The following is a 57671-nucleotide window of genomic DNA, read 5'->3' as shown; positions in this document are numbered from 1 at the left end:
ATCGCTTTACGGTTTAAACCGCTATCAGTCATTTTATCAAATAGCGCAGGAGAGAAGAGCATATAATCTTTTTGTTTTATGTTAACGCCCATTCTGTAGGCGCCTAATCTATGATAGGTGGCGTCTTTTCCTATATCGATATCTACTTCAAAAGTGAGATGTTTTGTTATGTCTTTTAAGTCGGTATGTTGAATTAAAGGAGATAAGGAATCACAATAAGAAGGCGCATTAAATGTTCCAGCTATTATAATGTTTTTCTTGCCTTCGGTTTTAAGTTTCGTATAGACTTCTGCAATACTAATAACTTGTTTCTTTCTATTGTTATCGGATAGATTTCTATCTTTTGTTGGTTTTTTTAAATAAGCATTTAATAACCAAATGGTTTCTTTTGATGGTGTGCTAATTTCATATTCGATTAAATTTTTGCCATTGTCATTAATTGTTCCATTGATATTATATGTTCTAACAGCATCGAGACTGTAGCCTTGTCGCAAGGCTATTCCCATTTCTAAACCGTTCATATTGTCGCTTTGAATCACAAAGGAGTGGGTATAGGATTTGCAATTAAATTTGGGTAATATGAGCTGGTTGAAATCCTCAAAAGATGCTCTGTCTTCAATTTCTTGTAGCAGTAAAATATCTGGATTTACATTAGCGATAACTTGTGCTTTGTGTTGCGTGGCTTTAGAATGTATAGGAACGGTTTGAATTTCTATCCAGCCATTCCAGTTTGTGAGATCACTTGCTTTGTTTGCAACGGAATGGTTAAGTCCTTTCATATAAAGAAACCCTGCTTTTCTTTGTAAAACAGCGTAAGGTCTCGGACTTGATTTTTCAAAACCTATTAAAAATGAGAGCTCCCTTATTCGCTCTTGTTGGTTTTGAGACTTAGAATTTTGAAGCATGAGGGTGTCGAGTTCTTTTATCCAATCGGTTAGATTTTTCCCGAATGGTTTCTCAATAAGACTTTTATCTCTATGGAATAAGTTCTGGATATTTAACGTTGCTATTTTCATTGGAATAATATTTATTTCGTTTCCGTAAAAGGTGGAAACCTGTTATTTTCGTTTATCGACGGTGTCTTGATCAAATGCCACGAGGTTGAATAATTCTCGCATGCGACTACGGACCCTATTACCGTATAAATCTTCTAATTCTTCGGCATTAAGGTTTGTGGTAGCATGTGTTTTCATCTTGTGATCTATGAAAAGCTCATAACGTGAAATCAGGATTTCGCCCATAACGTTGCAGTCTTTACCGTAGTGTCTTCCCATAGGTTCAACACCTAAATCATCAAAACAGAAAAACTGTTTACAGCCATAATCCTCAATGGTTTTATAACCAATATGATTAAAGCCGAACACGATATTTCTAGATGGAATTAGGATATATGGTTTTTGCAATGGAACGATATGTTTTAGCAATAACATTAAGCTCGTTTTGCCACAACCCACTGGCCCGGAAAGTAAAATGCCTTTATCTGGATCTATCTCGTTCTTTTCGCAATTTTCTTTGTCCCTAATAAAATAATGGCAGAGTTTTAAAATGATAGCATGATCATCGTCATAGATTTTAAAACCGTTACCAAAAAGCATTTTTCCTTTAGCATCGAGATAGATTAAAATTTTTTCAAAATCGTAAATGACTTCTTTCCCATTAAACGTCCCGATGGAATATGTTATGTTGTTTTCGACAATTTTACAGGGGTTGACCATAATCTTTGTTTTTTCTGGTTCGCAGATTGTCCTTTTTTTGAGGAACTGCAGATGCAGTTTCAAATTCATTGGCTTTAAGCATCCAATTACTTGCGGTAGCATGCCAATCTTCAATTTTTATTTTACCACCAATTTTCCAACCGATACCTTGGTAGTGGTTGTAGAATTTTTTGGCTTCATTATTTGGCCATTTTTTGTTTTTAAAAAAATCAATGACTTCAAATTCATTTTTTGGCAGCTTAGGTTTATTAATGTTTTCTATTTGTTTATTAATGTTTGTATTAGGTATCAATGCTTGTTCAGTACTTGTTTGATGCTCGTTTACAACTTGCTCCTTACTTGTTTTAAACTCATTCACAAGTTGTTCAGAGGTTGTACCGAAATTGAACAACTTAATTTTACTGCCTTTATATGGATTGTGAGAAGGCATATATTTTAGATATTTCCATTTATCCATCTGCTTTAAGCAGCCATGATAAGTTGCTGTCGAACCAATTTTTGAGAGTTCCATAACTTCTTGTCTGTCAATGTAGAATTCCTCTGGAAATCGATTGATATTCCAAAATTGAAACAAGGCCATATAAAGACTGACATGGGTTGTGTTTAGCCTTTTGTCTTCGTAGAATTTTTGAAATACAGCATTGAGATGTGTTATATAATTCATACATCATTAACCAATTTTATGATGCACTCGATTATTGTCCATGACCTTTTTTATTTCTTCAGACTCATAAAAGATGATACCACCAACTTTAGTGTAGGGTAGTGTGCCATTAATACGAAGATTCTGTAAAGTGCCTGGACTAATTTGAAGTAAGTCCATGACTTCTGAAGATTTTAAGTATTTCTTCAGCTTTCCTTCTACTTGTTTATTTAAAAGTTTTTTGATGTCATCGAGCAATTCAATCTTGAAGTCCCTTAGATCATCTGGTGTAATAATTGAAACTGGCATTGTAGAACTATTTTTGGAAAAGGACTACTATTTTGCATTAAGCTTAAATAATAGCCCTTGACCTGATTTGACTTCCGTTCTACAAATCTTAAAAACTATTTTAAGTTGCCATCTATACCCAACCCCAAGTTGGGTCGCTTTTTTTATGTTAATTATGTTAAGTTCTGATGGTAAGTAACAAGTGATTATATAAAGCCAAAGCATAAATCCCTTTAAATTATATGGCTACAATCTTTTTAAATAAAACCCCAACTTAGGGTTGGGTTGGGATTACGCATCGGCTTCTTTAACCCGTTGGTTGAGAAGCTCAATAAGCTTATCCAAAAACTTGGTTTTACTACATTTTCGAGCTCTAATTTCAATAAATGTATGGTAGTAATGTCCAAGATCTATATTGAACAGATGTTCGAAAGCTGATGCCAATTGTTTAATATCTGCTGTTCCACTGTTAATTGCCCCGCTGCAGTCCAAGGCATAAATTAATTCGATCAATTCTGTCTTGCTTCCGGTCCAGAAAAGTTTAGATGTTTCCCTCATTGTATGTGTTTTTATAGTATCCTTATCCGCCTCTAATTTTTCTATTTCCTGCTTTAGATATACAATCAGCATATCAAAAGCTATTATAGTAGCTACTGTGCTATCTTGACAAGTTGAGAACTGCTCGTCTATAAAAGCGTGAAAAGATTCTGTTGAAGACCGCAGGTCAGATTTTCCACGAACAAAATATTGTTCGTCCAAGGTCGTTGCACCTCTGCGATAGTAGTGATAGAACTCTAAATTATCATTAAAATAGAGTTGAAGTTTGTTTATTTGATTATTTAAATATTTAACTTGGAATTTAGAACTGCTCCTGGGGCGCTTGCTTTCAATATTAAATAATTTAACATAATAGATAAGCTTACTGAAGATTTGTGGCTTGACATGTTTAAAAAAATGGATTTCTTCTTGAGTAGAAATAAATCCTTTTTGAACGACTTCATTTCGGAGTTTTTTAATGCATGTTTCTGTATGAGCAATGCCATTTTCGGCTTTGTGCAAAATGTCTTTTTCACAGGATTCCAAGGATTCCAACTTGGTTTCAAATTCTAATATTAATTCTTGATATTTCACACATAAACAAACCTTTGCCTCTTTATAAAGGCATCATTCCATTATACCCATAAGTTCCATGGTATAGTTGTCAGCCGTTTGTATGTAGGCATACTTTTGTTCAACCGTAGCTCCTAGTTTTCTTTTTTCAAAAAAAGCGGTCATTCCCAAATCAATACGCCTGTATTTCAAATCAATGGCTCGTTTGATCGTTTGATATAACAACTGTCTATATGTATAAAATTCACCGAGATAAATATAGTCAAGACCTACAAAAGCAGGAACATACGTATGGTTTCCATTATTGTAACAAAGCATAACCCCAATGATTTGATTTGGGTTTTCTAACAGGCTAACCATAATGAATTCCCAATTAGGATGCTTTGACATGGACTCAAACAATTTATCAGGAAAAGAAAAGGTGTTCAGGCCTAAATTATTTTGATGTACGTTGGCATAAAGCTGTTGAATTTGTTTTAATTGTTTTTTGTTGCATGTTTTTAAAACTTCAATCTTTAGCAAAGGTTCATATTCCAGGATTTCCTTTCTTAAATGTCGTCTATTTCTTGATGATAACTTTGTTATAAAACTTTCCATAGTTTCATTGACCTCAATATTAATTTTACAAGAATTTGGCATTTGCACTCTTACAAAACCTTGACCTTGAAAATAGGGATGTAAGGTGTCTTGCTCACAAAAATCCCTAATGACTACCATTTTAGCTTTAAAACGTTCTTCCAAAATCTCGATGGATTGCATTAGCGTATCTAATGCCTGTTGCATTAGGGGGTGATTCTCATCAATGAATAAATGATCTCCTTCAGTAAAAAGCGACCCTATACTCAGTACTTTGGATGTTAAGTAATAGGGGTTTGTTTTTCTTTGTTCTTCAATAATCTCTGAAGCGCTTACTTTAGCCAGCATATCATCTTTCCATAAACCAACGGTTAAAAACGTTGATAAAATAGGGTTGTGCTCTTGATCAAATATAATCATATAATGGAACGTCCAATTATGCTCTTTTAAAACATTGTCACTAAATACCTGTTCCAAGAATTTAAGCCCTTCCCAATCATAAACACCGTGTTTGCCAACACGATCATTCCATAGGGTTTTATCAATTTTCAAAATAGAATCTTCAATTTGAACTGTTAAATTGGTTTGAGCTTTATCTTCTGCTTTTGATTTTACCTCTAACTTAAAGGCTTTGCAAACCCGTTGCATATTGGTATGGGTGTCTTCTAAGGCTTTTGGGAAATGATGTACCATGGCGGCAACCAAATCCTTGATTTCAGATTTCTTATTATGTCTGGATATCGTGATACGCACGCCCGTATTCTTAACCGGCACTGCTGGAAATATCCCTAGGTTGACATAAAATCCTTCTCTCATGAGTCGGCTAACAAAATTGTAGCCTGTCTTGGGCATTCCTGTTCCTATAAAAAATACCGGAGAGTTGTTTTTATCTATAAGGGGTAAATCGGTCACTTGTAATAAGCTGTTGAAATATTGGACACGCTCCCTTAAATCATTTTGAATTTCATAGATTTCGGGTGTTAAATGAATTTTTGCAGAGGCAGTTGCTGCGGCAACCGAGGCTGGTTCTAATTGTGCTGAAAATGTCAAAGGACCTCCAAAGGTTTTTATTTCATGGTACATTTTTGTATTGGAACAGACTAGTACCGCACCACTGGCGCCAAAGGTCTTACTGAGAGTCCCAAATAGCAAAATATTTTCAGAAAGTTCATCAAGTTGACTAAGTGCATAGCCTATTCCATTTTTTCCTATCCAACTCATCCCATGGACATCATCAATATAAAGGTATAATTGTGGATATTTTTCACATAAGTTTTTTAAATCCCTTAACGGTGCGAAATCTCCGTACATGGAATAGATTCCATCTGCCATGTACCAGATTCTTTTGTGTTTATCAGAAAGTGATTTTATCCTATCCTCCAACATGTTCAGATCGTTGTGCCGTATCATATCTATGGGAACACTCCGGTTCTTTAATACCTTGGCAGCACTTTGAACGCTCCAGTGTACTTGATGGTCTAATATTATGGCATCCTGGTCGCTAACTGCATTGGGGATTACGCCCATATGTCCCAAAGTACTGTTTTTAGTAACTATTACAGGGTTTTGGTACATCGCTGTCAGTTTCTCTTCCAACTCCTTATAGAGGGGGTTGGAGATGTAGGATTTAGAAAGCGGAAACTGAGTACCGTATTTAGTAATGGCATCAATCGCTGCTGCTTTCAATCTGGCATCTTGTTCCAGTCCCAAATATCCCGTAGTCCCAAAATGAAATAGCTTTCTGTTATTGATACCAATGGTTCTTCCCGAAAAATCGTCACCTTCGGCATAGAGATGCATGACCCCTTCCTGTTTTGCGTCTGTGAAAACCTCGTTTACCGTGTACAAAAAATTGTTGTGTTTTATTTTTGCCATTAGATTTATGTTTTTAATGTCATATAATTTAAACGAATTTGTAAGACTTTGAGGATTGCACTTGTCCATAATCCCTAAGAGTCAACTTTTAATCCCCAGTGGGCAAACAAAACCCCTTGATAAGCTTGGCAAATCGATAAAAGGAAAGTGATAGTCTTGAATATTTTGTAAGTTTATCTTGAAAAACCAGTTTTCTAGAACATGCGGAATTATTTCGAGAACGATTATACCTCATACAGGTTCCACGATGGTGTACTGCATATTGTTTACCATCAAGGGGTTATCGTCAATTTGAATGCGGCCGTACAAATTGTTAAGGACAGGCTACTTTTACAGGAGGGTAGAGCCTTCCCGATTTTATGTGATATAAGGGGTATTAGAGAAATCAACAAAGCGGCAAGAGCTTATCTCGCCGTGGAAGGCTCCATCTTGGTCAAGGCTGTTGCCGTGATCGTAGAGCCCCCGGTATCTAAAATGTTATCCGAATTTTATATTCGGACCAGCAAGCCACCCATACCGACACAATCCTTTGAACATATAGAAGACGCTCTGGTTTATTTAAAGGAATACATGGTGTGATTACACCATTAAGTCAAGGCTATATTCCGACAAAAAAATGTCTCTCACACCGATTTATAAACTTTAAAACTCGCATGTGGGTCGTCGTAAAAAATATAGAATAAAGCACATTAACCGAATGCTCTTGGAGATGGCTTCCGGAAATTTCTTTTACCGGCTTGAACGTACTTCCAATAATGATATCTTGGAGGCCATCGCTATTTCACTTAATATGTTGGCAGAGGAAATTCAGGAAACCATGCTGCACCAAGGATATGTTAATGTCAACGACACCTTTATACAACTTGTACAAATGAGTTTTGTTCTCGGAAATGATGGGGTTATTCAAATGGTAAATCAACAGGCATGCAACATATTATCATTTCGGCACAGCGACATCATTAAGAAGTCATTTACCGATTTTTTAGATGCCCCTTCGAAAGTGTCCTGGCAGAACCTATGGGAAAGGCTACATAAAAGTGCATTGAGTGACCATGCCATAAGACTGACCTTTAAAACCCAACAAAATCTAGTGCTACCGAAAACCTGCTATATAACATCACTTAAAAACAATAACAATACCCGGGGGAGCACGCTCATAACCGTTGTCCAGCATGCCCATAGCCAGGAAATGATTGAGAATGAGTTAAGACAACAGGTCATTCGGTTTTCCAATCAACAAAAGGATAATCAAGTCGTTACAACAATGTTGCCTGAAAAACCAAAATTACGTTTGAGTTTTAACGATATCCGCAAAATACGGGAAGGTCGTGATATCATTATGAACAATCTGGATAAAGAACTACCTTCGTTAAAGTTCTTTGCCTTACAATTGGGAACCAATGAATTTAAGTTAAAATATGGCTTTAAGCAATTGTATGGCACAACGGTGTATCGTTTTTTGTTACAAGAACGTTTGAGAAAATCAAAAATGTTGATTCAATATAGTGATCATTCGATTAAGTCTATTGCAAATTTGACCGGCTTCAAAAGCTTGTCGCACTTCTCCAGGACGTTTAAAAAACGTTATGGTTACACGCCTAGCGATCTGCGTAAAAAGTCAATTAACACCGATAGCTAGACTATAAAAATGGGTTTTTTCTAAATAAATCCCTTATGGTCAAAAATATATCCTTTAGATAAAATATTAACTACGGAACTTTACCATATCAAACTAAAAGATATGCGGGTTTCAAAAAACATATACCAAATTATAGCAAAATTTACCAGTTTACTGTTTTTGGTATTGTTTCTTTATGCGGCCATAAGTAAGCTGCTCGACTTTGAGCATTTTAAACTGCAATTAAGTCGGCATCCACTGATTTCACCCTTTTCACTTTGGATCGCCTATGGAGTTCCCGTGATAGAACTGATCATAGGCATTCTATTACTTTACCCACGTTCACAATTATTGGCTTTTTATGCCAGTCTAACCCTAATGAGCCTGTTTAGTATTTATATCGCTTGGGTTTTGGGTTTTAGTGATGCCATACCCTGTTCCTGCGGTGGCATTTTAAATACACTTGGATGGAAACAGCATCTCATTTTTAACCTAATGTTTATAAGTCTTGCGCTCATTGGAATTCTATCTTTAAACAAACAAAAGGAATATCACTGACATAACCATACTACGTAGTTTCAGGGGAAGGTCGAAAACCTGTACAAAAAGAGTAGGCCATTAATTTTTAACATCAAATATTATGAAATCTAAATTTTTAAAATTCGTTTTACCGGCATTGGCCATTTTATTGGCGGTAAGCCTATCGTTTGCCACGATCGATAATACCCCCAGTCAAACAGGGTATTATGATGACCCCTTAATTCCAGGGGTGCAGTCCATTTCTACAGATTGTGAGAAAGATGCATCTACAATTAAATGTACTTACCAAGGTTTTCAGTTATATGATACCGATGACCTTGACAACACCCCCAATAATGAACTTGAAAAAGTGCTCTAATTGGATAGGTGGATATAAGAATAAGGTGTCCGAAGGGACACCTTATTTGACTAACTCAAAAGCAAAGCCACAAAGATGCATTAATGATTCTTTGTGGTTTTTAAGTTCAGATATTTACGAATCAAGGGTTCTAAATCGTCCCGTTTTATATTTTTTTCCACCACGCTTCCATTAGTGTCCAATAACCATAATGTGGGTAAAACTTTAATGTTATATAGCGAATGAAAACTTACCGTGGCATCTTTACCCTTATCCAAACGTTGTGGCCAATCAGCACCAGCTCGTTTTAATATTTTTAATATGCGTCCTTTTGAACCATCACCATTATCCGCTATACCAATAATTTCAAATCCCTGATTCTTGTATTTATCGTATAACGCTTTTAAATGGGGCATGTCCGCTATACATGGTGGACAGTATGTGGACCAAAAATCTATCAGTACAACCTTACCTCTTAAATCCGTAAGATTGACCTTTTTACCCCTCATGGCTGTGAATTCCATCTCAAGCGGTGCTTCCGCAGGCTCACCCTCTAAATTATTTAAAGCATCTAAATTGGCTTTAAGGGTTTTGTATAGTAACTTGTGACCCTTGCCCAAAGCCCCACCATCCTTTAACTTTGTTAAAAAAGCCTCCGAATACGCCATGGATAAGGGAGGTGCATAACGATGGATGTCATCTAGTACGGCCTTAACATATCTTGCCAATCGTTCTGATTCGGGATACTCATCCAAAAGGCCATTTAAGCGTATGCGAAACAATTCCCAATACTGCGACTCAAAAGCCATCCAATAATCTGATTCCATATCATTTTTTGGTAAATATTTATGTAAGTATCTAGCTTGGTTGTAATCCCGATTAAACAACCAAATCGCCACTTTTGCCTTACGCTCTAAGGAGGTGTTTGAAGCCAAAATTTGGGCAACATAATCATTTCCTTTTTGCAGCCAACGCTTTTTAGCCTGTATATCAATTGGTAGCCTACGATATGCCCAATGGGTGATTTTTTTTGGGCTTTTGGCAGGGTGTTTGGACAGTAGCTTATTTTGGCTTTTGGTCATTTTTTCATTAATGAATATAGGCCTGAAATACGTACTTAAAAACAAACTGAGTGCTTTATCGTAATGAGGATCGTTCGGATAAGCATCTAAAAAAGCTTCTGCTAATTCAGAACGCTTAGTATACAATTTATCTTTATATTTTAAATACACCAGAAAGCTTGAATTTTCAAGACTATCACATTCTTCTGGAATACAGAAAAAATTTTTCATATAGTCCAAGTGCTTCCAATCGCTTTCTGCGTTTGCTTTTAAGATGATACTATCATTTAATACCGAATCCGTTTTTGCGCTTTTTTCCTGTGAACAGCTTTGGGAAATGCTGCCCATACAGACCAGGAGCAAGAACCCCATTTTGGTCATGGCACGTTTTATTTTATGCTTTTTACGTTTCATGTGTTATAATTATTTTTTTATGTTTTATTGCTTTTAATTAATGGCCACTACTTTAATACCCGGGGTTTTGTGGTTTAAGATTGGGATTTGCCAACAGGTCCGTATCGGGAATGGGCAAGAGCACATGGTTGTCACTCCAATTGGTTTTTATAGGCTGTAATATTTCTGAAGCTCGCCCTGTCCGTTTTAAATCGAACCAACGCTGTCCGTGTTCGGTAAACAGTTCAACTTGTCGTTCTTTGATAATAGCATCTAGCACATCGGTCAGGGTGGTAACTGTTTTATTGCCCAGACCTGCCCTTTGCCTTATGGTATTTAAGTCCTGTAGGGCACCGGAAATATTTCCCAAGTGCGCCCTGGCCTCGGCACGGATAAGATACTGTTCTGACAACCTAAAAATTATGGAATGCTCCAAGGATGATGTGGAGGTATTGATGGTTTCTTTGTATTTATGAGCATAATATAAGGTCGTTGAGCTATCAGTACTGGTAATTTCCCCAACCCAATGGGAGCGTCGTAAATCTCCGGGCTCGAAAGCTTCCAATAGGTTGTTGGTAAGCGCATAGCCACGGGTTGGTAGGAATGTAATGATTAAAGCCTGCCCTTCTTGCGTATTTATAATGCCGGATTCCTTGGGCTTAAATTGCCAAAGGGTTTCCATGGAGTTTTTTAGAAACACCTGGTCTATGTCGGGTTCTAAAGTATGGGCAGAAATTAACGCGCTAGCTGTTTCCTCAGCCTTTAACCAATTTTCAGTATACAGATAGACCCTTGCCAATAAGGCATTCGCTGTCGATTGATCGGGTATTACCCGTTCTCCAGATGTATGGTTCTCCAATAGCCCCACGGCTTGGGTCAAATCGGATACAATGAATTCATAAACCGTACTTAGTGGCATTCGGGATACCGAACCGCTCTCAGAATAATTGGTCGTGGTGATATAGGGGATATCGCCAAACAAGCCGGCCAATAAGCTATGTAAATAGGCACGGATAAAAAGAGCTTGTCCTTTAAACTCATTTTTTTGGTCAGCTTGCAACAAATTGGATTCCTCTATGCCTTTTATAATATCATTGGCTGCATATATCAGGTTATACCCGTGGCGCCACCAATTGGATACGGTCCCATCGGATGCTGTGAGGTTGTGGTCATACAGTTTTAAGGAATTACTGTTGAATCCATAATAATCCAGTTCATCGGAATAGGTTCCTATGGCAATGCTCATCCCAAAAGTTCCCGAGATCAGTCCCTGTTCCCGCATCTTATAATAGATATTGGCCAATGCCGATTTAACCGTTGCCGCATCTTCAAATACGGTTTCGGTTATCAATACATTATCGGGGGCATCGATGTCCACAAAGGAGTCACAGGAAACCGTGTTAAAAACTAAACCACAAACCACCAAAAATTTTACGGTGATCAAATGGGGTATCAATAAATTAGAGCTTAATGCCTTTTTACAGGTTATGTATTTTATAAGTTTCATCTTGTTGTTTTTAAATTAAAACCCCAGTTCCAATCCGAGGGTGATTTGTTTTAAGGGAGGCAAAATGGTATTAAAAGGTTGTTCGGGGTCTGCCCCGTCATAACTAGTAACAGTCCATAGGTTTTGGCCTTGCAGATATATACTTAGGTCTATACCATCGTTTATATTCGGCACCTTATAGCTTAACGTCAGGGTTCTAAGGCGTATATAAGAGGCATCGGATATGGCAGCATTACTGTTACTCTGGTTCTGACCAGCTTCGTCTGCTCCAGGAAAGCGCCCAAAGGTGGCACGTTGTATTGGACTGACATCCCCTGGGTTTTGCCATCGATCATGGAATTGAACGGGACCGTTTCCTTTAAAACCTGCTGTAGCGCCACTAAGTAAGCTATTATAGCCCTTTTGCTTTTTAAATTGAAAAAAGAGATCCAAGGACAATTGCTTGTATGTTAGCGTATTTCCCATCCCGCCATAAAATTTCGGTGCCAAATCTTCAAACCATAACCTGTCATCCAATCTAGTGATACTTCCATCATCGTTATAATCTTCAAATTGGTACAGTCCGGAATCCGGATCTACCCCTAGGGCATGATATAAAGGGACTTCCGTTAAGGGCTTTCCTATTCTATATCTATTGGCAAACGCAGAGCTTTCCAATCCCGGAAATTCTATCAATTTGTTCTTGGGAACGGTTATGTTCAACGTTGTGGACCATTGCAAGTGCTTGTTTTTTAAATTAAGGGTTCGCACATCAATTTCAAGACCCGTGTTCTCTACCGTGGCATCAAAGTTTCCCGTTAAACTCTCAAAACCCGTAGTGCTTGGTAATGGAATGCCGATAAGCTGGTTGGAAGAACGGTTTTGGTACCAGACCGTGTTTAGAAGTATTCTATCCTTAAAAAATCCCAGTTCCAGAGCCGCTTCCAGTTTTTTGTTTTCTTCCCATCTAAAATTGGGGTTAAAAAGACCCGTGGGCTCCAATACGGAAACACCGTTATAAAGGAAACCGGTCGTGTTATAAGTGCTTAAAAACTTATAGTCACCAATATTATCGCTTCCGGTTACACCATAGCTGCCCCGGATTTTGCCAAAACTGAGTACCGTATTGTTCTTAAGCATGCTTTCGTTTGAAAACACCCAAGCCGCACCCACGGCTCCAAATTGACCGAACTGTTTCCCTGGGCCAAAACGCGAAGAGCCATCGTGACGCCCGGTCAGGTTAAGGATATACCTGCTTTTGTGATTAAAGTTGATCCTTCCGAAAAATGCCTGATAATTATATCGGTAATCGAGGTCTTGAAGCGCTTCAAGGGTCTTGGCCGCGGCAAGGTTCATTATCAAATTATTGCTGGAAAAACCAGTGCCTCTTTGTACCAACATGTTTGAGGCTTCCTTTTGCCATGTGCCGCCCATTAAAACACGCACTTTGGTAGAGCCCCAATCCTTTTGCCAATGTACTTGCGGCTCTATTATCCAAGACTGTCGATGTGCATTATTGGTGGTGAGCGATGAAATGCCTGAATCAAAACCCTTACTTGGGTTAAATGCAGAACTGGGAAAGGTAATATATGATTGTAACCTGTAATCATTGAAACCCAGATTCGTTTTTACCTCTAAATTAAAGGGCAGTTTATAGGAAAGTACGGTGTTGGCTAACAACGTATGGCTCTTTACGTTGTATTTCCGTTTTAATGAGGCCAAAGGGTTGTCCCAAGTATTGTTTTCCCAATTCAGGTTGCCAGCATCATCATATAAAGCAGGCGCATTGGGTTCGAGCGTATTTGCTAAAGATGTAAAATCTGCCAAAGGCAATTGATTATTTTCTGAGGTATAACTTGTTGAGGTATGAATCTTAAAACGATTGTCTTCAGATTGATGATTTATATGGCTATGGCCGGACGTTTTACTATAATTCGAATTCCCCGGAAATACCGTCGTTTCGTTTTGATGCCCTCCACTTACTAAAAATTGTGTTTGCTCGCTACCCCCAGAAACAGAAAGTTGGACATTGTTCCTATAGGCTGTACCGCCTATCAATTCTTTTTGCCAATCGGTATACCGGTTTTGATCCCAAGTTTTAAGCTCGGGCCAAACAAAATCGAGAGCGGGATTTTCTAAAAAAGCGCCTAAACCATCATTAACAATACCCTCACGACGCACTTCCAAGTACTGTTGCGTGTTCATTAATTCTACAAAGCGGGTAACCTTGCCTAATGAGCTGTTAATATGGGCTTTAAATTGTGTTTTCCCAACACCTCCCTTTTTGGTGGTAATGAGTACGACACCGTTGGCGCCTCGGGCGCCATAAATGGCCGTGGCATCGGCATCCTTTAGTACTTCGATGCTTTCTATGTTGGTTGGGTTGATGGCGTTTAAAGGACTTACATTGCCTTGATTGATACTGGACGACACCAAATTGGATTCCAAACTTTGTGAGCCATAGGGCACACCATCCACTACATAAAGCGGATCGGTTGGGCCATTAATAAAGTTTTTACCACGAATTTCTACGTGGTAACCGCCTCCGGGAACCCCTGTAGTTTGTACGATATTGACTCCCGATAGGTGTCCTTGCATGGTCCCTAATGGATTGTTAACGGGTTGCTTTTCAATGGTTCTTGCCTTTATCTTGGCTATGTTTCCCGTACGCTCTTTGTCTTTTACCCTGTAATACCCTGCATTAATGGTAACCGTTGCCAATGACGTAACATCTTCTTGTAACTGGATGTCGATTTGGGTTTGGTTATTAATAAAAATGGTTTGCGCTATAAAACCAAGTGCCGAAAACACCAAGGTGTTGTTTGGGCTTGCGCTAACAAGATAAGAGCCATCAAAATCTGAGACCACACCATGGTTGCTGTCTTTAACTTTAACATGAACTCCAGACAACGGTACTCCTTGAGCATCTGTAATGGTTCCGCGAACCTCAAATTGTGCGGCTATTAATGGGGCTTTTAAGGGGCGCAACACAGGGTCTGGCGCAAAGGCATGGTGATTTAAGGGGGCAAGTACTAAGCATAAAGTAAAGCATAGCAGGAAACCATACTTACTTATATAATTATTTTTCATAATTTTGAATTAAGTTGAACATTAGTTTGTTTAATTAGTGTTATAAGCCTCCTTTGAACCCGCAAAAGTTATTTTAGGAGGCTTTTATGTTTTTTTAGTGTTTATCCATAGGCAATTTTGGCTTTATAGGTTGAACTTTTTTTAGATGGCTTCCAGCAGCCCTTTGCTGTGTTTTTATTAGTGAATTTTTAGTTTAGGAAATGACTAATTCAATCACGTAAAAAACAAAGGGCTTTTGAAAGCACGGGTACTTAGCTATTAAAATATCCTAGGGTCGGATGCCATTAAAAAAGTATCATCGTGTGGTTATGGGATAAAAAAAGGAAAGTGAGAACCGACAAAAAAGGTGTAACGTGAAATCCCATAACAAAAAGCTATATCGGGTTTTTAGGTTTTTTCTTAAAGAGAATATCAAACACCGTAACCCCATGAACCGCTTTAGGTTGTAAAGGTGCTACTATTTTTGGTTTACAGGCAAGGGTATGTGGCATGCTCATTTAAGTTAAAACCCTGCAATTCTAAAAAACATAAAAACAATGCTAAGAACCGTTGAGTTTTAACCTAAATGTAGGATGCAAAAAGGCGCGGAACTCAGCTTATTGCCATTGAGGTACTGGTATACCGAGCAACAATAAGTGAGCCCACGCCCTAAGACGTGAGCATCTTACTTATCATCTCGTTGCAAAAATTACCAGTTTTCAATGGCGAGATTCTAAGCGAATGCTTCAATATTTTATTTGAAGAATCGCAAATGTATTAATTCTGAGACCAATATATAAAATTATTTTAAGTGTTGGCACAAAAACCAACAAATTTTTTTATGAATCTATAGAAATTGCTGTAAAATCAATATAATGTGCACCGATTTAGGAAAGGATGATTTTAAACTGCTGTTTGGTAATAACCTAAACCGGATCAGGGTATCTAAAAACCTTAGCTTCAGAAAACTTGCACAGCGCTGTGATATAGATTATAGCAATTTAAATAAAATCGAAAAAGGTAAAATAAACATTTCCCTATCCACTATCCTAGAATTAGCCAAAGGCTTAGATATCCACCCTAAAGAATTGTTCGATTTTGAGATTGACGAGGATAATTAGCCACTTATCACCTTTTAAATATTAAAATTAATAGTAATTTAGACCTTTAGGAGGCGTTTTAGCTTTTATTGTGGTAAATTTGGCATGAAAGCAATTTCGGTAAACAACAAGAAAGCAAACAAAAATACCTGCCATTAAAAAAAGTGCACCCAAGATTTAAACTTGGTTTGTATTATTCCAAATGATGTAATAATAAGGATTGATACCATAAATTTAATGACCAAAGAGCAGCAAATAGAAGACGGATTAATCGAAAGATTATCCGATTTAAAATATACTTACCGCAAAGACATAAGGACGAAGGAGGCTCTAGAACAAAACTTCAGAGAAAAGTTTGAAAAGTTAAATAGGGTAAATTTAACAGATTCCGAGTTTAAAAAACTTAGAGAAGAAATAGTAAACCCTGATGTTTTCAAGGCTTCAAACTATTTAAGGAATACCAATACATTTTCAAGGGAAGATGGTACACCGTTACACTATACGCTTGTAAATATTAAAGATTGGTGCAAAAATGACTTTGAAGTTATTAATCAACTCAAAATAAACACAGATAACAGCAATCATCGTTACGATGTTATTTTATTAATCAATGGTGTTCCTGTTGTTCAAATAGAATTGAAAACCTTGCAGATTAGTCCTAATCGAGCAATGCAACAAATCGTTGAGTATAAAACCGATCCTGGTAATGGTTATACCAACTCATTAATGTGTTTTATGCAATTGTTTATTGTGAGCAACAAAACAAGAACGTTTTATTTTGCTAATAATAACAATCAACATTTTGCTTTTAATGCAGATGAACAATTTTTGCCTGTTTATGAATTAGCGAGCGAAGACAATAAAAAAATAAGTCATTTAGACGATTTTACAGATAAGTTTTTATCAAAGTGTACCCTTGGTCAAATGATAAGCCGTTATATGGTATTAGTTGCTAGTGAACAAAAAATGCTAGTAATGCGTCCTTACCAAATTTATGCGGTTAAAGCAATAGTAGATTGTATAGATCAAAATAGAGGGAATGGCTATATATGGCATACTACGGGTAGTGGTAAAACATTAACATCCTTTAAAGCTTCTACACTATTAAAGGAAAATCCTAATATTGAAAAATGTCTATTTGTAGTTGATAGAAAAGATTTAGACAGACAGACACGAGAAGAGTTCAATAAATTTCAAGAAGGTAGTGTTGAAGAAAACACGAATACCGAAACATTGGTACGTCGTATGTTATCAACCGATTATGCCGATAAAGTAATTGTAACTACTATTCAAAAACTAGGTTTAGCACTCAATCAAAATAGTAAGCGTAACGTACAGCAAAGAGAAGAAAACAAAGAAACCTATTACGATAGGTTAGCACCCTTAAAAGATAAAAGAGTAGTGTTTATTTTCGATGAGTGTCACCGCTCACAATTTGGCGACAATCACGATGCAATAAAAGAGTTCTTTCCAAAAGCACAATTATTTGGCTTTACAGGAACACCAATTTTTGAAGATAACGCTACTTATAAAACTATTGAAGGTAACGAAGCATCTTATAAAACAACTACAGATGTTTTTCAACAAGAATTACATTCTTACACCATTACGCACGCTATAGAAGATAAAAACGTATTACGTTTTCATATCGATTATTTTAAACCTGATGGCGTTGTAAATATTGGTAGCGATATACATAAATTAGCAGTAGCTAATGCAGTAGTCAATAAACACGATAAGGCTACAAACGATAGAAGATTCAATAGTGTTTTAGCTACAGCTTCAATTAACGATGCAATTCAATATTATGCTATTTTTAAAGAATTACAGGCTCAATTAATTGCTGAAAACGAAGACTACAAACCTTTAAATATTGCTTGCGTATTCTCACCACCTGCCGAGGGCAATAAGGATATTAAACAGCTGCAAGAAGATTTAGAGCAAGAAAAGAAAGATAATGAGGTAGAACCGAATAAAAAGAAAGAAGCCTTAACTGAAATCATTAAAGATTACAATACTCAATACGGTACAAATCATACTATAACAGAGTTCGATTTATATTATCAAGACGTGCAACAACGCATAAAAGACCAAAAGTATTCTAACAAAGACTATCCGCATCAAAACAAAATTGATGTTATGATTGTGGTAGATATGCTCTTAACAGGTTTCGATTCTAAATACCTAAATACCTTGTATGTAGATAAAAACTTAAAATACCACGGTTTAATACAAGCGTTTTCACGTACAAACAGGGTAATTAACGATACCAAACCTTACGGTAATATTTTGGACTTTAGGCATCAAGAAGAAAGTGTGGATAAAGCAATGGTATTATTCTCTGGTGAAAAAGTAGATAACCCTAAAGAAATCTGGTTGGTAGATGCAGCACCAAAGGTGATTGAAAAATACGAAAGGGCAGTACAGAACTTAAACGAGTTTATGCAATCTAAAGGTTTAGACTGTTCACCTTCAGAAGTTAGTAATTTACGTGGTGACGAAGCACGAGCAGAATTTATCAACACCTTTAAAGAAGTGCAACGTTTAAAAACGCAATTAGACCAATATACAGACCTTGAAGAACAACAAACAGAAGCTATAGAGGCATTATTACCTATTGACGATTTACGTTCCTTTAAATCGGTATATTTAGATAAGGCTAAACGCTTAAAAGCACAACAAGACAAAGGCGGTGATAATGTACCACCAGAAGTTGAGCAATTAGATTTTGAGTTCGTGCTGTTTTCTTCTGCGGTGATTGATTACGATTATATCATTGGTTTAATTGCCAAATACACGCAAGACAAACCATCTAAACAAAAAATGACACGCCAGCAGCTAATTAATCTACTAAGCTCTAGTGCCAATTTAATTGAAGAACGTGATGATATTATAGAATACATTAACACGCTTGAAGTAGGGAACGGTTTAACAGAAAAAGACATAAGACAAGGGTATCAAAAATATAAAGACGAAAAAGCAGAAAAAGAACTACGAGCCATTTCTGAAAAGCACGGTATTACAACCGATAGCCTAAAAGGCTTTATTGCCGAAATTATGAACCGTATGCTGTTTGATGGCGAAAAGTTAACCGACTTATTAGCACCTTTAGAATTAGGGTGGAAAGACCGCAGAATTAAAGAATTAGCACTTATGGAAGACTTAGTGCCATTATTAAACAAACTAGCCCAAGGGCGTGAAATAGCAGGGTTAAATGCTTATGAATAAAGAAAAACAAATAGTACCTGAGTTACGTTTTCCTGAGTTTGAAAAGGATGGGGAATGGGAAGGAAAATCTATAGATAAATTATCAAATAAAGTTACAGCCGGAGGAACCCCTAGCACTAAAGAAGATAAGTATTGGGGTGGGAATATTAGATGGATGAACTCTGGGGAATTAAATTTAAAAGTAATTTACGAAGTTGATGGAAGAATAACTAAAGAAGGATTAGATAATTCCAGTACAAAATTAATACCTGTTGATTGTGTTTTAATTGGATTAGCAGGTCAAGGAAAAACAAGAGGAACTGTAGCAATTAATAAAGTTGAACTCTGTACTAACCAATCAATTGCTTCAATCTTTCCAAATAAAAAGGTTTTTGATAGTACGTTCTTGTACCATAATTTGGATAATAGATATAAAGAATTAAGAGAGTTGTCAACAGGTGGAGAAGGAAGAGGTGGTTTAAATTTAGGTATTATAAAAGAAATAAAAGTACCTATTCCCATTAGTCTAAAAGAACAACAAAAAATAGCCAATTGTTTATCCTCTTTAGATGAAGTTATTAGTGCAGAAACCGAAAAGTTAGAGCTATTACAAGACCATAAAAAAGGTTTGTTACAACAGTTATTTCCACAAGAAGGCGAAACACAACCTAAATATCGTTTTCCAGAGTTTAAAAATGAAGGGGATTGGGAGGAGAAAGAACTAAAGACATTCTTAGAGTTTCAAACTGGTTTTCCATTTAAGTCCTCTGGGTTCAATAAAGAAAATAAAGGTATTCGTTTAATAAAAAATAGAGATTTAAAAGCAGATGATAGGATAGTTTATTTTGAAGGCTCATACAATGATGATTATCTAGTTAATGATGGTGATATTCTTGTTGGTATGGATGGTGATTTTTCGCCAGTAAAATGGAATAAGGGTTTGGCGCTTCTTAATCAGCGAGTTGGTAGAATTAGAACTAACAACGATACTAATGATTTTATTTTTCATTTCTTATCAATTCATTTGAAAATAATCGAACATAACACACCTAGTACCACTGTAAAACATCTTTCTCATTCTACGGTTGAAAAATTAAAAGTACCTATTCCTTCTACAATTAAAGAGCAACAGAAAATAGGTAAATGTTTATCGTCTGTAGATAATTTAATAGAAGCCCAAACTCTAAAAATTGATAGGCTTCAAACTCATAAAATAGGCTTGTTGCAACAATTGTTTCCTAATATTAATGATGTTGTGGTATGAGTAAAAAGTTTGAAAAGAACATAAGCGATATTGCAAATCAGTTAGTTGGTCTAGAAAAAAATATAAACCTTATTTACGCATTTAATGGAACTGGTAAAACTAGGCTATCTGTTGCGTATAAAGATGTTACTAAAACTAATAATGGTGGCAGTCATTCTGGTGTGTATTACAATGCTTATAGTGAAGATTTATTTAATTGGGATAATGATGAAGAAAATAATGGTGCAGATATAAAACTCAAACTTGCCAAAAGCAGTTTAAATCAATTCCACCCTTTACTAGATGAAATTAACCTACAAGATAAGTTAGCATCATATCAGCCTAAATTTGATTATAGGTTTGAGTACTTCGATGAATTAAATGATGGTATTAAGTACATTAGGTTTTATAATAAAAAAGAAGATAAAGAACCTTTAGAAGAACCTGGGGGTGAAGTGCAAAAAAAAGAAGATAAGAAAGAGGAAGAGGAAAAACCTATTAAAATTTCAAGAGGAGAAGAGCAAATATTCGTTTGGTGTTTCTTTTTAGCTTTGTTTGAAGTTGATGGATGGACTGGAGAAGATAATCAATCGACACATTTTTTTATTGACGATCCTGTTTCTAGTCTAGACGACCATAACATTTTTGTTACAATATCTTCTCTTGTAGATTTAATAGATAAGCATTTCAAAAAGAGAAAAATAATAATTACAACCCATCATATTGGTTTCTTTTCTGTGTTGGCAGATTGGTTAACGAGAGGAGAAAAAGCATCACGTTATCAGGAGCAAGTAGATATTTACAAGTTAAGAAACAATAACGGTACAATTCAATTAGTTGGCCCAAGAAAGGAAGTCTTTTTATATCATTTAGAATTATTAAGGGTAATAAAAGAAGCTAAAGATAAAGACGAAATATATGTGTATCATTTTGCTTTGTTAAGGCAAATATTGGAAAATATTAGTTCTTTTCTAGGTGTTAGGAATTTTTCTCACGTTTTAAAGGAAATAGGTTTTTCAGATGCAGAAAAGCAAGCTCAAATAGTCAATATTATGGCTCATAAATCAGTATTTAGATATGAACTCAGAGAGCCAGTACCAGATAATAAAAAGCTGATAATAGAAATATTTGAAGCAATACAGAAAAAATATAAATTCGTTTTACACGCATAAAATGACAGCAAAACAAAAACAGGACAAATTAGGTCAAACACTTTGGGATATAGCAGATAGTTTAAGAGGAGCAATGAATGCGGATGATTTCCGTGATTATATGTTGTCATTTCTATTTTTACGCTATTTATCAGACAACTACGAAACATCAGTTAAAAAAGAATTAGGTTCAGATTATCCAAAATTAGATGAAGAAGATAGTCGTACACCGTTATCGGTTTGGTATCAAGACAATCCAGAGTTTATTGCAGATTTTGAAAAGCAAATGCGTAGAAAAGTACACTACGTTATTGAGCCAGCATATTTATGGAATAGCATTGCAGAATTAGCAAGAACACAGAATAGCGAACTACTATTAACCTTACAAAAAGGGTTTAAATACATAGAAAACGAATCGTTTGATAATTCCTTTAAAGGGTTGTTTTCAGAAATCAATTTAGATTCCGAAAAGTTAGGTAAAAACTATGAGGCACGTAATAAAAAACTATGTACCATTATCCAAAAAATTGCGGAAGGCATTGAAGGTTTCGATACCGATACCGATAGTTTAGGTAATGCTTACGAGTATTTAATAGGTCAGTTTGCAGCAGGTTCAGGTAAAAAAGCTGGTGAGTTTTATACCCCGCAAGAGTTATCTACCGTACTTTCAGAAATAGTTAGTTTAGACAGTCAAAACCCTAAAGCGGGTAAAAAGAAAAAAATCAATAAAGTATTAGATTTTGCTTGTGGTTCGGGGTCATTACTATTAAATGTAAAGAATAAAATAGAAAAGCAAGAAGGTGGTGGTACTATCAGTAGAATATATGGTCAAGAAAAAAATATAACCACTTATAACCTAGCAAGAATGAATATGTTGTTGCACGGTGTTAAGGATTCGGAGTTTGAAATATTTCACGGTGATACCTTAAAAAATGATTGGGATATTTTAAATGAAATGAACCCTGCTAAAAAAGTAGAGTTTGATGCTATTGTAGCAAATCCACCATTTAGTTTACGTTGGAATCCAAGTGAAACTACAGCAGAAGATTTTAGATTTAAAAACTATGGTTTAGCACCTAAATCGGCAGCAGATTTTGCATTCTTATTACACGGTTTTCACTTTTTAAGCGATGAAGGTACGATGGCAATTATATTACCACACGGTGTGTTATTTAGAGGTGGTGCAGAACAACGTATTCGCACAAAATTACTGAAAGATGGTAATATCGACACAGTAATTGGTTTGCCTTCAAATTTATTCTTTTCAACAGGTATTCCAGTATGTATTTTAGTGTTGAAGAAATGTAAAAAAGAAGATGATGTGTTATTTATTAATGCAAGTGGTGATGAGAATTTTGCAAAAGAAAAACGTCAAAACGTTTTGCGTAAAAAAGATATAAAGAGAATTGTTGATACTTACCAAAACAGACCAGAAATAGAAGAAAGATATGCTCGTAGCGTATCAATGGAAGAAATAGAGAAAAACGATTTTAATCTTAATATTTCAAGATACGTTAGTACAGCAAAGCCAGAACCAATAATCAACTTAAAAGAGGTAAACACTAAAATAGTAGATGTTGAAAAAAGAATAAAAGCAAGTAGAGAAGAACATAATTCCTATTTAAAGGAATTAGGCCTTAAACCAATTTAAATGTAGAGTCATAACCAACCCTCTAAAGTGCTTTTAACCGTTTAATCGTGTCGCAATAGTTCCATTAGGCATCTAGATTTACTGCTATACAAAAAATTACCTCAATGACTAAGATGATAACTTAATCATTGAGGTATTTGTGTTTTTAAATAAGCCGGGTTTATAAAGGGTTAATTTTTAACCACTTTAAAGGTGCTCTGTTTACCATTTGTGGTGGATACCTGTATTAAATACAGCCCTGATTCACCATCGATATCGAAGGTGATGGACTTGGTATTGCTAAGTGCATCAATCACCTTTACTAATTTTCCGTCAATGGTTAACACCTCTATCTTGTTAACTTCTGACGCATTTTTAGCATTAAGGGTTATTTTACCAGAGGTTGGGTTAGGAAAAAGGCTTAGGTTATAATCTTCTTTAGAGTTGACTGACAATGAACTGTCTGAAATCTCATAATAGGCCACTTTACCGGGATAGTGAATGGTTAGGACTTCTTTTTTCCCGTTATTTGTCATGTCAATTAATCTAAATAGCTGGATACCCGGAACATTAAAACTAAGATCTGGTGAGCTGCTAAAAGTTACATCATCGCCTTGATTCAACATGATATTGATATTCTTTGAACCATTGTCTAAAAGTAAAATATCTTTGAAACCATCGGTATCAATATCATCAAAAACCAATTCTTTAGAATAATACGTTGACGTATGTAGTGTTGTCTTATCAAACCCCGTATTGGTAACATTTCTATGATACATAATAACTTCGGATGCCTTCGGACTATTTTTAGCTCTTAGCATAATAAAGTCTAACTTACCATCATTATTAAAATCATCCACGGCTATGTTTATTGTAATGAAATTATCATTACTCGATGGCTCAATATACTCTGTAAAAGTCCCATCGCCATTACCATAAAGGAGTTGGTAATATCCACCTGCATTACCACCGTAGCTTCCATTATCCGAAACAAGAATGTCTAAATTGCCATCGGCGTTAAAATCACCGGTAGCAATTCTATTGTTAGAAATCGCTGAAACATTAGATGTAGCATTAGGTAATTGGGTAATACCGCTAAAGGTAATATTGTCGGCTACTGCAGTTGTATTGACGGCAAGATATATTTTAGAACCAGTACCAAACCATACTACGTCAGGTTTTCCGTCGTTGGTGAAGTCGCCTATCGTAGCTGCTACGCCATAAAAGACTTTGTTATCTAATTCATATGCAGATCCAACATATTCATATCTTGAGTTGGATGAAGACCAATAATACACATTATTAGGACTTGTAAGTGAACCATTTGGACCAGCTGTTACCATGTCCAAATCCCCGTCTCCATCTAAATCTCCTAAAACCGATCCGTAAAAATTACCTGTAGCTTGAGTCATATGGGTTTGCGCTGTATAAATGGGGAAACCCTTAATATCTTGGAGCGTTCCTAGGTATCGGAAATTGGGGTCTGATATTTCACTTACAATATCGAGTTTACCAGTGCCCGTAATATCTCCAACGCTCATTCCATAGCCAACATAAATTGGAGCTGTTGAAACAACATTTTCAGACCCAGCCGTTAATTGTGAAAAAGAAAAGGTGCTGTATGATAAAAACACAGCCATAAGTAGTTTTTTTGTCATTTGTAAAAATTTTATATGGTTTAATGTAAATAATTTACATAATAAAAAGTAGTTTATTTTTATAAAAACCGCTAATATAATAGATTATTTTAATTATAATATGAATGGATTATAATTATTTTACTACAAATCAACCTTTTGAAATCTAACATCGTAAGACTCAAAATGTTGTGTAAGGAATATTGATTTTATGATTTCATGGTTTGGCCTTAGCTAAAGAAAGTCCACTTGTTTGAACCGCTTGAGGGCCTGTTTTCCATATTTGGCAGCACTTTAGGTGTTTAAAATTTATGGGGAGAAAAGGTAAACTCTGTACTTTTTATTTATGGTAAAAACCATTACGATTATGTGCCGATACAAATTGTTTAAAACTCAAGGCCCAATTCTGGATAAATTTGTTTTTCTATAATTGTTTCAACATTGCTATCCTCTTTTGGGCTAAACAAGCTCCTGCTAACGCTATATGTTTCTAGTTCTTCCTCTGGATAGTTTGTGTTTACTATGTCTTTAATGTCGTTTTGGGTGAGTTCAGGTAACAACCAATTATCAACTAAAGTATCATCCAAAATTACGGGTTGCCTATTTTTTTTATTATGAATTTCAGCAAATAATGGAGTAGCTTCTTTTGTTAAAATAGTGAATGTAATGTAAGTACCAATTACAGAATACAAGCCTGCCAATGCCAATGGTTTTTTTTCTGCATGTCGAAAATAAAACGGGTATTTCTTTTTGTTATGGTCGTGTGGTTCAAAAAAACCTGAAACCGGGATAATACAACGCCGTTCCATAACACAGGAACTGTAAATAAAATGATTGAATATTTTTTCGGATCGTGCGTTTAATCCGCCACCGTATTTTACGGCTTCTTTGTAATAATCCCTTATTTGATCGGAAGATTTATTGTTTGGCACAATACCCCAAACACCGGGCGCTAAAACATCGGCTTTTTCCTGTGGGATGACCAACATATTGGGGTGCGCAAAACCATTGAGATGATAGTTGGGTTTATCGAATATAGGGCGTAATTTATCATCACTTACCTTGACCTTATAATGGGCTTCTAGTTTTTTGGTTTTATGGGTTGTACTGGTATGAAAACACATAGTACAAAATTAACAAATTATTATTACCTTATTTTGTTTAACCTAATCATTCACCCTCGGGGATCAGGCGTTAAAGACATTTTGTTTGTCCAAATAATATCCAAGCTGCAAAAATCAAATTCTTCTTTTACTTTACCATAACAGGTATACACGCCCATACCGTTTATAGGATATTTATCCACAACTTTTGTAAAGTGTACCGTTTCAAAACAATGTCCATCTTGATCTACAAAAGTGCAAAACCGAATACGCTTCCCGTGTGATGTTTTATGAAACCTTGTGTTTACCAACACGTCGTTAAGCAGTGCATTCTTATTCTTGTATTTGTTCAGGTCATTTGCTTTGATGCCATCATTAAGGCCATTATCTACCAACTGAAAGTAACCACATAACGGAAACCCCAATAATTCAATTTGGTCGTAAGCATCCTCTACATTAGTTGTACTTAAAGAGGGTAATTGAAATTTACGATGATTGGTTTTAAATAACCGAGCCTGAGTTGTTTCTTGCTTATTAACGTTCAGTTTAAAAATAGCTTCCCATAACAATTCAGTTTTTGACCTACTTGTAAACCCAAAAGCGTCGATCCGTATTAAAATGGTGAGCTGTTCGATACTAATGGTTACACGGTCTATAAAATCATCCGATGAGGCATATGTCCCATTAAAGTTTCTATCGGTCAAAAACCGTATTATGGTCAAGGATTCCAAGCTTATTAAATAACCATAACCCAAATATATGGTTGCACACTCAATAATATTTTCAAATTGACTGGTGATAATACATGGTACCTGAATTGTTGCACCACACATTCTTGCCTCATGGATGTAATGTTCGGTACTGTAAAAACCACCCCCATTATTCAACAGGGCAACCGGGTATTTAAATTAAAGCTCTATCAACTTTTTACGACATAAGATGCCGAACAATGTTTAATTAATCTTTATCGAATATCTTTTTACTGTTCATCGAATAATAGGATTTTAAAATAGAAGTTTAGGATTGCATTGTGTTTTTTTGTCTATTTTTAGTACAAATATAGTATGGAATGAATTTAAGCCCTTTGCCTCAACCTATTGAAACCTCGATCCTAATTTGGGTTGGAGCAATTGGCTTATTCATCATTTTCCTAATGTTGTTCTCTAGAGCTTCCAACAAGATGGTTAATGTGTATTTGGTGGGTATCTTTGTTATAGGCTCCATTCGAAACCTAGTATTTGGCATCACGTATGGGTTAGATTACAATCCGCTATTAAACTTTAAGTTTATCAGTCCAATATTTTTATTGGTAGCACCTTGTTTATTTCTATATTTTAAATCTTTGGTAAAAGATTCCAAATGCTTTAACCTTAAAAATTTGGTCCACTTCGCGTTTCCCGCTAGTATATTAGCCTTAAATTTATCTCAAGAATACTTAAATATTCTAAACCATTCGATTATTGAAGATTTAAAAGTCGTTTTAATTGTTGTGTTTTTCATTTTATATATAGTGCTTTCTTATAGCTTACTAAAAAAAAATCTGTGGAATCAAAACATCAATAGTTTCATTGAACCCAGACATTATCTATTGATAAAAGATTGGACCTATTTTGCCTTTGTTATCGCATGTTTAATGTTTTTGAGAATTATATATTCAATTTATATCGAAAAAATATCCCACGCTCCTCTCCAGGGCTATAAATTCTCGTGGGTGACCGTTTTCCCATGGTTGCTTATTTATGGAAGGGTATTGATTACACCTGAGATTCTGTATGGTTGCCCTCAGCTAAAGAAACGTACTATAACTAACTATGACAATCTTAACATCAATGATTCTGCATGGATTTATGATGAGAAAGTATGTGCCGATTTACAGAGTGTTTTTTGGCAATTTGAATCCAAAAACATTGTTTTGCCTTATATTCTAGATTTAGAAAAATTCATTAATAAAAACCATCCATTTAGAGACAAAAAATTTTCGTTTCAGGACTTGGCTGATGTTATTGAAATTCCGGTTAGCCATTTACACTTTATTTTTAAATATCGTGCTGTCTTGAATTTTAAAGAATATAAGGAAAGCTGCATGATTAACGATGCTAAACAATTAATAGATAACGGAGATTTAGATATATCTAACCTAGAGAAACTATATTTAAAGGTGGGTTTTTCAAATTATAATGAATTCATAACTACTTTCAATAAGTTTACCGGATGTTTTCCAGAAGATTATTTAATACCTAAACAATGTTTTGTCTGATGATAAGATTGAATTGGGGATTTAAGTTTAATAGCGAATGGTTAATTACTCAAATTACGAGAACACATTGTGTGTTTTTATGAAACAAACTTTAATAGAATTACGTCATTAGACAGGGACATAAAGATGTGAGATTTAGAGTCGCATAAATTAACTTTGAATCCTGAAAAAAGGAAACAGAACAGTCCATTATTTAAGCAAAAAGCATAGGATTTTAGTTATACCCGAGGGAATACGAAGCAAGTAAATGATGAATTGGACATTCCTTACTCGGTATTGCACCGTTGGAGAAAGGGGGCAAAAGATTTTAGAAAGAACAGTTTTTCAGGTCGAGGCTAGCCAAAATTGACGGATGAACACAAAGGAATAGGCCAATTAAAGAAACAGCTAAAAGACATTTTCAGAAGAACATGAGATACTAAAAAAAATTGGTGACTGCCGGAACACACACATGAATGGATCATATATAGGATGCTGAGCAACTTATTAAAAGAGCATTGAAATAAAATTCTATCGGAATTGCTAACACTCCAACACCTCACAGTCATCATTATGCGGTAATTGAAAAATAAAATATTAACTTCTGAGAACAAGGCAAGTGCTTCTCATAGGACACGTTGTTAGGCACAGTTTTTTTATTAATTTTTTAAACTATTCAAGAGTTCTTTCCAGTCGTATTTTTCTTTGTTGGCATTATTCCATTTCTCAACATCTGAAAGCATTATATCTATTTTGCTTCTGTCAATCCATTTGCCATTTACGAATACACCAGAAATTTTTCGTGTATTGCTGATGTTGTCTAACGGGTTTTTATCTAACAAAATCAAATCTGCAAACTTTCCTGTTTCTATTGTTCCTAATTTATCGCCTATTTCAAGCCATTCAGCTCCTAATCTTGTTGCAGAAGCCAATGCCTCTTCATTAGTCAATCCAGCTTCTACTAACAATTTAAGTTCGTCGTGAAGCGAAAACCCCCAAACAATACCAGAGATTCCAGCATCTGTTCCTGCAACCATAGGCACGCCAGCTTCCTTAAAAGCTTTTACAATAAGAATATGAAAGTCGTATAGTTTATTATAATATTCAATTAATTTATCAGATGCTCCATAGTAACCATTTGAAGTTAACCATTTACTTTGCATAAGAGGATGGACATATTTAAAACCTTGTAAGTTTTCGATGCTTTGTAATGATTCAGCCTGTTGGCTAATGGAAAGCATGTTGGTCAAATTAGGAATTAACCAAGTGCCATTATCTTTTGCTAAACGTGCAAATTCCTGTGCTTTTTCATAGCTGTAATCGTCTGTTTGTTTCGACAATTCTTCGGCGTGTGCAATTAAACCAAAATGGGGAACAAAAAAATCTTTAGCTGGTTTTCCCTCGAAAGCGACTGGAATATGACCTACCACTTTCATATTTTGCTTTTGTGCTTCATCTATTACAGCTTTAAAGGTTTCTTCATTTAGCCAAGTGTATACCTTGATAAATTCATAGCCTTCCACTTTGGCAAAACGTACTGCATTTCTTCCATCAGATGAGTTTTTAGCTATTGGATTTGATTTTTTTCCTCCAATTACTTTGGCCAAAGCCATTCGCGGGCCAATTACATCGCTTCTTATAATTTCATTTCGTTGTCCGAAATGTTCAGTTCTTGCTCCTAAATCAAAAACAGTTGTGACACCATTAGCTATGTAAGGTGTCATATTGTACTGTGTATTATAGCTTACTAATGGTCCTTTAGTTGGATAAATTACAAAAGGGCTTCCATCTGCAAGGGTATGCACGTGCATATCAATTAATCCAGGAATTAGCCATTTATCTGTTCCGTCAATAATTGTAGCGGCTTCAGGTATTGACCCATTGAAAGAATAGATTTTGTTTTCTTTTATTACTACTGTTGCATTTTCAATGATTCTATTTTCTTTGGTCATTGGAATTACATTTACATTCTTAATGACATAAGCTGCATTCTCTTGTTGATTGTTTTCTAATTTTGAATTGTTTTGTGCGTTTAAATTGAAGCTGATAACTGCAAGCAGCATTAGAAGTTTTAAGTATTTCATTTTAATTTTTTGATTGATGATTTACTTTACATGACGGAAAACTTTATTTTTTGTTACAGTTTTTGATCAAGCTTGCATACAACGGTCTCCTTTATGTTTTCTCGCTAATAACTTAATCGAACCGCCCGTGCTTTTAACTCTGTACTGCAAACTCTTTTTTTCATGTTTCTAAGATATTCGTTTTGCAACAAACGGTTTTAAGTTCTATGTCCGAGTAAAGGTGACAACTCTACTATTCACATGTGTTGTTTTTACATACAGATTTTATAAAATGAGGAATCTTCCTCATGTATGGCCTTGGCTTATATTATAATTTTGTTCTTTAAATAAAATAATAGCTTAACTTAAAAATATATAAATGAGAAAATCAGTTGGATTACTGTTGGTGGTTTTGAGCCTTTACGCATGTAATAAGATTCAGGATGAAGCGAAAGAACAAAAAATAACGGTTAATGGCCATATTAAGTTTGCAGATGTAAATGATAAATTTGGGGTTAACCTTCAACAAAGAAATGACGACAATGAGTGGGAAATTATCAAAGAGGTTAAAGTAGATTCCTTAAACAATTATTCCTTTGAAATTGAAACAAAAAAACCTCAATATTTCTACTTGGATGTCTATAAACAACAACGTGTTGAGTTTTATGCTGACGATGAAGACTTAGAAATTAATTTTAGAGGTATTGATACGGCAAAAATAAAAATTAAAAACCCACCTCATGTGCATATTTCAGGAGGAGAAAAAAACAACGTTCTAAATGCCATTCATTGGGCTAATTATCAAAATTACCAATGGATGATTGCCACAGGTCAAGCCCAGTATAAGGCATCATTATCAGATTGCGAGGCATGGAAAAAAGATGCTGCTAAAGGTTGGGATGTTATGTATGATTCATCCGAAAGGGATACCAAAAACATCATTCAAATGTATAAGGATTACCCAACGGTAGTGAAAGCTATACAAACATTGAATTGGAAGAGACACAAAGACTATATGGTTGAACAGTATGAAGAGCTGGCTAAGAAGTTTCCAAATGATGCATATATTCAAAATGCCAAATCAGAGTTGTTGGAAAAAATAGAGAGTGTGGCTAAAACAGCTGTTGGAGCCGTTGCGCCAGATTTTACATTCCCAGATTTAGACGGAAACATGGTTTCTTTAAGTTCTTTTAAGGGAAAGTACGTCCTGATTGACTTTTGGGCATCATGGTGTGGTCCATGTCGAAAAGAGTCTCCTAATGTGCAAAAACAATATCAATTATATAAAGACAAAGGTTTTGAAGTTGTTAGCGTTTCCATTGATAAAAAAGAAGAGGCCTGGAGAAAAGCAGTAAAAGAAGATAAACTAAAAGGAACCTTGTTGCTGGCTCAAGATTCGAAACAAGTCATGAAAGATTATGTTTTTTCAGGAATACCTTATATGGTGTTGCTGGATAAAGAAGGTAAAGTTATGGCCCTAAACTTACGAGGTGAGGCCTTGCAAGAAAAGCTAAAAGAGATTTTTAATTAGAATTCAGAATTTTTTCAAAAGCATACTAAAAATAAAACAAAAAAATGAAAGTATTTAAAATTATATTGCCCTTGCTTTTTACTGTCGCTACTGCGTTTGCAGGAAATAAAAAAGATAATATCGATGGAGAAGCATTCACAATAACCGGTGATTTAACGAGCTACTATACTGAAGGTACGGTTAAAATTGTAGGCTATCCAAAAAAAGCTTCTTCAGGTGGCTCAATGATGATGTCGATGGGAGGTTCGGCTACCAATGAAATAGTTTATGCTGAGGGGCCCGTAAAAAATGGAATGTTCAAAATCTCGGGAACTATAAGTGAGCCACAAAACGTTTATATTTATATAAATGCTAAAAACAAACAAGGGGTTTTAATGGGAGCAACCAAAGGAATGAATTTTATACTTTCTTCTGGTAATTTTAAAATGACATTGGGAGATCGGTCAAGTGTTTTTACAATAACTGGTGGCGATACAAAATTTAATGATATTATTTTATCCTACAGAACAGCACCAGAATTTTTAGAACTACAAAAGAGTTATGGCAAATTATACGAAAATTACGGTAGTAAGAGTGAAGCTGAAAAATCTAAAGTCACTGAAGAGGCGGTGAGGATTTCTAATGAAATGATTGATTTTGAATTGGCACATTATCTACACGTTGCCAAAACCGTAAAGGATAAAGCTGTTTTATTAATGATGCTGGACTGCGGTTCTTACGGAGGGCCTTGGATAGAAGAAACCCGTAAAACATTAATAGATATTTCTGTACACGATGCGCGAATTAAAGACATTATTTATAAAGCTATTGATGCCGGAAAGGCTAGAGCGGCAAAAAGTAGAGTAGGTGTGGGAAGTACTATGAATTCATTCTACGCAGAAACATTAGACAGTCAGGCAGTTTCCCTTAAAGAAGTCTGTTCAAGAGAAGAAAACAAATTAGTACTGTTGGAGTTTTGGGCATCTTGGTGCGGACCCTGTCGTTCAGAAATACCACATATGAAAGAAGCTTATTCAGAATATCACCCAAAAGGTTTCGAAATTTTTTCTTTTACAATAGACGACTCTAGGGCGGCCTGGGAAAAAGCTTCAAAAGAAGAAAACCTGCCGTGGATAGATAGTGGTATGGGAACCAAAACAGGGCCTCAAGAACTGTACGGGGTTACAGGTGTACCGGCTAATTTTTTAATAGATACCACCACAGGTAAAATAGTGGCGATAAATTTAAGAGGTGAAAAGTTAACAGAAAAGCTAAAAGAGTTATTAGATTAATTGACAAAAACTCTTAGGTTGTTATGATATGGCTTCATACAAAATAGACTAGCCTAAAAGAAAAAGACAAGTCACTTCTCTTTTTAAAATTTTAATCTACTCAGCCTCAAAAAAGTGTGCTAAATATTTGGCACACTTTTTTTATGTGTTAATCTGAAAGATAAACACTTTTTAAACAATGCTTTACCTTATTCTAATTTAGAAATGAACAGGCTAATATTATTAATGTAGTACTATTATTCAAAATGCTAAGATATCTTTAAGCTTTTTTGTTTGGATAACTTTTCGTGTTTAGAGATCGTAAAACACTTAAAGCGGCCATTAAAGTAACTCCCTTAATGTTGATAGGTAAATGTAAAGAGGGCGTTATATAAAAAAAGGGCTGTCTGCAAATGTGGAAGTTTTTGCCGATAGGCAAAGAGCATAAACGAAAAATTCAATCAACCGATTTTTCTAAATGCTTTAACTTATACGAAAGGTGTAGGTAATTTATTGTTTAAAATTACCATTCTGAATAATTACCATTTTTGATGTTTGGTTTATTTTAAGAATGTATATACCTGAAACTAATGTTTTTGGAATCTTTAACAAAGTGGTTTGGTTTGAAGCGTCATATTGTTTTCTTATGTTGGGAAGCCATCTGCCATGAACATCAAAAAGCTTGAATTGGTCTGCCTTTAAAGTGTTTTTTATATAAACTTCACTATTAGAAATTGGGTTTGGATAAACTGAGATATTTTTTTCTAAGGAATTTACATCGGTAGTAAAATAGGGTAGTGCGTAGTTATAAGCATCAATTCCTATTTGTTCGCCAATGAGGCGACCGGGAATATCATCAGCTGGAGGGTGTATACCTCCCCAGATTCTTGACAGACTTGTTTGGTCTGAAGCATCACGATAAGTGGCCCATTGTAATTTTACATCTACTGAGGGGCCTTTTTCAAAAACTAAAAACTCATCTTTTTTAGCAATAAATTCTCCCATGCCACCAGGAAAAAATTTATCACCCGTTATTAAGGTCATCACTTCGGCTGCAGCTCTAGAAAACGTGGAATGTCCAGATATATATCCAGAAAAAGGCGGTGTAACAAATGAGGGTCTTTGGTAGGGCCACCAGTTTTCTGCCAATATCCAACCAACACCGGCCAAGTCGGTTTTGGCATTATTTATAAAATGATGGCCTCGCCATGCATATAGTTTTATTTTACCAACATGTTCATTTTGTGCACCACTTAAAGGGTCTCCTTCTTGGACTATTTCAACATTTCCTGGTTCTAATGGTATGCCTGCAATATGATAATTAGGCAATGCAGGGTTTGAGCTCTGCCCAAGGTTACACATGTAGCGAATAGCAGATATTGGTCTTATATAGTCGTACCATCCTTTTATGCCCCAAGCCGCAATGGCAGAATCATGGAGCGCACCTCCCATAATGAAATATGCCTTTACGTCCCATTCGAGAGGGCTTAATTCATGCCCTTTGCCATTAAATTTTCGAATAAAGTGCTCATGGTCTGTAACGTAATTGAGTAAAGTGAACCAATGCCCCGGAGGTGTTTCTGAATCTGGCCCATCGGCCCAATACTCAGCTAAAACCCTTGTGTAATCACCTCTTGGTACCACTTGTGCTTCATAAGCGTTTCCGGTAATGGGATTTATAGCGTGCCCTGTGCCGATGTCACCACCGCTAAATCTGTCATAAAAATCAGGATAATCTTTAAAGTGTTTTGGAAATAGTTGAATATCAGTATTGCCCAAAGAATTCGGTGAAATATCCCATTGCACACCATCAAATGGATCTAAATGTGAACTCCAGAGCGATACCAATGAAAAGTTCCATTTATAATAATTGCTAGAGGTTGATTGTGTTGCCGTATTTAGTTGTGGAGGCATACCTGGGTCGTGATGCATTACATAGTTGTTGCCATTTCTTTGATGGGTTGTTTTTGTTTCAGGTAATAAGGCAAATGGAAAAACGGAACCCCATTCGGGACTTAAAAACTCTGGGGTTGACCCTTGAATTATATTTCCGCTTTGATCGATAAATGTGTTAAAGGTTAAAGGTTGCCATCGGTTAGGGTTAGTTAATTTAGTGGTTTGCCCGGAAGTATTGAGGACCATTGGTGGATTGACAGGTTGGTAAAAACTATTATCATATCCACTTGACTCTCTGGAGTTATCGGAAAGGCCATAATGTATCAAGGCCTGGCCAACATAATTTCCAAAATCTGCTGCGTTTCCAGAAAGGTACGATGTGGATGTGTAATTAGTGTCATATCCCAATTCCTCCATAATTAAATTAAACCTGGCCAAAGTTGCTTCCTTATTTGGTGAGTTTTGAAAACGATGGGTTAACAAACGATAAGCCGCAAAGCTCATAGCTTTTTTTGTTGAAGCTTCTAAACTTTCGTTTGGTATAAATTCCATGAACTCCCTGGTAAAATTGTTAACCGTGTTTCCTAATAAATAGGGTTTTCCTTGTTGATGGTATACAGACCAAATGTCGTATAGTAATATGGATGTGTGAAAAAGGTTTCTTGCGTGTACTGTTGGGCGCGCATAGTCCCTGCGAATTGCCTCAAGTAAGGCTTCATTCCAGATTCTTGCTATGGAAATATTTTCTGAAACATTGGAGACATCTAACGCGACTTCGAGGGTGTTGTTAGCGTTATTGCATGTACCATCGGTTTCAATAATGGAGATGCTCCCTTTTTGATGAAACCCCCATTTTACTGAAATACTAGTGGTGCCTTGACCGTTTAGTAGCTCTCCACCTTCAACAATCCATAAAAGTTGTGAATTTGTAGTAAATGGTTCATAGCTATAAGTTTCAATTTGATGGAAAGCAGAGCGTTGGCTGCCTAAAATGCTATTTGCACCCAAGTATTCACAGCTCCCATCGTCTATGGTGGCTAAAGGGTTGTAAGTGCATGAATTAGGGTCTGTACAACCACTAATTATTTGGTTTGATTCTATCTGTAAAAAAGGGTCTCCTTCTTTTAAAATATATCTATTGTCAACTTCAACATTTGAAAAAGTTTGCTTTGAGGAAGAAGACCAGATAATTTCAACATTATCAATAGTTTCATTGGTTGCTAAGCCAAAATGTAAAACTAAAGAATGTTGGCTACAGTGGCTACCTTGACCATGAATTTCCTGTATTTGTGTTTCGTTGGTCGTTTGTATTATCACTTTAGCACCTATAGCGTCTTTGTTAATACTGACGCCCTCCAAATTAAATTGCACCCAATTGTTTCCATAGGAATTATTTGGGTTTAATTGATTGACATAAAGTATAGACCTTGAAGTTAAATCGCCCTCTTTGTCTTGAACCACCACCATCATATCTAAATCGCCGTCTTTATCAAAATCGCAATAAGCCATCCCACGCCCCCTTAAGGGGTCATCAATACCTGCCTGTGTTGAAACGTCTGTAAAAGTTGAGTTGCCGTTATTTAAATATAGTTTGTTTGGGTCGTTTTCTCCTGTAGGTATAAATGATCCGGGAATCCTTCCGTTGGCAACAAATAAATCCAACCACATATCATTGTTTACATCTAAAAAAGCAGTGCCCCAGCCTGTTGTTAATCCTTGGCCACCATAGTCGGTCGTATGTGTGTTTTCTACTAAGGCTGATGTGGATATATCTGAAAATACATGGTTTCCATTATTTTCAAGAAGTATATTTCGGCCTATGTTGGTAATATAATAATCGAAATCGGCATCATTATCAATATCACCATAAGCGATTCCCATAGCATGAATGCCAACATCGGTTTCAGATGTACTGGAAATATTGGTAAACGAAGGGTTTGGGTAGTTGTTTTGATACAATGCATTAGATTGTAGATATGCACCAAAATCGTTGGCTATGTATAAATCCTGATCGTAATCTTGATCGAAGTTTGTTGGGATGACCGCCAAACTGCATCCGGAATTGTCTAAGCCTAATGCGGTAGATTTTTCTGTAAAAGTGCCATCTCCGTTATTTTCATAAAACAAGTTTTTAAAACAGTCGTGATCAAACCCAATAACTTCCCCCGAAGCATTATAACGTATACGGGGTTCTTTAATATAGTTTACAGTATAAATGTCTAAAAAACCATCATTATTATAATCCAACATCGTGGCACCCATGGTATAGCTTTTTTCTATAAAACCAGATGGTATTCCCGATTCTGAAAAAGTTCCATCACCATTATTGATAAAAAATAGATTTCTTTCAAAATCACCAAGATTGTTTTTTCCTTTGGATGTCGTAACAAAAAGATCCCTGTATCCGTCATTGTTTACATCACCACTCACCACAGCAGTCGTGTAAAAGCTTTCAGTTATTTCAAATCCTGCGGTCTCAACTTCTTTAAATGTTCCGTTACCTAGGTTCCGATATAATTTATCTCTTGATAGACCACTTGTTATATAGAGATCTTCCCAACCATCATTATCAAAATCAAAAAAAACGCACCCACCGCCCATATATTCGGACTGATTGAAAACATGGTCAATGCCAGAGGCTTTGTCCATAATTTCAAATGTTTGAGCCGTTGAAACATGCCAAATTATAAAAATGGCTAAGAAGATTGATTTGCTCATAAAGGTTTGTTACTCATTTAACCAAAAGCTTTGTTTTAGTAACAAATTTAGAGGAAAGAGAAGAAAAATATATAAGGAGAATTCCTTAATTTAAGTATGTATATTGATTATTTAAGCTATTGAATTATACAAAGATTCGATGAGCGATTTATGATTTATTGCAACCGCTTGAAGGTTATTGTAACCACTAATATCCAGTTTTTTTGCAATATTGGTGCGATGGTTATCGATAGTTTTTGGGCTGTTGAACAAGACTTCAGCGATCTCTGATGTGGAGAGGTTTTCAGAAATTTTATAAAGTATCTTTATTTCGGTTTTAGTTAACGCTTTTAAGTCTCTTATTAAGTTTTCGGTTTCTATAATGTCTTCTTTATGGCGTTCAAAAAATGATTTGCAATTTCTACCCGTATAAAAATTTCCTTTTTTTAACTCATTTAAGCATATCTTAATTTCTTCATGCATGCCATCCTTAAATAAAAACCCATGAGGCTTTAAGCTTTTGGCCTTAATTAATGTTGGAATGTCCATGCAATTTGTTAACAGAACTACTTTTTTCTCAGGATAATCTTGTTTTATTACGTCCAACGCTTTAACACCATCTAAAACGGGCATTTCAAGGTCTAAAATAAAATAGTCGGCCTTATCGATATGGTTTAAAACGTCTTGTCCGTTTTCAACCTCCATAGTAACTTCAAAACCTTCAAAGGAATCAATGAGGATTTTGAGTCCTAAACGAACTATGTAATGATCGTCTGCAATAAGTACCTTTGTATTTGTCATAATTGCTTTTTATTTCATAGAAGTTAAACGTAAGGAAAATACAGACCCCGTTGGGGTGTTTTTTTCATAAATAATTTGAGAATCAATTTTGGCTAACATTTTTTTACACAAAGATAAACCTATTCCGTAACCTTTTTCGGTATTTGTTCCTAAACCAGCTGGAACGCGTTCCGTGTTTTCTTTAAGCAGTGTATGGATTTCTTCTTTAAATCCGATTCCAGAATCGGCCACTTTTATTTCAATTTGGGAGGTAGAGAGTTTTACCAAACTTATATGAATTGAACCTTGGTTGTGAGTGAATTTTACAGCGTTGGATAAAATGTTTCTCAAGGCGAAATCTACGATGTTTAAATCGGAGGTAAATACGTCGAGGGTTTTGTTTGGGGTAAATGTTACATTTAAATCTTTTGCTACAATAGCGCTTTCTACAAGCTTTAAGTTGTTTTTAACCAGTTCGTTTAGGGAAAAAGAGTTGATTTTTACCTGGATTCCAGATGATTGGCTAATGGTCCAGTTTAGTATGTTGTTTAAAAAGTTTAAAAGGTTCCCTGTGCTAGACTCTACAATGGCCAAGTTTTTCTTTAATTCATCTTTATTAAGGCTGCTTAAATTATGTCTTAAAATAAGGAGAAGGTTGTATAAATCAGTCATGGGACTTTTAACATCATGCGCAATAATAGATAATAGCTGGTCTTTTACCTTATTTAAATTAAGCAATTCTTTTCTCCTGCTCTTTATCTCTTTATTTGTCAAGACTAATTCTCTATTTTGAGCATTAATTTTAGTGTTTTGGGAAGAAAGCAGTTTTTCTGCTTTTCTTTTCTGAAAATAGAATGTTAAAATTAAGATAAGAAGTAAAGCGATTAATGCGGCAAAAATTATAAGTCCTTGAATTTGTTGTTGCCGGTTTTTTAATTGCAGCTCGTTTTTTTCAAGTTCTAGTTCTTTTTGCTTTAAGTTAAACTGGACCTCAATTTGTTCGTTTTGGGTAATTAATTGACTTTTCCTGATTTCATTATCATATTTTAAATAGTTTTCTAAATACCGGAGCGATAATAGGGTGTTTTTACGCTGTTTTTCTATTTGGTACAAACCGTGGTAGGCCTTAGATAATAGCTCTAGGTTAGTTATTGTTTTTAAGTTTTTAACGATTTTTTGAAAATACAATTCTGCCTTATCAAAATTCGATTGTTCTAAATAATATTCAGCCAACCGTAAGGAAGATTGGTAATCTACTTGGATAAAATTATTTTTTAATGCAATATCTTGTGCATCATTATAGTAATTAAGAGCTTCTTCTTTCTTGTTTTTCTTATAATAAATATCGCCTAGGCTTATGAGAATATTGCTGGCATCTTTTTTTAGCCCAAGTTTGATATAACCTTTAAGTGATTTTTTATAATTGTTAATGGCTACATCCAATTCATTTACTTCAAAATGGCTCAATGCTGTTTTTTCGTAGGCTTTGAGTATTCTTAATGTGTCTTGTTTTTCAACGGCTACCTGCAGAGCATTCGTATAAGAGTCTAAAGCATTGGCAAAATCATTTAAGTTGTGGCTCACCGTCCCAATATTCATGTAATACTTATAGCGGTCAACCTGTATTTCTAAATCATTTATAATGGCATAACATTCTATATAAACTTCTAATGAGCGCTTATAATCTCCAATATTATTATAAAGGAGTCCAAGGTTGTTTAAAACCGTAAACTCATTGTTTTTATCTTTTAGTTCAATATATAGTTTTAGTGCTTTTTTGTAATTGCTCTCTGCTTGCAATGGGAGGTTTAGGTTGGTTTCATTTAAGCCCCGCAATGTATAGTATAATGCTTTGTCGTTTTTTGTGATTTTAAGAGATTTAATGGTGTCTAAAACGGTTAAAGCCTTATTGTAATCTTCATTCAAATACAGTGCTGTTGCAAAATTAGTTGCAACCTTAAATTTTAATCGGGTAGACGCAATATCATTGTAATATGAAAAAGCTTCTTCAGCATAATTTAAACTAGAAAGCGGGCTGTTATTAATGCTTTGGGAATAGTTAAAACTGAGCACGTTTATTTTATTGACAATGTTTAACGAATCTTTTTGATTTTGACAAAACATGGTTGAGGGCACAAAAAAAAAGCCCATATAACAAAGAAGAAGTTTATGTAATCCCATTGAATATTAAAAAAAACAAATATAGAAAACTAACCATGATAATTATTACAAAGATATAAATGAGGAATTATCCCTATGTTTTTATGATATGGTTAATTTAGATTTGTTGGGTTAATATTTATAAAGGACTATTAAACATTGAGATACATAGTTTTATAAATAAAAATTAATCTAACTATCTAAACTAATTAAATTTTGTTACACATTATGAAACCAAAACAGAACTTAAAGTATTTATTTTCAATGGTCATCTTATTTGGATTGCTATTTACTACAAGTTGTAGTGAAGAGGACGATGGCCCACAAACAGATTTAACTGGATTTATTCAATTCGGCTTTGTTGAGGAGGCTGTCCAAGATTATCCTTTCGGTGTTGATAATAGTACTTATGTTATCGAGAATAAAGATATTTTACCATATCAGTTTGATGTAAGTAATTTAACGGCAACATTTGTTGCTATTAAAGGATCAACAGTAACAGTAAATGGTGTCGAACAAATTAGCGGAGAAACCACTAACGATTTTACCAATGATGTTATTTACACATTAACCGCTTTGGATGGCGTGTCACAAAGAACATATCGCGTAAAAGCCAATGTTTCTCAGGTAAACCCGGAAGAAGTGCAATGGAATCAGTTAAGTCCAAATGCTTTTGATGTAGATTATGGTACACAAGAGTATTTTTATTTAAACGGAAAACATTTTTTAATCATAGGAAAGGAAGGTAAATTCGGGGAGTCTAAATTATATAGCTCTACTGGAGGTTCAACATGGGTAGAAGAAACGCCAACTGGAGATTTTCCTGTAGGTTCAAACCATAATGTGGTTGTAGAAAATGGTGTGGCTTACGTAGTAGGGTTTGCAGAATTAGTAGATCCCTATGGCCTTGGTCTACCTCAATATTATCAAAAAGCGTTAACATTAGATCTGTACACAACTACAGATGGTATTGAATGGACAAAAACCGAAGGTGCTTTATCTAAACCAGGAGGTTGGAGCCCAACATCTATTGCGTGTATTAATTCACCTTCGTTTTCTTTAGAAGGTACGATTTATGGCGTGGGAGGAAATACAGCCGTTTTTGGGAATCTTGATGGGTACAAGCCAAATGCCGTATATCCAACACCAGCTGTAGCAATTTCTTCTTCAACACTACAGTCAACCGATGGAATTACTTTTGGGCAAACTGAAAACTATACGTTGGAAATGCCAAGAAGAACCTATTCAGGCTCTTACATCTATGATGGTAAAATGCACATTGTTGGTGGATTAGATTTAAATGGCGTGCCCTTGAGTGATATTTGGTCCTCAACAGATGGTGTGAATTGGACGTTAGTATCTGATGGCGCTTTTGATGCTAGAATGAAACCGAGCATTGCCATTTATGATGATAAATTATGGATGTTTGGTGGAGCTACTGAAGATGGTACTTGTACTTCTGAAACTTTAGTCTCAGAAGATGGTGGTGTGACTTGGAATCCAGTTGAAATATTTCAAGCTTTGCCAGATACGTTTACACCAAGATGTAATGCCAATGTTGTTGTTGATGGTAGCGGAAATATTTTGATTATTGGAGGACAAACCACTACAGTTGTAGATGGAGCCGCTCAGTTTTCAACATTAACAGATGTGTGGTCTGGGAAACTAAATAAATTAAACTAGATAATCTACCGCGATTTATAGCAGCGTGAAAAATGTAAAATATTCAGTTTTTACTTTGTAGAATCTATCTTGAGTATTTTCATTTTTCCTTATAGAACATGTATATGTTCCATTACTATATTTCCATAATCATCATCAATAAATTTAAAAGAAATGATTAAAAAAATAATTTTAACTGTTGGTATGCTTTTATGCTATTTAACTGTGTCCTTTGGGCAAAATACAGCTAAACTTCAAGCCATTAAAACGATTGAAGTGCAAGGCGTTATTATTGCAGAAGAAGATAATCAACCCATTATAGGGGCTACAGTACTTGTTAAGGGAACAACTAATGGTGTAGCTTCAAATTTTGACGGAGAATTTAGTATCCATGCTAATATAGGCGATGTGTTAATTGTGTCTTCAATTGGATATGCAACTACTGAGTATAAGGTAACGGACAATAAACCAATTCGTATTTATATGAAATCTAGTATAGAAGCATTAGAACTGGTTACTGTTATTGGTTATGGCGTACAGGAAAAACGTGACCTTACCGGATCCATAGGCTCGATAAAAGCAAAGGACATTGATAAAACCATTGTTAGTCTTGACAATGCTTTAACTGGAAAAATTTCAGGCGTGCAGGTTATGTCAAGTTCAGGGGTTCCAGGGAGTGCTACCGCCATAACGATACGTGGTATTAGCTCATTGAATTCTAATAGTAATAATCCATTAATTGTAATAGATGGTGTCCCAATTTATGGCTCAAACCGTGCCAACAATACGACTGGTTTCGAGCGTGGTTCAATACCGGGGATAAGTTTTGGAGGCACCTATGTTACAAGCCCTTTACAAAAGAAAGATGAGTTTGAAAGAAACCCATTATCCATGTTAAACTTAAATGATATTGAATCTATTGAAGTTTTAAAAGACGCGTACGCCACCGCCATTTATGGGTCAAGAGGCGCTACAGGTGTTATTTTAATTACTACAAAAAAAGGAACTTCAAAAAAACCAAGAGTAACTTTTAGTAATAGTACAACCTTGAGTGATCCTGTTAAAAAACCAAGTCTTTTAAATGCGCAGCAATATTCTGATATCTATAATTTATATATAGGAAGTAGTGACGGTAGTGCATTCCCTTTTACAGGGCAAGACACCAATTGGTTAGAACGTGTGCTGAGAACAGGTGTTACAAGTAATACCAATGTTTCTGTGGCAGCCAGTTCCGAGAAGCTGAATTATTACTTTAGCGGGTCTTATTTAAACCAAGAGTCCTATATAGTAAATCAAGATTACAAAAAATATAATACACGCTTAAATATTGATTATGATATTACCGATCAATTAAAAATAGGAGCCAATGCAACCTTGAGCTTCTCGGATAATGCCTCTTTAAATGCACAAAGTATTTACAGAAACGCTGTGTTAAAGGCACCTAATATAGCTCCAAAAGATGACACTGGCGCATATTATTTTGGGTCTAATCCAAACTTTTCCGGGGCGGTTGATAACCCTTTGGCTCAAGCTCATAGAGACACAAACTATGTGAAAGATGATCGTGTTATAGGTAATGCCTATGTGGAGTTCAAACCATTAAAATGGCTGACTTTAAAATCGGAAATAGGTGTGGATCGTTATAATTCAAAGGCCTACAGTCGTTTAATTAGTAGACCAGATATCATTGGTGGAAATGCTACCCAAAGAGATTTGAATAACAAAAAGTTTGTCGTAAACAATACCTTGAGCGTAGCTAAGGTGTTTGATAACCTACATAAAGTTAACGGGGTAATTGGGCAAAGTTTTGAGACCTCTAAGGAAGTGTCTGCTTCGATAGATGCCCGTGAGTTTGATAATGATGCTGTGTTGGACATTCATCAAGGTGGCGTTGTACGCATTGGTGACCCAATCACCAGAGAATGGGCTTTGTTTTCAGCATTTGCAAGGCTTAACTATCAATACGATCATAAATATTTAGCAGGGGTTACTTACCGTGTAGACGGGTCATCTCGTTTTAATAAAAACAACAGATATATTGGCTTCCCTTCTTTTTCTTTGGGTTGGAGGGCTTCAGAAGAAGAATTCTTAAACCAAGTATCTTGGATTGATGAAATAAAGTTAAGAGGTAGTATTGGCTTTTCAGGAATCGATGGTTCTAGCGGGTATTATGGGAATCAAGGACAGTATCAAATCTTCCGATTTGGAAACAGAACAGCACCCCAATATTGGGATTCTCAAATATTACAAGTGATGCAGCCAAACAATCCAAATCTAGAATGGGAACGCACTAAAACATTAGATTTAGGCTTAGATGTTGATTTGTTTAATAATCGAGTTAGTCTAACTTTAGATTATTATCACAAAAAAATTACCAACCTATTATATGCCTCAGCTGTACCATGGTTTCAAGGGTATGCCATTCAACAACAAAACATTGGTGATATGGAGAATAAAGGGTTTGAAATACAGTTGGATACCGAAAATATTAGGTCGGAAAACTTTCAATGGACCACAAGTTTTAATATTTCTAGAAACACCAACAAAATCTTAAAATTAAATTTTGAAGGTAGTGATACCACGGGTGCAGAATTGGGTTATAAATATTTTGCTGAAGGCGAGTCGGCAGGTCAATTCTTTTTATATGACTGGGCAGGCGTTGATGCGCTAACAGGTAACCCACTTTGGAATTATCCTGATGGGACTCAAAGTGAAATACATCCCGCATCAAGAAATTCACCAATTAGTGACAATCCAAATTCGGCAAGAAAACCCATGGGGGATGCGCTACCGGATTTTTACGGTGGATTAACGAATACGTTTACATTTAAAAATTGGAAATTGGATGCCTTTTTCACATTTTCATCTGGCAATCAGTTGTATAATGGTACTAAGGCACTTTTATACACCTATACGACGGATGAATCACATAACTTAAGTGCCGATATGTTAGATTATTGGTTAATTACCGGACATCGTACCGATATTCCAAAATTGAACAACTCATCTATTGTAAGTAATGGTTTTGGCGGTGGAGCTGTCGATTATACTGCAGGTAGAGATTCAGATAGGTTCTTGGAAGATGCTTCATATATCCGTTTAAAAAACATTAAACTGGCTTATAGTTTACCGGCATCGGTATTAAAAAACATGTTCATTAGAGATTTTTCAATTTTTGTACAAGGCACCAATTTATTAACATTTACAAAATACTCAGGGCTGGATCCTGAAGTTAGTGCATTTGGATCCTCAGCGTTATTGAGTGGTTATGATGAGTTAACGATGCCACAATCTAAATCATATAGTATTGGAATAAATGTTGGATTTTAAATTATAATATCATGAGAAACACACATATAAAAATAGTAGCATTTGTATTCTTTTTAGGATTCATTTCATGCGATAGCCGATTAGATTTAGCACCCACGGACATTTTAATAGAAAAGGATGTTTTTGCAAATGTTGAAAATGCAGAAGCGGCTTTATCAGATGTTTATTATAAGCTTTTTTTAGCATCGTCAGGAGCAACACATGTTATCCCAGACGCCTCGCTACCCTACGTTGGCCTGCCTGAAACATCTTCATATTATAAATACTCTGGAGGAAATCTTGACGCAACAGATCAAGAAGTCGAAAATATTTGGATAGAGTATTATGAAGTAATTAATGTAGCCAATGTTTTTATAGATAAAGTTCCTGTTTTTGGGAATTATGATGAAGCTAAAGAATTACAACATATTGCCGAAGCAAAGTTTAATAGAGCCTATGCTTATTGGGCCTTACTGTCTTTTTACGGGTATGGCGGTTTAACAGGTAATTTTGATGGTCTTTGTGTGCCGCTGCAACTGATGCCTTATAATGGCTTTAATCCGTCGGAGTTAATACCTAGAAACACCAATGGAGAGGTGTACGCTCAAATTATTAAGGATTTAACTGAAGCCTTAGTAGATTTGCCAGAGAATCATGGAGATAATATTAAAACACGTGTTCGTGCCACTAAAGCTACGGCTCAAGCTTTACTTTCTAGAGTGCAGCTTTATAAAAGAGATTATCAGGCTTGTGTTGAGGCTTCAAATGACGTGTTGGCCAACACTAACTATACATTAGAGACCGAATTATTGGATTTATTTCCATTAAATGAAGAAGGAACAACTTCCGATTTTAGTGACGAGGTTATTTTTGGATTCCCAGTAAGCTCCAACGGAGGTAATTTTCAATATGGGATACACGGCATTTATTACTACAATAAATATATATGGGTAGATGCCGATTTTATAAACTCCATGGATGCGTCAGATAAAAGACGAACGGAGTTGATTTTTGAAGGGAATCCACATATAACGAACCCTACTACGGCTAATGAGAAAACAACCTTTAAATTCAATAATCCAGAGCAAAGAGACGATATACAAATAATTCGTTTAGCAGAGGTTATTTTGAACAAAGCTGAAGCCTTGGCACAAATTGACGGGGTAAATACCGAAAGTGTTGCCTTATTAAATAAAATAAAAGAACGAAGTGGGTTGTCTCCTGTTGATGTGTCAGATTTTGCAACTAAAGAGGAATTATTGACCGCGCTATACAACGAAAGGTATATTGAAACGGCTTTTGAAGGCCGCGGTCGTTTTGATTTTATTAGAACCAATAGACCACTGAGAAACCCTGATCTTACGGAAAATGAGAAAGTATTTCCAATTCCTCAAAGAGAGATTGATTTATCAGGAGGAGTGTTAGTTCAAAACCCTAAATAATTATCGATAATAAATATTAATTATGAAAATACAGTCAAGAACGCTATTGTTTTCCATTGCTATCCTAATAAGTACATGGGCCAAAGCACAAGAAAGTAGCATAAACTTTCTTGAACAGGCAAAATGGAAAAAAGTGTTAAGACTGGCAAAAAAGCAGAATAAGCCCATTTTTGTAGATGCTTATACCACTTGGTGTGGGCCTTGTAAAATCATGGATCGCGATGTGTTTACTAATAAAGCTGTAGCAGATTTTTTTAATGACAATTTTATTAGTGTTAAAATGGACATGGAAAAAGGTGAAGGTATCGAATTAAAGACAGATTGGGATATAAAAGCATTTCCAACCTTGTTATACTTTAACCCAAACGGTGATATGGTGCACCGTGTTGTTGGAGCTTTTGGCGCAAAAGAATTTTTAGAGTATTCTAAACATGCTACCAATGAAGATTTAATGGCAACTAATCTGCAAAAAAGATTTGATGCCGGCGAAAGAGACGCTGCATTTATGTACAATTATTTAGTTTCCTTACGATTGGGCTATCATAAGGAATTAGAGAGCAAGGTTTCTGCCAATTATTTAAATTCATTGGCTAACGAAGAGCTATTAAAGGTAGAAAACTGGAATATTATAAAACACTTTATGAGCGATCCTACGTTAAGAGGGTTTCAGTATTTAGTAACCAACAAAGCGACTTTAACTAAAGTAGTGGATGAAAACGAGGTGGAAAATAAACTATACAAAACCATAGATAAACAAATTCAAGCTTGGTCTTATTGGTATGGAGATAAACCATTTGAAACCGACAAAGAGGATAATTTACTTAATTTTTTACAAACCTCAAATTATGAAAAAGCCCCCGTTTTATTAGGAAAATTATTAGCCAACAAATACAAAAGATTGGAAGATAAAGATCAGTATTTAGCAACTTTAGACCATATAGTGAAGTTTAATTTAGCCGAAAGCTCTAGCGATATAGTAAACTTTGCAAATAACATAGTAAATACTTACACGAGTGGAAGTGCTTGGGCAAAGGCCTTAGTTTGGTTAAATATTGCAGATGCGAAGGAAACCAGAATTGAGCATAAAGCAGCTATTTTAACTGCAAAAAGTAAAGCATTGGCCAAACTAGGAAATAAAACAGAAGCAGAATTAACTGAATTAGCTGCTAAAAAAGCAGATAAACAAGCCGAAGCTGCTGGCACGAAAATACATACTGTTCCCATGATGAAAATGACGGGAATGACACCTAAAAAAAACTAATTAGAATCTATTGTAAGGCTTTCTAAAACATTAAATTACACTTTTAGAAAGTCTTAATGGATTTGTAAACCTATTTTTTTCTTAATTATATCTTTGGTTATGGTCTTAAATGTTTATTGGCCTATGTAATTATATCCAACTTTCTGACTTAAATAATTATCAAAAAACAAATAATTTAGAGGCTTAAGTTTTTTTTAAGGAAATATCATTTAAAAAAAATTACTTTTGTGATTCTATAATAAGAAGAATGAATACCATTTTAACAAGTATACAAGATACATTACAAGTTCAGGACACTACAAAAATTATAAAAGCGGCTAAGCTATTCCCTGCAACAAAAATTGAGAGTAAAGATGGTGCCATTATTCCTAAGGAGGCTGTAGCTTGGGCTGAGCTTCAACCAGCATTTCCATCTAAAAATGAATCAGGGTCAATGTTGACTACATACATCATTATCGCGGTTGTTCTGATAATTGCCCTACTCATCATTAAGTTTGTTTTGAAGAAACGCAAGCTTAATTCCTAGTTTTATAAATATACTACCTTCTTTTCTTTTAGTAATGGGTTAGCCTATAAATAAGGAATCTTCCCTAAACCTTATCGAACTTTAGTTTATAGTTTTGCTACAGAACCATATGCTATCTGGCTAATTTTTTAACGAAACCATTATGAAAAATATAATACTTACAATAGTTTGTTTAATTGGGTTGACAACCATAGCCCAAAACCGTAAAATTGAATTTATCGAAACAGATTGGAAATCACATCTAGCAAGTGCAAAAAAATCTAATAAACTTATTTTTTTTGATGCCTATACTTCATGGTGTGCTCCTTGTAAAGTTATGGCCAGGGACGTTTTTTCAAGAGATGAAGTGGCAGATTTATTTAACAAGCGTTTTATTAATGCCAAGTACGATATGGAAAAAGGTGAGGGAATTACTTTAAAAGATAAATATGGGATAAGTGCCTACCCCACGTATTTATTTATTAATGGAGATGGTGAAGTGGTTCATAAAATTGTTGGTAGCATGGGTGTAAAAGAGTTTATAAATGAAGCTAACAATGCCCTTAATACAGAAAACACCATATATGCTCTATCAAGAAAGTTTGAATCCTCTGGGTATTCCGAAACAAGTGCAATAGCCTATCTAAAAGCTTTGAAGAAAGCCTATGAGTCTGATAAAATGAGTATAGTTTCAAAGGCATATTTTGATTCGCTCGAAAAGTCTTTATTATTTGATGAACATCATTGGGAATTGGTTGTAAAATATTTGAATAACCCATCATCTAAAGCTTTTTCATATTTATATAGGAATAAACGAAAACTAGAAGAACAATATGGAACCAAAGAAGTAAATCGATATTTTCAACAGGTTTTTAGTTCTTCTGTTTATAGAGTTAAAAAAGCGTATAGCGCCAAAAAAGGTATTAAGGATGCTAAACAAATCTCAAAATCAATTAAGAAATTATTGAAAAAAGAAAACAGTTATTCAAACGTGTTGTTGGTGAAATTGGGACTTATTGAGTTAGCAGCTTCTAATGAATGGGATGAATTCTCCAAAAAAGTGGATGCCATTTTCACAGATGATAGGATTATCAATAAGAGCTATGTTGTAATAGAAGCCGCAAATGATATTGTAAATTCTAATCAAGAAAATCAATATGGTCAAGTATTAAATTGGGCCAACTTAATTGAAGAAAAAAATCCGGAATTATTCACTCAAATACAATTGGCGGAGTTGCGAAAAAGAGTTTTAAAACGCCAAGGAAAAATGGCAGAGTCGGAAGCTATGGCAATAAAGGAGAAGCGGTTGAGAAAAGAAGCTGCCGAAAAAAGGTTAGTGACACCACCTTTAATGAAAGATTAAATAAAGGGTATAATTAAAAATGATTAAGATGAATAAAGTGGTAATATTATTTTTCGTTGTATTTAATCTATTTGCTGCAAATCGTGTAGAAGCGCAAATGGCAGCTGCAAAAAAAATTGTTTGGGATGTAGAAATCAATACCATTGTAAATGCTTCTAAAGGGGATTTGTGGCGTTTGATTAACGATAACCAACAGTTGGTAAAACACTCAAATGGTTATGTGAAATCTATTAAATCAATTGATCAAAATCCTTCTGATGTTAAAAGGGAAATTCGTTTTGCAAACGGAAATAGACGTTTAGAAACGATAGTCCAAACCGATTTGGTTAATAAATTTATGGTCATCAAAATTAACAAGGCATCATTGATTAAGGGTATAAAAAATGCTGAGATAGCCATTTTTACCAAAAGTATAGATGATGAAAATTCAAGGATATCTTGGCTTGCGAAAATTGAAGGTAAAAAATCCCAAAAAAAACTTTTAGTGAAACAGCTAAAAGCAGAGTTTGAAGCTTATGCAAAAGGGTTTAACAACCTTCACTAAAATCCGAAGTAGTTTTGAAGATGATCCCAATTTATTTTTAATACTGCATTTATATTTTAAACACTAGTCTTAGAACCCTTATAGTTTTAACATCACGCCTGCCGTGGATTTGTTAAATTTTTTAACATCCCGAAACGAGGAAAATAAGGAATCTTCCCTATGCTTTTATTTTATCTATTAAATAGTTTTACAGCATTAAATTCTTATTTGTTAAATCAATTTTTTTTAAGAGAGTTTTAACAAGCCCTAAGTAAGGGTAAAGATAATAAATGACGACTTAATTATAAACACAATAGAATTAAACTATAAAGCAAATGAAACGTAAAATGAATCGTAACTTATTACATCTATTAGTTGTTGTTTTTTGTTTTAGTGCTACAGCACAAAACTTAAACCAACCTTTACCAGTAAATACCAAAATTAAGAAAGGCATCCTGTCAAATGGATTAACCTACTATATATATAATACAGATGTCACTAAAAATGCAGCAAGTTATTATATTATCCAAAATGTAGGCTCCGTATTAGAAAACGACGACCAACAGGGGTTGGCGCACTTTTTAGAGCACATGGCTTTTAATGGTACCGAAAATTTTGAGGGTAAAGGGATATTAAACACCCTTCAAAAAGAGGGCGCGGTTTTCGGGAAAGACATTAATGCATATACATCTTTTGATGAGACTGTATATAACATGAACAACATTCCCACCACACCAGAGTTAATCGATACATGTTTGTTGGTGTTGCACGATTGGTCTAATTACTTACTATTGACTGATGAAGAAATAGATGCCGAACGTGGTGTAATAAAAGAAGAGTGGCGTACCCGACAATCTGGAAGGATGAGAATACTACAACAATCGCTTCCAACCATGTTTAACCATACCATTTACGCTGAACGCTTACCAATAGGCTTAATGGATATTGTTGACAATTTTGAATATAAAGCCTTGCGCGATTTTTATCACGATTGGTACCGAACAGATCTGCAAGCTATAGTTATAGTTGGTGATGTTGATGTAGACGTTATAGAGGGGAAAATCAAAAATCTGTTTTCAAAAATCCCAAAAGTTGAAAATCCGAAAGAGCGTTTTATCGTTAATATTCCTGATAACAAGGACATGTTATTTAATATGGCCATGGACAAGGAAGTAACAACAGCCCAAATAAGTTTTGGCATCAGGCACCCTAAGTCTTTAAAAGATGAAACGGTAGCTGATTTGAAAGAAGCCTTAATGGAAAACATGATTACGAGCATGTTTTCTGATAGAATTAAAGAAATTACCCAAAAACCAGACGCTCCTTTTTTAGGTGCTTGGATAAGTTATGGTAATAATTCAAGATCTACCAAAGCCTTTAGTACAACCATATCACCAAAACCTAACGAACAACACAAGGCTTTTAAAGCAGCTTTGGAAGAAATTAACAGAGCTGTAAAGCACGGTTTTACAAAAGAGGAGATGGATCGTACCATAATCCAGTTTAAAAACTATTATGAAACCCAAATAAGTAAAGAAGACGATAAAGCCCATGGTGCTATTGTGTCTATCATTCAAAAAAATTATTTAGAGAATGAAACTATGACAGACATAGCTAAAGAATACGAATTGGCCAAAGCCATTATGACTGGTTTAACACCAAAAGACATTCACCATAAACTCAAACAATTATACACAGATAAAAATAGATTTTTAACAGTAACAGGGGTTGAAGGTCATAATAACCTAACCAAAGAAGCTGCTTTAGACATTATTGAAGCTGTAGAAAACGATGACAGTCTTATTGCATACTCCGATGGCTTTTCAGGAAAGACACTCATGTCTGATTTAGACATTAGTGCAGGTAAAATTACAGAAGAAAGCTTTAATGAATCGATAGGTGCCACCACCTTTGTTTTAAGTAATGGTATCACCGTACATTATAAATTCGCAGACAAAAACAAAAACGATGTGAAGCTGAATGCAGTAAGTTATGGCGGCACGTCTTTGCTTGAAGATGCCTATTTGCCCTCAGCTAATTATACAAGTATTGTGGTGCAACGATCTGGATTAGGCGATTACTCCGCTACCGATTTAAGTAAGGTGTTGGCGGGCAAAACAGCATCAACAGGTATTAATATTTCAGGTTTAACGGAAAGCATTAGTGGTTCTTCCGTAACAAAAGATGTTGAAACCATGTTACAGATGGTGCATCTACGATTTGTAAAACCACGTTTTGATCAAGATGCTTTTAAGGTGTTAGTGGGTAATTTAGAGAATTACGTCATTAGACGAAGTAATGATATTAACGAAAAAATAAAGGATAGCGTTACCATTGCCCTTTACGGTAAAAACCACCCTAAAAAACGCTTGTTTACTAAAGAATATATAAGCGAAATTTCGTTTGATAAGATAAAGGAAATCTATTTAGATAGGTTTAACAATGCTTCCGATTTTGAGTTTTTTATAGTTGGAGATTTAAAAAAAGAAACCCTTAAACCCTTACTGGAAAAGTATATCGCAAGCATTCCAACAAATAACAATACAGAAGCTTGGAAGGATAATTCGGTTGAATGGATCAGTAAATCCATTGATAAAGATGTGTACTTAAAAATGGAGGACCCGAAAAGCTCTGTAAAAATAGCTTATAAGAACAATTTGGATTATAGCTTAAAAAATAAACTCATTGCGCAGGCTACGGGCGATATCTTAAAATTAAGGTTTACCGAAACCCTAAGAGAGCAAGAAGGCGGAACCTATGGTGCAGGTGTGTTTGTCAACCTTTCAAAAAAACCGGTTGAAGAAGCTATGATTTATGTGTCTTTTGATTGTAACCCAGACAAGGTCGATCAGTTGGTGGCAATTGTCCATAATGAATTAAGAAAAATTGCCAATGGCGACATTAATCAAGTTGATCTTGATAAAACCACCACAAATTATTTGAAAGAAAGACAACAGCAACAAGATTACAATAGGTACGACATGCGCTTGCTTACAAATTTTTTTAGAGAAGGCTATAACATGAATAACCCAGAGAATTTCGAAAATATCGTAAATAATATTATGATTAATGATATCCAGGAGTTTACCAAGAAAGTATTAGAAAATGCTGATACCTACGAGGTGGTAATCAAACCCAAAAATTAACAATAAGATAGGGTATTTGTCTTTCACTAAACTTTGTTTTAATTTGAATTAGTCACTCAGCTAAAAAGTAGAAAGACACCAAGGGGGTTGTTGCTCTTTGTAACAACCCTTTTCAAATGATAGAAAAAAATATAATGTAATTAATGCCATGAAAAAAATAATCTTAATTTTATTACTGTCACTAAGTTTTAGTGGTTTTTCACAAATACACGATCCCGTAAAGTGGACTACATCGGTTCAAAAGATATCTGACACCGAGTATGACCTGATAGCAACCGCAACCATTCAGGATCAATGGCACCTATATTCCCAAACCGTTCCGGATGGCGGCCCCATTCCAACAACCTTTACCTTTAAGAGCAGCAAAGACTATTTAAAAAAAGGCAATACAAAAGAAGCCAATGGGCATACCGTTAACGATAAGGTTTTTGAAATGGAGATTAAATACTTCGACAAAAAAGCAGAGTTTAAACAACGCATTAAATTAAAAACCAAAGAAACCTTTGAGGTGGATGCAACCGTAGAGTTTATGGTGTGCAACGATACTAATTGTCTGCCTCCAAAGGAAGTAGATTTAGTGTTTTCTGTAAACTAAAAAGCAAAGATTTTCGTAATGAACAAACTAATAACCCTGCTTCTGGTTTCTCTTTTGAGTTTTTCAGGAGCTTCCCAAATGATTCCAGATGTTCGGTGGAGTACTTCGACCGAAAAAATTTCAGATACAGAATTCAAAGTCATTGCAAAGGCTGTAATACCCTCAGGTTTTCATTTGTATTCCCAAAATGTGCCAGATGATGGCCCTATTCCAACCACGTTTACCTATGATGACGAGGGGGGCGCGTTTACTTTAATAGGAAATACGGTTGAAGAAGAAGGGCATATCGTGGATGACCCTGTGTTTAAAATGAAAATAAAATATTTTGAAAACACAGCAACATTTACGCAAAAAGTTGAAATATTGGGAGATAAAAAAACGCTCAACGCCTTTGTTGAGTACATGATTTGTGATGATGAACGATGCTCTTCACCAACAGAGGTGGACTTAACATTTGATCTTACAGATAACGCAGTAATAGCTTCTGAAAATAAAAGTACTTCAGAAAATAATGTGGTACAAGCTGATCAGGTAGACCGAAAAAAGAAGCCCCGTTCGGATAAAAGCCTTTGGGGTATATTTTTCATAGCATTCTTTTCTGGGTTTGCAGCATTGTTAACGCCCTGTGTATTCCCCATGATTCCTATGACGGTAAGCTTTTTTACGAAACAGAGTAAAAACAAGGCCGCAGGGATAAAAAATGCCATTATCTACGGGTTGTCCATTATTGTAATTTATGTACTGTTGGGTATTTTAGTGAGCTTATTATTTGGCGCAGATGCCTTAAATGCCTTATCAACCAATGTTTGGTTTAACTTAATTTTCTTCCTCTTACTAATAATATTTGCCGTTTCGTTTTTAGGTGCTTTTGAAATAATGCTTCCCCAATCATGGGCAAATAAAGTAGATTCCCAAGCTGGTAGGGGAGGGCTCATTGGTATTTTCTTTATGGCATTGGCTTTAGCTATTGTGTCATTTTCATGTACAGGACCTATTGTTGGAACACTTTTGGTTGAAGCAGCAGCCGGTGGAAGTCAAGTGGGGCCCATTGTTGGTATGCTTGGATTCTCATTAGCTATTGCTTTGCCATTTGCTCTGTTTGCAGCCTTCCCGGGCTGGTTGAACTCACTGCCAAAATCTGGCGGTTGGTTAAACACAGTAAAAGTGGTTTTAGGGTTTTTGGAATTGGCTTTGGCCTTCAAGTTTTTATCCAATGCCGATATGGTATTACAGTTACACTGGCTTGAGCGCGAGGTGTTCATCGCTATATGGATTGCTGTTTTTGGGGCATTGGCCTTTTATTTATTCGGTAAAATTCAGTTGCCGCACGATTCGCCACTAACACATATTTCCGTTGGACGACTTGGTTTGGGTTTAATCGTATTATCGTTTACCATTTATATGATACCAGGACTTTGGGGAGCGCCACTAAATTTGATAAGTGCTTTTCCACCGCCACAACATTATAGCGAATCACCTTATGGTGTAGGTAATACCCAATCAGGTTCTGGAAATGTTTTTGCAAATGAACAACGTAGTATTCCAGAAGGCGCGCACCTCATGCCACCCCATAATATTTTGGCATTTAACGATTACGAGAAGGGTTTGGCCTATGCCAAAAAGGTAGGCAAACCAGTCATGCTTGATTTTACAGGGCATGCTTGTGTAAATTGTAGAAAAATGGAACAGAATGTTTGGGTAAAACCTCGTGTTTTGGAAAAATTGAAGCATGATGTGGTGCTTGTTTCTTTGTATGTAGATGACAAAAGAAAACTTGAGGTCGATCAAGTTATAGAGTCAAAATTAAAACCTGGAAAGAAACTAAAATATATCGGACAGAAATGGAGTGAATTGCAAACTATAAAATATAAAACCAATTCGCAGCCCTTTTACGTGCTGATGGATCACAATGAAAATGACCTAATAGACCCTATAGGCTATACACCAGACGTTGATGAATACTATAACTGGCTTAAAACAGGAGTTTCAAATTTTAATAAATAACAACCAATAAGCAGACAAATGAAAAAACTAATTTATGTATTGGCCATCGCTATGGCTATTGTATCCTGTAAGAAGGAACAAAAAGATTACGTTACCTTATCAGGAACGATTAGCCATAAAAATTCGGACTCATTAGTGGTTCGTTCGAGATCCTATACTAAAAAAATTAATGTAAATGCTGATGGCACGTTTAAGGACACCCTTAAGGTTGAAACGGGGAGCTATTCTTTATTTGACGGCAAAGAGCAAACATCTGTATACTTAAAAAACGGGTTTGACCTCCAAATAACATTGGATACCAATGAATTTGATGAAACTATTACATATTCTGGTGTAGGTGCAGAGGTTAATAATTATTTAGCGCAAAAAGCCTTATTACAAGAGCAGTTGCTTAATGATTTTTCCATTTATGATTTAGACAGTACGGCTTTTGATAAAAAAGTTGATGGTATTGTAGCCGATATGAAAAGCTTATTAAACAACTTAAAGGATTCAGATTCTACATTTATGGCACAGCAAAGTAAGCAGATTGCAGGCATAAATAATTATGTTATCGGGAATTATAAAGATAAAATATACATGGCTACGGTTTTAGCTAAAGGCAAATTGTCCCCAAAATTTACGCATTACGAAAATTATGCAGGGGGAACAACATCATTAGATGATTTAAAAGGGAAGTATGTATATATTGACGTGTGGGCAACTTGGTGCGGCCCCTGTAAAGCCGAAATTCCATTCTTAAAAAAGGTTGAAAAAGCCTATCACAATAAAAATATTGAATTCGTAAGTATTTCAGTTGATGTAGCTCAGAACCGTGACAAATGGAAACAAATGATTGCGGATAAAGAATTGGGAGGCATACAATTATTAGCTGATAATAATTTTAAATCTCAATTTGTTGATGATTATGCCATCAGAGGAATCCCAAGGTTTATCCTTATCGATCCCCAAGGGCATATTGTCTCTGCAAATGCGCCTAGGCCATCAAGCGATAAGCTTATAGATCTATTTAACTCCTTAAAAATTTAATTAAGCCTATAATGGCTTAATTAATCTAGATTGTTTTAGTGTTAAGAATCGTTTTGGTGCCAGTTGGTTTCAAAGCGGTTCTTTTTTAAAGTCAAATACCATGAGTTTAATAGCTAATATTTGTAAAAATATTATTAAAAGTAAACCAAGCACATCCAATCTCGAGGCCTATTTCAGGCCTTTCAGAGAGCAGATCATTGGCATAAACCAAACCTTTGAATCGCCATACGGCCAAAAGAAAATCATTTACGCCGATTGGACCGCTAGCGGAAGACTGTACAAATCCATAGAAGACAAACTGCTTAACGATATTGGGCCATACGTGGCCAACACGCATACCGAAACATCCGTTACGGGTTCGGCCATGACATTGGCTTATCACGATGCGCGACACATTATCAAAAAGCATGTCAACGCTTCAAAAGACGATGTTCTCA

General features: G+C 35.4%; 38 protein-coding genes and 1 pseudogene (1 of these 39 running past the window's edge). 23 read left to right on the top strand and 16 right to left on the bottom strand.

Annotation, left to right across the window (positions count from 1 at the left end):
- The 6 genes from ACN5J7_RS08415 to ACN5J7_RS08390 all read right to left on the bottom strand — a co-directional run.
- Positions 1-1016 carry the 5' portion of a hypothetical protein gene (locus ACN5J7_RS08415; protein WP_418603559.1) on the bottom strand. 103 nt of this gene lie to the left of the window's left edge, so only the first 1016 of its 1119 coding nucleotides appear in the window; it begins with the start codon at positions 1014-1016; its stop codon lies beyond the left edge, outside the window.
- 42 nt (positions 1017-1058) lie between these two features.
- The gene (locus ACN5J7_RS08410) at positions 1059-1715 is read right to left on the bottom strand and encodes an ATPase (protein WP_418603558.1); all 657 of its coding nucleotides are present in this window, start codon (positions 1713-1715) and stop codon (positions 1059-1061) included.
- Positions 1699-2379, bottom strand: a complete 681-nt coding sequence (locus ACN5J7_RS08405; protein ID WP_418603557.1) for a hypothetical protein — start codon at positions 2377-2379, stop codon at positions 1699-1701. The genes ACN5J7_RS08410 and ACN5J7_RS08405 overlap by 17 nt, the downstream gene beginning before the upstream one ends.
- 6 nt (positions 2380-2385) lie before the next feature.
- The gene (locus ACN5J7_RS08400; RefSeq protein WP_418603556.1) at positions 2386-2667 is read right to left on the bottom strand and encodes a helix-turn-helix domain-containing protein; all 282 of its coding nucleotides are present in this window, start codon (positions 2665-2667) and stop codon (positions 2386-2388) included.
- Between the two features lie 270 nt (positions 2668-2937).
- Positions 2938-3777: an RteC domain-containing protein gene (locus tag ACN5J7_RS08395; RefSeq protein WP_418603555.1), complete on the bottom strand. Its 840-nt coding sequence runs from the start codon at positions 3775-3777 to the stop codon at positions 2938-2940.
- Positions 3778-3810: 33 nt separating this feature from the next.
- Positions 3811-6207: an aminotransferase class I/II-fold pyridoxal phosphate-dependent enzyme gene (locus tag ACN5J7_RS08390; RefSeq protein WP_418603554.1), complete on the bottom strand. Its 2397-nt coding sequence runs from the start codon at positions 6205-6207 to the stop codon at positions 3811-3813.
- A gap of 655 nt (positions 6208-6862) precedes the next feature.
- Between ACN5J7_RS08390 and ACN5J7_RS08385 the strand changes: the two genes are divergently transcribed.
- From ACN5J7_RS08385 to ACN5J7_RS08375, 3 genes are all read left to right on the top strand, one after another.
- Complete coding sequence (locus ACN5J7_RS08385) at positions 6863-7846, top strand: helix-turn-helix domain-containing protein (protein ID WP_418603553.1); 984 nt, start codon at positions 6863-6865, stop codon at positions 7844-7846.
- Between the two features lie 102 nt (positions 7847-7948).
- A complete protein-coding gene (locus tag ACN5J7_RS08380; RefSeq protein ID WP_418603552.1) occupies positions 7949-8383 on the top strand; it encodes a MauE/DoxX family redox-associated membrane protein in 435 nt (144 codons plus the stop codon).
- An 82-nt stretch (positions 8384-8465) separates the two neighbouring features.
- Entirely contained in the window at positions 8466-8723 is a 258-nt protein-coding gene (locus tag ACN5J7_RS08375; protein ID WP_418603551.1) for a DUF6520 family protein, read from the top strand.
- An 80-nt stretch (positions 8724-8803) separates the two neighbouring features.
- Here the strand turns inward: ACN5J7_RS08375 and ACN5J7_RS08370 are convergent, their stop codons facing one another.
- From ACN5J7_RS08370 to ACN5J7_RS08360, 3 genes are read right to left on the bottom strand one after another with little or no spacing between them, the layout of a single operon-like run.
- Positions 8804-10177 carry a TlpA family protein disulfide reductase gene (locus ACN5J7_RS08370; protein ID WP_418603550.1) on the bottom strand — a complete coding sequence of 458 codons (1374 nt, stop codon included), beginning with the start codon at positions 10175-10177 and terminating at the stop codon, positions 8804-8806.
- Positions 10178-10229: 52 nt separating this feature from the next.
- On the bottom strand, positions 10230-11663 hold the full coding sequence (locus tag ACN5J7_RS08365) for a RagB/SusD family nutrient uptake outer membrane protein (RefSeq protein ID WP_418603549.1): 1434 nt from the start codon (positions 11661-11663) through the stop codon (positions 10230-10232).
- Between the two features lie 15 nt (positions 11664-11678).
- Complete coding sequence (locus ACN5J7_RS08360) at positions 11679-14732, bottom strand: SusC/RagA family TonB-linked outer membrane protein (protein WP_418603548.1); 3054 nt, start codon at positions 14730-14732, stop codon at positions 11679-11681.
- A gap of 854 nt (positions 14733-15586) precedes the next feature.
- Between ACN5J7_RS08360 and ACN5J7_RS08355 the strand changes: the two genes are divergently transcribed.
- The 5 genes from ACN5J7_RS08355 (at position 15587) to ACN5J7_RS08335 (ending at position 23063) form a co-directional block, all read left to right on the top strand.
- Positions 15587-15832, top strand: coding sequence for a helix-turn-helix domain-containing protein (locus tag ACN5J7_RS08355; protein ID WP_418603547.1), 246 nt, complete (start codon positions 15587-15589; stop codon positions 15830-15832).
- Positions 15833-15994: 162 nt separating this feature from the next.
- Positions 15995-19039, top strand: a complete 3045-nt coding sequence (locus ACN5J7_RS08350) for a type I restriction endonuclease subunit R (protein ID WP_418603546.1) — start codon at positions 15995-15997, stop codon at positions 19037-19039.
- The gene (locus tag ACN5J7_RS08345; protein ID WP_418603545.1) at positions 19032-20282 is read left to right on the top strand and encodes a restriction endonuclease subunit S; all 1251 of its coding nucleotides are present in this window, start codon (positions 19032-19034) and stop codon (positions 20280-20282) included. The genes ACN5J7_RS08350 and ACN5J7_RS08345 overlap by 8 nt, the downstream gene beginning before the upstream one ends.
- On the top strand, positions 20279-21433 hold the full coding sequence (locus ACN5J7_RS08340; RefSeq protein ID WP_418603544.1) for an AAA family ATPase: 1155 nt from the start codon (positions 20279-20281) through the stop codon (positions 21431-21433). The genes ACN5J7_RS08345 and ACN5J7_RS08340 overlap by 4 nt, the downstream gene beginning before the upstream one ends.
- 1 nt (position 21434) lies before the next feature.
- Entirely contained in the window at positions 21435-23063 is a 1629-nt protein-coding gene (locus tag ACN5J7_RS08335) for a type I restriction-modification system subunit M (protein WP_418603543.1), read from the top strand.
- Between the two features lie 170 nt (positions 23064-23233).
- On the opposite strand, the gene ACN5J7_RS08330 is transcribed toward ACN5J7_RS08335, so the two are convergent.
- The 3 genes from ACN5J7_RS08330 to ACN5J7_RS08320 form a co-directional block, all read right to left on the bottom strand.
- Complete coding sequence (locus ACN5J7_RS08330; protein WP_418603542.1) at positions 23234-24700, bottom strand: T9SS type A sorting domain-containing protein; 1467 nt, start codon at positions 24698-24700, stop codon at positions 23234-23236.
- 365 nt (positions 24701-25065) lie between these two features.
- Positions 25066-25803, bottom strand: coding sequence for an SOS response-associated peptidase (locus ACN5J7_RS08325; RefSeq protein WP_418603541.1), 738 nt, complete (start codon positions 25801-25803; stop codon positions 25066-25068).
- 50 nt (positions 25804-25853) lie between these two features.
- The gene (locus tag ACN5J7_RS08320; RefSeq protein WP_418603782.1) at positions 25854-26615 is read right to left on the bottom strand and encodes a hypothetical protein; all 762 of its coding nucleotides are present in this window, start codon (positions 26613-26615) and stop codon (positions 25854-25856) included.
- A gap of 236 nt (positions 26616-26851) precedes the next feature.
- On the opposite strand from ACN5J7_RS08320, the gene ACN5J7_RS08315 reads away from it, so the two are divergent.
- Complete coding sequence (locus ACN5J7_RS08315; RefSeq protein ID WP_418603540.1) at positions 26852-28039, top strand: helix-turn-helix domain-containing protein; 1188 nt, start codon at positions 26852-26854, stop codon at positions 28037-28039.
- 638 nt (positions 28040-28677) lie between these two features.
- Here ACN5J7_RS08315 and ACN5J7_RS08310 read toward each other — a convergent pair.
- Entirely contained in the window at positions 28678-30102 is a 1425-nt protein-coding gene (locus tag ACN5J7_RS08310; RefSeq protein ID WP_418603539.1) for an amidohydrolase family protein, read from the bottom strand.
- 358 nt (positions 30103-30460) lie between these two features.
- Between ACN5J7_RS08310 and ACN5J7_RS08305 the strand changes: the two genes are divergently transcribed.
- Both ACN5J7_RS08305 and ACN5J7_RS08300 read left to right on the top strand, forming a co-directional pair.
- On the top strand, positions 30461-31612 hold the full coding sequence (locus ACN5J7_RS08305) for a TlpA family protein disulfide reductase (protein ID WP_418603538.1): 1152 nt from the start codon (positions 30461-30463) through the stop codon (positions 31610-31612).
- Between the two features lie 44 nt (positions 31613-31656).
- A complete protein-coding gene (locus ACN5J7_RS08300) occupies positions 31657-32883 on the top strand; it encodes a redoxin domain-containing protein (RefSeq protein WP_418603537.1) in 1227 nt (408 codons plus the stop codon).
- Positions 32884-33372: 489 nt separating this feature from the next.
- On the opposite strand, the gene ACN5J7_RS08295 is transcribed toward ACN5J7_RS08300, so the two are convergent.
- From ACN5J7_RS08295 to ACN5J7_RS08285, 3 genes are all read right to left on the bottom strand, one after another.
- Positions 33373-37476: an FG-GAP-like repeat-containing protein gene (locus tag ACN5J7_RS08295; RefSeq protein ID WP_418603536.1), complete on the bottom strand. Its 4104-nt coding sequence runs from the start codon at positions 37474-37476 to the stop codon at positions 33373-33375.
- A 111-nt stretch (positions 37477-37587) separates the two neighbouring features.
- On the bottom strand, positions 37588-38256 hold the full coding sequence (locus ACN5J7_RS08290) for a response regulator (RefSeq protein ID WP_418603535.1): 669 nt from the start codon (positions 38254-38256) through the stop codon (positions 37588-37590).
- Between the two features lie 9 nt (positions 38257-38265).
- Complete coding sequence (locus tag ACN5J7_RS08285; protein ID WP_418603534.1) at positions 38266-40386, bottom strand: tetratricopeptide repeat protein; 2121 nt, start codon at positions 40384-40386, stop codon at positions 38266-38268.
- 237 nt (positions 40387-40623) lie between these two features.
- Between ACN5J7_RS08285 and ACN5J7_RS08280 the strand changes: the two genes are divergently transcribed.
- The 12 genes and pseudogenes from ACN5J7_RS08280 to ACN5J7_RS08225 all read left to right on the top strand — a co-directional run.
- Positions 40624-42078: a DUF6242 domain-containing protein gene (locus ACN5J7_RS08280; protein WP_418603533.1), complete on the top strand. Its 1455-nt coding sequence runs from the start codon at positions 40624-40626 to the stop codon at positions 42076-42078.
- 153 nt (positions 42079-42231) lie between these two features.
- Positions 42232-45387, top strand: coding sequence for a SusC/RagA family TonB-linked outer membrane protein (locus ACN5J7_RS08275; RefSeq protein WP_418603532.1), 3156 nt, complete (start codon positions 42232-42234; stop codon positions 45385-45387).
- Positions 45388-45398: 11 nt separating this feature from the next.
- Positions 45399-46808 carry a RagB/SusD family nutrient uptake outer membrane protein gene (locus ACN5J7_RS08270; protein ID WP_418603531.1) on the top strand — a complete coding sequence of 470 codons (1410 nt, stop codon included), beginning with the start codon at positions 45399-45401 and terminating at the stop codon, positions 46806-46808.
- Between the two features lie 22 nt (positions 46809-46830).
- On the top strand, positions 46831-48069 hold the full coding sequence (locus ACN5J7_RS08265; RefSeq protein ID WP_418603530.1) for a thioredoxin family protein: 1239 nt from the start codon (positions 46831-46833) through the stop codon (positions 48067-48069).
- 247 nt (positions 48070-48316) lie between these two features.
- A complete protein-coding gene (locus tag ACN5J7_RS08260) occupies positions 48317-48595 on the top strand; it encodes a hypothetical protein (RefSeq protein ID WP_418603529.1) in 279 nt (92 codons plus the stop codon).
- A gap of 142 nt (positions 48596-48737) precedes the next feature.
- Positions 48738-49937 (top strand): thioredoxin family protein, encoded by a 1200-nt coding sequence (locus ACN5J7_RS08255; protein ID WP_418603528.1) that lies wholly within the window; start codon positions 48738-48740, stop codon positions 49935-49937.
- 28 nt (positions 49938-49965) lie between these two features.
- The gene (locus tag ACN5J7_RS08250) at positions 49966-50481 is read left to right on the top strand and encodes a hypothetical protein (protein ID WP_418603527.1); all 516 of its coding nucleotides are present in this window, start codon (positions 49966-49968) and stop codon (positions 50479-50481) included.
- 314 nt (positions 50482-50795) lie between these two features.
- Entirely contained in the window at positions 50796-53606 is a 2811-nt protein-coding gene (locus tag ACN5J7_RS08245; protein WP_418603526.1) for a M16 family metallopeptidase, read from the top strand.
- 148 nt (positions 53607-53754) lie between these two features.
- The gene (locus ACN5J7_RS08240) at positions 53755-54201 is read left to right on the top strand and encodes a protein-disulfide reductase DsbD domain-containing protein (protein ID WP_418603524.1); all 447 of its coding nucleotides are present in this window, start codon (positions 53755-53757) and stop codon (positions 54199-54201) included.
- Between the two features lie 18 nt (positions 54202-54219).
- Entirely contained in the window at positions 54220-56205 is a 1986-nt protein-coding gene (locus tag ACN5J7_RS08235; RefSeq protein WP_418603523.1) for a protein-disulfide reductase DsbD family protein, read from the top strand.
- An 18-nt stretch (positions 56206-56223) separates the two neighbouring features.
- On the top strand, positions 56224-57234 hold the full coding sequence (locus tag ACN5J7_RS08230) for a TlpA family protein disulfide reductase (protein ID WP_418603522.1): 1011 nt from the start codon (positions 56224-56226) through the stop codon (positions 57232-57234).
- A 100-nt stretch (positions 57235-57334) separates the two neighbouring features.
- Positions 57335-57671, top strand: a pseudogene (locus ACN5J7_RS08225) (selenocysteine lyase); the annotation flags it as partial.

Source organism: Hwangdonia sp. (genome assembly GCF_048381975.1).
In the GTDB taxonomy this organism is placed as follows: domain Bacteria; phylum Bacteroidota; class Bacteroidia; order Flavobacteriales; family Flavobacteriaceae; genus Hwangdonia; species Hwangdonia seohaensis.
Note: the sequence above shows the minus strand (reverse complement) of the source record. Positions and strands in the feature narration are given on the sequence as shown.

What these genes read in the sequence shown, in the direction of transcription:
- ACN5J7_RS08410 (WP_418603558.1), bottom strand. Translation starts at nt 1,715, where the DNA reads ATGGTCAACCCCTGTAAAATTGTCGAAAACAACATAACATATTCCATC.
- ACN5J7_RS08405 (WP_418603557.1), bottom strand. Translation starts at nt 2,379, where the DNA reads ATGAATTATATAACACATCTCAATGCTGTATTTCAAAAATTCTACGAA.
- ACN5J7_RS08400 (WP_418603556.1), bottom strand. Translation starts at nt 2,667, where the DNA reads ATGCCAGTTTCAATTATTACACCAGATGATCTAAGGGACTTCAAGATT.
- ACN5J7_RS08390 (WP_418603554.1), bottom strand. Translation starts at nt 6,207, where the DNA reads ATGGCAAAAATAAAACACAACAATTTTTTGTACACGGTAAACGAGGTT.
- ACN5J7_RS08380 (WP_418603552.1), top strand. Translation starts at nt 7,949, where the DNA reads ATGCGGGTTTCAAAAAACATATACCAAATTATAGCAAAATTTACCAGT.
- ACN5J7_RS08375 (WP_418603551.1), top strand. Translation starts at nt 8,466, where the DNA reads ATGAAATCTAAATTTTTAAAATTCGTTTTACCGGCATTGGCCATTTTA.
- ACN5J7_RS08370 (WP_418603550.1), bottom strand. Translation starts at nt 10,177, where the DNA reads ATGAAACGTAAAAAGCATAAAATAAAACGTGCCATGACCAAAATGGGG.
- ACN5J7_RS08365 (WP_418603549.1), bottom strand. Translation starts at nt 11,663, where the DNA reads ATGAAACTTATAAAATACATAACCTGTAAAAAGGCATTAAGCTCTAAT.
- ACN5J7_RS08360 (WP_418603548.1), bottom strand. Translation starts at nt 14,732, where the DNA reads ATGAAAAATAATTATATAAGTAAGTATGGTTTCCTGCTATGCTTTACT.
- ACN5J7_RS08355 (WP_418603547.1), top strand. Translation starts at nt 15,587, where the DNA reads ATGTGCACCGATTTAGGAAAGGATGATTTTAAACTGCTGTTTGGTAAT.
- ACN5J7_RS08345 (WP_418603545.1), top strand. Translation starts at nt 19,032, where the DNA reads ATGAATAAAGAAAAACAAATAGTACCTGAGTTACGTTTTCCTGAGTTT.
- ACN5J7_RS08340 (WP_418603544.1), top strand. Translation starts at nt 20,279, where the DNA reads ATGAGTAAAAAGTTTGAAAAGAACATAAGCGATATTGCAAATCAGTTA.
- ACN5J7_RS08335 (WP_418603543.1), top strand. Translation starts at nt 21,435, where the DNA reads ATGACAGCAAAACAAAAACAGGACAAATTAGGTCAAACACTTTGGGAT.
- ACN5J7_RS08330 (WP_418603542.1), bottom strand. Translation starts at nt 24,700, where the DNA reads ATGACAAAAAAACTACTTATGGCTGTGTTTTTATCATACAGCACCTTT.
- ACN5J7_RS08325 (WP_418603541.1), bottom strand. Translation starts at nt 25,803, where the DNA reads ATGTGTTTTCATACCAGTACAACCCATAAAACCAAAAAACTAGAAGCC.
- ACN5J7_RS08320 (WP_418603782.1), bottom strand. Translation starts at nt 26,615, where the DNA reads ATGTGTGGTGCAACAATTCAGGTACCATGTATTATCACCAGTCAATTT.
- ACN5J7_RS08315 (WP_418603540.1), top strand. Translation starts at nt 26,852, where the DNA reads ATGAATTTAAGCCCTTTGCCTCAACCTATTGAAACCTCGATCCTAATT.
- ACN5J7_RS08310 (WP_418603539.1), bottom strand. Translation starts at nt 30,102, where the DNA reads ATGAAATACTTAAAACTTCTAATGCTGCTTGCAGTTATCAGCTTCAAT.
- ACN5J7_RS08305 (WP_418603538.1), top strand. Translation starts at nt 30,461, where the DNA reads ATGAGAAAATCAGTTGGATTACTGTTGGTGGTTTTGAGCCTTTACGCA.
- ACN5J7_RS08300 (WP_418603537.1), top strand. Translation starts at nt 31,657, where the DNA reads ATGAAAGTATTTAAAATTATATTGCCCTTGCTTTTTACTGTCGCTACT.
- ACN5J7_RS08295 (WP_418603536.1), bottom strand. Translation starts at nt 37,476, where the DNA reads ATGAGCAAATCAATCTTCTTAGCCATTTTTATAATTTGGCATGTTTCA.
- ACN5J7_RS08290 (WP_418603535.1), bottom strand. Translation starts at nt 38,256, where the DNA reads ATGACAAATACAAAGGTACTTATTGCAGACGATCATTACATAGTTCGT.
- ACN5J7_RS08285 (WP_418603534.1), bottom strand. Translation starts at nt 40,386, where the DNA reads ATGGGCTTTTTTTTTGTGCCCTCAACCATGTTTTGTCAAAATCAAAAA.
- ACN5J7_RS08280 (WP_418603533.1), top strand. Translation starts at nt 40,624, where the DNA reads ATGAAACCAAAACAGAACTTAAAGTATTTATTTTCAATGGTCATCTTA.
- ACN5J7_RS08275 (WP_418603532.1), top strand. Translation starts at nt 42,232, where the DNA reads ATGATTAAAAAAATAATTTTAACTGTTGGTATGCTTTTATGCTATTTA.
- ACN5J7_RS08270 (WP_418603531.1), top strand. Translation starts at nt 45,399, where the DNA reads ATGAGAAACACACATATAAAAATAGTAGCATTTGTATTCTTTTTAGGA.
- ACN5J7_RS08265 (WP_418603530.1), top strand. Translation starts at nt 46,831, where the DNA reads ATGAAAATACAGTCAAGAACGCTATTGTTTTCCATTGCTATCCTAATA.
- ACN5J7_RS08260 (WP_418603529.1), top strand. Translation starts at nt 48,317, where the DNA reads ATGAATACCATTTTAACAAGTATACAAGATACATTACAAGTTCAGGAC.
- ACN5J7_RS08255 (WP_418603528.1), top strand. Translation starts at nt 48,738, where the DNA reads ATGAAAAATATAATACTTACAATAGTTTGTTTAATTGGGTTGACAACC.
- ACN5J7_RS08250 (WP_418603527.1), top strand. Translation starts at nt 49,966, where the DNA reads ATGAATAAAGTGGTAATATTATTTTTCGTTGTATTTAATCTATTTGCT.
- ACN5J7_RS08245 (WP_418603526.1), top strand. Translation starts at nt 50,796, where the DNA reads ATGAAACGTAAAATGAATCGTAACTTATTACATCTATTAGTTGTTGTT.
- ACN5J7_RS08240 (WP_418603524.1), top strand. Translation starts at nt 53,755, where the DNA reads ATGAAAAAAATAATCTTAATTTTATTACTGTCACTAAGTTTTAGTGGT.
- ACN5J7_RS08235 (WP_418603523.1), top strand. Translation starts at nt 54,220, where the DNA reads ATGAACAAACTAATAACCCTGCTTCTGGTTTCTCTTTTGAGTTTTTCA.
- ACN5J7_RS08230 (WP_418603522.1), top strand. Translation starts at nt 56,224, where the DNA reads ATGAAAAAACTAATTTATGTATTGGCCATCGCTATGGCTATTGTATCC.